This window comes from Planktothrix mougeotii LEGE 06226 (genome assembly GCF_015207485.1).
GTDB lineage: Bacteria > Cyanobacteriota > Cyanobacteriia > Cyanobacteriales > Microcoleaceae > Planktothrix.
The window spans coordinates 57,672-115,342 of record NZ_JADEWU010000005.1; the positions used below are offsets into that span (position 1 = coordinate 57,672).

A 57,671-nucleotide genomic window follows, 5' to 3' on the forward strand; every position below is an offset into this window, starting at 1 on the left:
TTATCAAGGTGCGTGTTAGTCTCTCCTTCTATGAGTGGGAATTATAGCTTACCCTTTATCGCTCAACATTCAGACCGCTTAGGAGGATTTGTCGCTGTTGCTCCCGTGGGTATCCCTCAGATGGTAGAACATTTACCAGGAATTTCACTGCCAACCTTAGCGATTTGGGGAAGTAATGATAGAATTGTTCCATTGGATCACGCAAAGTTACTTCAACAATTCATGCCAAATGTAGAAATTGTGATTTTGGAACAAGCCGGTCATGCTTGTTACATGAAAGCAACTCCTAAGTTTCATGAACATCTCATGGAATTTGTGAACCGTATAAACTCTCATTCATAACATTTTATTTATCGGTTTTTTTAGAGTTTATTATTCTTCTATTTTGTAACCGGATAAAATTATATCCTCAAGGTTAAATTCAACATTTTTTTCTTAATGACTCCTAGGATGATGATTAAAAAATGACTCACAAAACAGAAAAAGCACTTTTTCTTTTAGGCGGACTCAGCGATGATGATCTCAGCTGGATTATCAATAAAGCAAAAATAGAAAAACTGCCCCCCGGCGAACGGTTAATTTATGAAGGACGCCCCATTAATGCCCTTTATTTTGTATTGAGTGGATTGTTAACGGTGGTGATAGGGTCGAAAGAAGATCGAGAATTAGCCCAAATTACGACAGGGGAAGTCGTTGGAGAAGTATCTTTTATCGATAGTCGCCCCCCTTTAGCAACGGTTAAAGCCTTAGAAACCACTCAAGTTTTAGCCATTTCTCGTTTTGATCTCAATAGCAAACTTCACCATGATTCTAAATTTGCTGCCCGATTTTATCATGGTTTATCCCTGTGTTTAGCCAGTCGGATGCGAGGCACAATTCGACGTTTAGGTTATGATGATCTGACAGAATATGAAATAGATGTACTAGAACCTGAAGAATTTAGTGAACAGACCAAAGAATTTTTAGTTTTAGCCCAAGCTAAATTTAATTGGTTAGTTCAAAATCTCCGAGCTAGGGAATAAAACATCAACTATTTTTAGAGTCGCAACTAGGGGTCATCCTGGGTTGAACTAATCCACTTCCAAAAGGGATGAGTTGGCCCCTGTTTCAGAATTTTAAAGACTTGCTGTTCTAAACGGTGTTGATAGGCGGGAGAAACGCCGAATAAAATGTTGCGACTATGCCAGACTAACGTTGCTGTTGTCATACCCATACACAACCCTAACCCCAAGGCAGCAAAACGATTATAAGCTAAACCATAGCGAACCGCCGACCAAGTAAAATGGTTTTGCCAAAGGGCAATTTCTCCGCGCAACGCCCACAGACTTAAAGGCGCTACGGTAATCCACAAAATTCCAATGACTAACCATCGGGTGTAAACCGTAAGTCGATGCAATTTTTGCACTTGAGCATTAAACGTTGAATCATCTGGCGAAGGGTTTAATCCCATTTCGGCCTCCTGCTTTTTAACCCCTATCTGCTGTGGCATGAGGACTGCCCTCATGGGTCAATTTTAGAACAGCTTTCACTTATAGCAGAAGAAATTTTTAACGAACTCATAATTGACCTAACTTTTTTTGAATCCAATCAATTCGAGAATTAAATTCTAGGGTTTCCATGAGCTTGCGGTTCTCATCAGTCATGGTATTTAAGCGTTGATGAATGTCAATTAATATTTGTTCTATTTTTTCAAGGCGCTGCCGTCTTTGTTGAGATTGGCGATAGAAAGGGGAAATTATTGGGCGTTCTTGCAGCATAATTCAAATAATTGACTTAAATTTAAGTTAGCTGAGATCAACAGGTTTGACAACTCAACATGGACAGTTTAAAAGCTGGCTCTTTTGGAAAAAACACAACTTGAAACTTTTTGTTAAAGGTTGACTCCTGAAGCCTAATTGAGAAAACCCTGGTTTCCCTAATAAGATAACAAAGGACAGAAAATTTAACTGTCCTAGGTAGAAAGATTGGAAAGGATATCACTAGATTGAAAAATTTTGAGAAATTTATCCTCTATCTCAAGATAGAATTTTTACTGAAGACAGATAAAAATAGGGGATTAGGGGTTAACAAGAGGTTGAAAACTTATTTTAATCTCAAGGATTGCCGTTTAAAGGTTTAGTTTATGACTCAAATTGTTGAGCATAAAATAAAGCATAACGTTCGCCTTTTTCTAATAGCTCTTGATGGGTTCCTGATTCCACAATTTGACCTTGTTCTAAGACTAAAATTCGAGTTGCACGTCTAACCGTTGCTAAACGATGAGCAATAATAAAAACAGTTCGGTCTTGCATTAATCGTTCTAAAGCTTCTTGAACTAACCCTTCTGATTCCGAATCTAAAGCTGATGTAGCTTCATCTAAAATTAAGATTCTGGGGTTTAATAAAACAGCCCTAGCAATGGCAATTCGTTGTCGTTGTCCCCCAGATAAATTCACCCCCCGTTCTCCAACCAGGGTTTGATAGCCATTCGGAAACTGCATAATAAACGAATCCGCATTGGCAATTTTTGCGGCTTCTTCGATATCTTTTAAGTCATAATAAGCTTGACCAAAGGCAATATTTTGAGCAATGGTTCCTGAAAATAAGGTAATATCTTGGGGAACAATCCCAATTTGTCGGCGCAGACTTTTTAAGGTGACATCTTGAATATCAATATCATCAATTTTAATGGTTCCTGACTGGCGATCATAAAATCGGGGTAATAAACTCACTAAGGTTGTTTTTCCGGCTCCCGACGGCCCCACTAATGCCACCATTTCCCCCGGTTTAACACATAAATTGAGATTCTGTAAAACGGGTTTATTGTGATCTTGACTTTGAGAAAAATCCGTTTTAGGATAAGTAAAATTAACGTTATAATATTCGACTTTTCCAGTTACATGAGGTAAAATAAAAGCATCGGGTTTTTCAAGAACCGTTGGCTGCACGGCTAACAGTTCAAAAATGCGATCGCAAGAAGCTTGACCTTGCTTAAAATCACTATAATTACTCGTAGTTAAAGAGATGGGATCAATTAATAACGCCACCGCCGCAATATAACTAATAAACCCACTTCCCGTTAAATTCCCTTGGGAGATTTGCCATCCTCCTAAAAAGAATAATAAAATGACACTCATAGCTTCTAAAAAGCCAACCACTACAAATTGTAAGGCTTTGACTTGTTCGGCTAAATATTTGGCTTTGCGATTTTGTTCGGCTTCTAAACTAAAGCGATTAATTTCATAGTCTTCCGCCGCAAAGGCTTGGACTAAGCGAATTCCTCCGAACACTTCTGTTAATAAGGCTGCTAAATTAGAAACTCGGTTTTGGCTATGGCGAGTAAAGGTTAATAATTTTTCCCCAAACCAACCAATTAACACCGCCATAAAGGGGGCAATAATTAACGTCGCCAGGGTTAATTGCCAATTGAGATAAATCATATATCCCAAAACTACAATTAACTGTAAAATACAAGGAATAAATTGGTGAAAAAACTTATTAATGACTTCGCCAATGCGGTCAATATCTTCCGTGAGGCGATAGGCGAGATCTCCGGTTTTTGCCGTTTCAAAATAGCCAATATTCAGCCGTTGTAAATGACGATAAACTTGTTTTCTTAATTCCAGAGAAATTGTTAAGGCAGCTTTTGCCATCAAGGTATCCTGACCATATTGTACCGTTCCCCGCACCAGGAAAACCACCGCCGCCACTCCCGCTAATTGAGCAATGGCGGAGATATTTCCTGCTCCAATATAACCTGCCATTTGCCCCGCTAACCACGCTAATAACGGCCAAAACACAGTAAAAGCAAGGGTACAAACTAATGCTTTAGCAATGGTTTGCCATTGGGTGCGAATATAAGGAATTAATTCCCGGTAGCTAGAAGGTTGTTTTTGTTTCAAGTTATTAGCATCAAAACGTCTTTTATAACCTACCATATTTTTACACAAAAACCGTAGGGTGCGTAAGTGAAACGCACGCACCATCAAAATTTTGAGCAGAGAAAATGGTGCGTGATTTGATATGAAATCTTTAAATGTTTGCTACACATCTCCCCCCTTTTTTAGGGAGGTTTGGGAGATATTTTTAAAACGGGGCTGGAATTAATTGTAATGGCCCTAAACCCAACTCTTGAGAAGGAATTGAACGAACTTCTAACAATGCCATCATATCCTTAAATTGAGGTTGACCCCGTGAAGCCCCGGTTAATCCCATGGCAATAATTAAACCACACCAACCTTTGGTTTTTTTACACCGTTGTTCCCATTTTTTGCGCGCTTCTTGATGAACGGGATCATCTTCGATAAACTCTCCAAATAAATGTAAATCTCCATCTTCCGTTTTCAAAATTCCTAAATCATAATTGCGTCCCGCCATGGGGTCTTCACCGGGATTAAAACAAATGCCTTCGAGCCCTCCCGCTTCTTGTAAACTGCGAATCAACAGTTCTGCTTTGGGTTTAGAGGTTTGAATAACAACCACTGGTAAACCATCTCCAACTTCAGGAATTTCCCCCTCAGCGGCTTGATGAAATTGGGTATTACTCCGTAAATATTTGGCAGTTTCCCAAGGAACAACACCTAAACTTAAAAACGATTTAGGAGGAACTAAATCATCGCGTAACCGAGGAACTTCGACCTCTAATTCTTCATCTTCTGATTCGTCATCAGAGGTCATTGCAGCTAATTCATCGGCAATATCAGGTAAGGTTTCCACCTTCACCGATACCTGTTTTTTCTCCCCATCGGGTAAATTAATCGGAATCCGATACCGACGGTTAAGACTGGGGAATTGATATCGAACTAATTTTTGAGTATTATCGCGTAAAAATCGATGTAGTGCTTCTAATGCCACTAAAACAACAGCCGCTTCTTCATCATACAAAATTGAACGTAATCCTTCTAAGGGATGGAGATTACCAAAATTGGGTTGAATTTCCGATAAAGGTAAGCTGGCGAGGTTAATAAAATCATCTTCATCTTCGTCTTCATCCAAATCATCTTCTCGATCAAAGGTGACAAATAAACAATCTTGAGTTAAAAAAGCTTCTTCTAAATTATCATAGGATTTATTTTTCACAACTCGCTCTCGAAACCGTTTTAACGAGTCCAAAGAACGATACATTAATACCCCATAATCCATCCCCAGTTTACCCAAGGTAGAGATATATAAGGTATCAATTCCAAAGAGATTCAATTCAATGGAAATAATTTGATGTTCTCCTAAGCGTTCCCAAGGCGCATCTTTCCAAATCTGATAAGCTTTTTCTGTAACAATTTCCGCATATTGCAGAGGGAGTTGAGGGGGGCGACTTTCCGCCACTTCTTGCAACCCCCGAAAAATTTCATCAATTAGAGGTAAATCCGGGACATATTCAATCACTATTTCTAAATCTTGCAGAACACCCCGCAGGAAAAATTGAATTTCGCGATCTTTAACGACTATTTTTTGAGGACGAGCCACAGGTGCGGGACTTTGGGGATGTTCCATTGCTCGTAATAACGTCCGTACAATTGCTTCTGGCCCCATATCCGTTGGAACCATATCCATTGCTCGCACCATCCCCTGAGAACCGTCCACCCAAATAATACATTCGCCCGGTGCTTCGGAGTCTGGATCAATACTGGGATTCGTATCCGTCGCCATGGGACGTCGATCCCCTTCCCACACACTGGGAATTTGGGGTAAATTTTGAAGCCGACGAAGGGTTGAGTGATTGAGACGTGCCATCAAATTAATCTTCTCGTTGGGTAGTTTCACCAGTTATGATGATGCCGCACAACCAATGGCTGAACCTGCCATATTGTAATGCAATGCTTTCTCCATCTTATAAGAAAAATCCCTGAAAACTCCGTCACTTTGGGGTAGGAGAGCCAAAATCTTACCCTCAGCCCTTACCAAGGACTACCAACCATCGTAAACCCAGACCAATAATAAGGATGGGAAAAATCTTGGTTGATGTTAGGTAACTGAAGCGGAGACTTTTCATCCACTTGTAGATAAGATCCTTGTAACGCCTCAAGTTCAATGTTGGCTTGACCTTGAATCATAGAAATTTGCGCCTGTCTTAAAAATTTAGGGTAGATGGTAGAGTTAATATCCCTACCGTCTTATTGTATGGGCGACGGGTTCGGAATCGGAGAGGTTTCCTATTTTTGAAATATTTTGTTGAAGCAATGGGATAATACTATCATTTTTTTGAATAAACTCAATAATGGCATTAACGTTTTTTACAGTAAAGTTGTCTAAAAGCTTATTAATTTTTCTTTTTAATCGGCTATCTAGCAGGGCTTCAGACATATAGAAGATTTTTATAAGTGATATTTACTATAATAACGATTCGAGAATTCAGCACAACTGATGAGGGAAAGTCTACAAACCGATTTATCCCTAATTAGAGATCCATTACCCGGCAACGGTGGTCTGCGATAAAATATTCAGTAATACAGAAACCGGATCAAAACGCCATTATTTTTTGATCAGTTTAAAACATTACAAAAGGAGTCAGGCCAACCCATGACACAAGCGACTCAAACCCCAACGCAAGGGGTTCAGATGACGGAATCAGCGATTAAGCAAGTTCAATTTCTGCGCGAAAAGCAAGGAAAAGATCTTTGTCTGCGCGTGGGAGTCCGCCAAGGCGGTTGTTCTGGAATGTCATATTTAATGGATTTTGCTGACCCTAGCACCATTCGCGAGGATGATGAAGTCTTTGATTATGAAGGGTTTCAGGTGGTTTGCGATCGCAAAAGTTTACTCTACATTTACGGCCTAGTCCTCGATTATACAGATGCTTTGATTGGGGGTGGGTTCCAGTTTACCAATCCTCAAGCGACTCAAACCTGTGGTTGTGGTAAATCCTTTGCGACATAACATTCTTTCAAAATTTTGTAGGGGCGGGGTCTTCCCGCCCATAACGAGTCAGGAATGAACCCGCATTTTTCGGGGTTGGGAGGTGAAGATTGAGAGGTTTGGGAGGAGAGGCGAAGATTGGGTGGGGAGACCCCACCCCTACGAGGGATGAATAATTGTCTCTTCCTGTCTACGCCCCATTCCCTGCTACAATTAAAGATTGGCAATTTGCGATAGGTGATAAATTAGGTAAAAACACCTAAATTTATAACCTATCGCTGTATTTTGAATGTAGAACGACTTATGGCAACTCCTGAAGAATTATTTAAGGACGGTTATGAACGCTATCAAGCGGGTGAAGATCCCGAAACACTAATTCCAGTGTTTAAAGAAATTTGTAATCAGGCTCCTAAAAATAGTAATGCTTGGACCAGTTTAGCGTGGTTATATTTGTTAGCCGATAAACCCAAATTAGCTTATAACGCAGCGAAATCAGCCGTTAAACTCAATCCCCATGATCCTCAAGCCAGAGTGAATTTAGCGACGGCGATGTTGGAGTTAGGGAAACCGGGGGTGCGTTCTCACGTTGAACTCGCCAGTCAACTGGTATTAGTTGATGCAGATTGGCAAAAGGAAATCGCTAAAAATTTTCAAGAGGGATTAACCCGTAAACCCGATTGGAAATCCTTAACAAAAGTTAAGAATTGGTTGTTTGAGGGTTAGGGAATATTTACCTATTTTTGTTGATTAGATAGGATAAAATAGGTAATTGTTCACAGGCACTCAAGAGATATTTGAGTAAGTAGGGTTGCCGGGGATCGACTGAAAATGGCTGTTAATGACTGAAAATCGACGATCTCAGAGGAATTATTGAGAAGGCGTAACAAAAAATTACATAAATTAACAAACAAATCTAAAAAATAATGATAAGATTTGGAAACTTCAGTCATTAACAATCATAATCAACCGTTCACAAAAAACTTAATCATTAAAATCAGGAGATGGGATGACTATGGATAGCCAAGTTTTTGTTAAACCCGAAACCCGCAACCACAAAGGCTTTTTTGTTAAACAAGGAGCCTACAAATTGAAAACCATTGATGAATCGGGCTGGGCTTTGATCTGCGTTGATGATACCGTTTGTTATTATGTTGATCCTGATAACTTAGATACAGAAGTTTCGGAGGAAACGGTAGAATCGTGATTCAAGCCATCTTAAGTGTGCTTAGAATAAAAACCCTATCTAAATTACAGCGTTCTTGACTCCCGTTACATTCACCAAGATTAGCGGGAGATAATTTTTTTAGGGTAAAAAACAGTGTTTTAATCAAAATTTAAAAAGTAGAAATTCTTATATGAAATCCTGAAATCGATGCTACAGATTATTATCCTATAGCGCTACTTGAAGAGGGAACAGGGAACACATAAATGTCAAACACCGTAATGCGTAGTGCTATAAACCTTTGTAGAGACGCGCCATGGCACGTCTCTACAGCGACTAGATGCGTAGCAAACATTTAAGGATTTAATATTAATTTTCAAAGCTGTCCCACTTAATCGAAGACAGCTATTTTTTTAGGGGATGATGAAGAGTGGAAATGTTCTGATTTTGTTAACGTTGATTGCGAAGACGAGGATTAAGAAAATCATTTAATCCTTCTCCTAATAGAGATAAACCAACGACCATAATAGTTAACGCTAAACCCGGAAATAAAGTTGTCCACCAAATCCCTGTAGGTAAGGCTTCTAAGGCGATTCTTAAATCATGACCCCATTCGGGAACTTCATCCGGTAAACCTAACCCTAAAAACCCTAATCCTCCTAACGTTAAAATTGCATCCGCCGCATTCAATGTAAATAATACCGGAACACTTTGAATCACATTTAAAAATAAATAACGAGTTAAAATTGTCCAAGTATTAGCTCCTAATGCTTGGGCGGCTTCAATAAATAATTCCGTCTTAACCGAAGTTGTATGGTTACGAACCACTCGATAATATTGAGGAACATAAGCAACACTTAAAGCGATCGCAGCATTCAAAACCCCTTTGCCCACAACAAATGCTAAAGTAATGGAAAGTAATAATCCAGGTAACGTATAAATCGTATCCATTAAAAATAATAAAACCCGATCTATTTTACCTCCTAAATATCCACTCACCATTCCCAAAGGAACCCCAATTCCCACACTTAAAAGCGTTGCTAATAACACCACTTGCCAAGCTACTTGAGTTCCAAATAACGTCCGAGAAAAGACATCATATCCTAAGCGACTGGTTCCAAACCAATGTTGAGGAGAAGGCGGTTGATGGATAGGATTAGACAGAAATTCTGTAGGACTTTGTATCCATCCCCAAGTTGAAAATAACGGGGATAATACTGCGATTAATAAAAATAAAACGGTCAGGACTAACCCACAAAAGGTCATAGCCGTTGACACAGAAGGAACCTGAAACCCCCTCAAAGGGCGAAAAGATGTAACACTCATTAAATTTTAAGATATTGTATTTGACATTAGATTACCAAAAACAGAGCCAGGGAAGCCCGGTGAGAACAGAACAAGCAGAGGGAGGGGAAAGCATTAACTTCTGACTCCGTACTCTTGCGTCAACCGCTAACCGATAAATAAAGGGTTTGCTGTTTAACCCACTCGGTACTTGACCCACTACGAATGACTAGACTTTCAGCCTTTGAGTCGGTTTGAGTAAGTTGCGTTGAGCGGTACAAATAATGTGATAATGCTTAGTGAGCGAAGATCGGGCTTGCCGTTGTCAAGCGGAGTCAGGAACCTCAGCCTAAAGGCATGAGGCTTGAAAGAGAAATCTGACAAGTCATTCTGACCAGCCTAAGTCTTAACTGACTACGTTTTTTGAGTCACGACACCCAGCGAATGCGTAGCTAGTTCCTGGCTCTGTCATTTGCAGTTAAACAGTTTTAAGGTCACTGAAACAGTGCTGCAAGTCTAAAAAGCTCTTAAAACTTTGGCGTTCGCGTAGCGTGTGCGAAGCACTCAGCTAACATCACCCCGCAAGGGAGGCTCGAAAGAGCAAAATGCTATGCGTACAGGGTTGGAAGATTTGAAACAGTAATTGTCCTGTTGAAAGTGCAATTGCATTGGTACACCGAGTTAACTAGCCCCAAGGCGGTAGTATTCAAAAACAAGATAAAGCCGTTCTCAAAGAACGGGGTTTCAAACCCAAATTTTCGATGACTCAAATTTCAGGAACCTCGGATGCTCCAAGCATGGGGCGTCGTCAATTCATGAACTTACTAACCTTCGGTTCAGTCACAGGCGTTGCTGTCGGTGCACTGTATCCGGTGGTCAAATATTTTCTTCCTCCCGCTAGTGGTGCCGCAGGTGGTGGCGTTACGGCTAAAGATGCTCTGGGTAACGATGTTATCGTCAGTGAATTTTTATCCACCCATAAACCCGGTGATCGCGTTTTAGCCCAAGGCTTGAAAGGCGATCCAACCTACATGGTGGTTGAAAAGGATTCCTCCTTAGCGGACTATGGAATCAATGCGGTTTGTACCCACTTAGGTTGTGTGGTGCCTTGGAACGCCAGCGAAAATAAATTTATGTGTCCCTGTCACGGATCTCAATATAACGACACAGGTAAAGTTGTTCGTGGGCCAGCACCGTTATCCTTAGCATTGGTTCACGCCACCGTTACGGATGACGACAAATTGAACTTTACTCCTTGGACAGAAACCGACTTCCGCACGGGTGAAAATCCCTGGTGGTCTTAATAAATTTTAGGCTTTAGATTTGGGCTTGGGTTTCTAAAATCTGGAATCTAAATCTAAGTATGAAACAGTAGGTTGACTTTGAGAGAGATAGAACAATCTTTTATGCGACAAATTGATCAAGGCCTAACTGTACGCCGTTCTAGGCTGTGGAAGTTAGTGTGGGTTGCTGTTGCTGCCGTCGCTTTCTTCTTTGGGGGTGATTTTGCTCTACCCCAGTCTGCTGCGGCATACCCCTTTTGGGCGCAAGAAACAGCACCCCTCACCCCCCGTGAACCGACGGGACGAATTGTTTGTGCGAACTGTCATTTAGCGGCAAAGCAGACAGAAATTGAAGTCCCCCATTCTGTTTTACCGGATACTGTTTTTAAAGCGGTTGTTAAAGTTCCTTACGATACCAATGTTCAGCAAGTGCTTGGAGATGGTAGTAAAGGGGGTTTAAACGTCGGTGCGGTGTTAATGCTGCCCGAAGGCTTTAAGATTGCTCCAGAAGATCGCATTCCTGAAGAATGGAAAGAGGAAATTGGGGATCTTTATTTCCAACCCTATCGTGAAGATCAAGAAAATGTGGTCATTGTGGGGCCGTTACCTGGGGAAGAACATCAGGAAATTATCTTCCCGGTGTTGTCTCCTGACCCTGCAACGGATAAATCCGTTCACTATGGTAAATTTGCGATTCATGTTGGCGGAAACCGGGGTCGCGGTCAAGTCTATCCGGCTGGAAATTCTAGCAATAATACGCTTTATAAAGCTTCCGTTGCTGGAACCGTTACCCAAGTGACCTCTGAAGAGGGATCGGGTTCTCAAGTTACCATTCAAACGGCGGACGGTCAAACCGTTGTGGATGAAATTCCTCCTGGCCCTTCTGTGATTGTTTCTGAAGGTCAAACTGTCGCCGTTGGTGATGCTTTAACCGATAACCCCAACGTGGGTGGCTTTGGTCAGCATGATACGGAAATCGTTCTGCAAAGTTCCACTCGTGTTACTGGGTTAATTGCTTTTATCGCCTTGGTGATGTTAGCTCAAGTAATGCTGGTGATGAAGAAGAAACAGATTGAGAAAGTTCAAGCGGCTGAAATGAACTTCTAAATTTTGATTCATTTTCATGATTTCAACCTGTGTAGAGACGCTGGATTCAACGTCTCTACAACTGTTTTTAAGTGGGTAATTACGAATTACGAATTACGAATTACGAATTACGAATTACGAATTACGAATTACGAATTACGAATTACGAATTACGAATTACGAATTACGAATTACGAATTACGAATTACGAATTACGAATGGGTAATATTCCCTGTTCCCTGTTCCCTGTTCCCTGTTCCCTGCTATATTATGTCAATTACTAAAAACGAAATTAAAGTTGGATCTTTAGAGTGGTTTTATCGGGAAAATAACCCAGAAACAACTGATAAAATTCCTGTGGTGTTTTTGCATGGATTAGTTTCTCAGAGTTATAGTTGGTTGGTGATTATGGAGGAATTAGAAAAACAAGGATATAAAGCGATCGCACCGGATTGGATTGGATCGGGATATTCAGGAAAACCGGATAAACGAGATTTTGCTTATACTCCTGATGGGTTTATTCAAGGATTAGAGGAATTTTTTGAACAATTAAAAGTAGAAAAATTTTCTTTAGTTGTGCAAGGATTTTTAGGTTCAATGGGGTTACAATATGCGTTGCGTCATCCTGAACAAATTGAAAAATTAATTATTCTCAATACTCCGGTTTCGACTTCAGCTAAACTTCCCTGGAAATTACAACAAATGGCGTTACCGTTTGTCGGGGATATGATGACTCAAGATCCCTTATTAGTAGATCGTACTTTGGAAGGCGGCAGTAAATATGTAATTGAGGATAAAGTTTTAGAAGTTTATAGGAGTCCCTTTTTAAAAGCGTCTGCTGCGGGGCGATCGCTCTTAGCAACCTTAAAAAATTTGCGTTTAAAAGATGCCCTAACAGAAATTGAATCTGGGTTTAAAAATTGGCATCATCCGACTCAAATTATTTGGGGATTAATCGATCCTTGGTTAGAGTTTAGCGATGTGGAAACCTTTGCAAACGGAATTTCTGGGGCTGAAATTGTGACGTTAGAAAAAGCCGGACATTATCCCCAAGAACATTGGCCTCAAGAAATTAGTGAAGCTTTAATCTTATTTTTGCGGAAAACGGTGATTTAGAACAGGGAATTACGAATTACGAATTACGAATTACGAACAGGGAACAGGGAACAGAAAATAGGGAATAGGGATAGAATATAATTTTTTTCAGAGGAAACCAGCTTGAAATTCCCTGTTCTAGGGCCTTACCTTCAACTCGGAGGTTCATCGTGGGTCGAAACAGAACGGAGGCGGCTTAATCGATTAGTTGCCCATTTAGCCAGTTCTTTAACTTCAGGATCAGGATCATCCATAGCTCGCTGTAAGATTTGATTCATTTGTGTTGCTAAATCATAAATTCGGGTTAAATCTCGAATAGCATTTTTTCTAACTTCAGCATTTTCATCTTGGAGAGACAAACTTAAGGCGCGACTCAGGGGTTTTAACGTGCGAGTTCCAATTTCTGAGAGAGCAGCTAAAACTAAACTACGTTGATTAGAATCCGAATAAATTAATAACTCTAATAACGGTTGAATAGCCCTCGAATCTCCTGCTTGCGCCAGTTCCCAAATTGCATTATTTCTAATATCAGGACTGGTCTGTTTTAAATCATTAATCCATTTGTCCTGGGGATCAAGTTTCAGTCCATAGGACTGTGGATTAAGATTGACCGTATCCGTTACGGGGATATTCACGCCTAGGGGGTTTTCAGAGGTCGTCGGTTTGTCCGATGGCGTATCGGGGGGAGAAACCTGTAATGTCGTGTCTCGATAACCATTTTGTTCTACAGGAGCCGGAGGCTGTGACCGTTGGAGAACCGTGGGAGAAACTTGCATCTGTCCCTGGGTAATGGCTTTAACCTCTACTGATGGCGGGGGGGATTGTATTTTTGGGGGTTCCGGGAGATTTTCTGGAACCGTTTGCGCCTCAATATCCACCACTGTATCTTCATCCTCATTAGGAGGACTCATCAGCCGAATTAAGATTAAAATAGCTCCGAGCGTAATCACGAAAGCTCCTACCCCTAGGATTAATATCTTTGAGGGGAAGCGGAAAGATGATTTTTTGGGTTTCGGCGGTTTTTTAGGCTCTTTGGCTGGCGGTTTTTCAGGGTTATTTTGGGCAATTTGCCGGGATACAGCAGAACGCTCTAAATCAGACCCAGCCGTGAGGGGTCGGGTAAAGAGATGGCGGTTTGTGTCTGTGAGATGTTGGGTTTCGTTCTCAACCTTCGCAACCGCACTTCCACTGAAGCAGAACGTTCCACCGCAGTAGGCAATACAAGCGAATACAAATAAGGTCAGGCGATAAAAAGGAGCCATGAGACTCAATTGAGTTTGTGATCGACGCTTAGTGGATATCAGGTAAAACAAAGTTAACAGAGGTTGAGATAAGTTGACACTCCCAGGGAGGTCAAAACCTAGATCATCAGAATGGTGTCAGAAACAATTTTAGGGTGAATAGTCAAGATGTCCTGTTGTTGCAAGAGTTTTGCTCCTAGTTATTATCTTCCAAAAATCGCTTTTTTACCCAGATTTTAAGGTAGAACTAAGGATGGTTGACTGTTGTTGGTGTGGGCGAGTCGCCAGAAGTGCACCCTACTCCTTGTCTCCTCCTTTCCTCTGTTTCCCCACACCCTAAAAATAATCGGAGAATCTTTGTCCCCAGATCGTAAATTTATTACTACTGAACCCCTGTTTATGGGGGGAGAAAAAGCCGAATCTCAAGTCTGGATGGCGATTTGTCAAAGCTTTGAGCCACGAGATTGTATTGCCTATTGGCGTTATCCGATTTTCTCGAAAAAATTGGGAACCTTTCGGAAAGAACCGGATATTTTAATCGTAGATGCAGAATTGGGATTAATTATTATTGAGGTGAAATCAATAACAATTGAGCAAATTCTAGGAATTACAGGTCATCGTTGGGAACTCCAAGACTTTTATACCACCCAGGCGAACCCCTATCAACAGGCAGAACATCAACTATTTGCCTTACTGGACTATTGCAATTTAGAAGAGATTCTGCATCATCAGGTTCCGGGTCGTGTCCTCGTCGCCTTACCTCGCATTCTTCACTCTCAATGGCAATACCGGGGATTTGATCGGTTGCCGAGTTCTCCTCCTATTGTATTTCAAGAGGATCTAGGGTTTAAGACTGTCGAATCTTTAATTACAGCAAACACACCCTTTTTCTCGGAACCTTCACCTGTCAACGGTCAACATTCTAGTTTAATTGAAAAAATTGAGAATGCACCGTTAGTCACGCGGGGAAGTAAACTTTCTGAGGAACAATGGGCACTGTTAAAGGCGGTTATTAGTGGAACACCGTTATTTCGTCCACCGAGTCGTCGCTTTTTTTTCAGCCAAACGGAGGATTTAGAAACCGCTTTAACGCGCAGTGCAGTGTTAGCTATTGCTAGAAAACGTATTTCTGAACTGGATTTACAACAGGAACAAATTGCCAAAGTAATCCCCCCAGGGCCACAACGAATTCGGGGTATTGCAGGTTCAGGAAAAACGGTGTTACTGTGTCAAAAAGCAGCACAAATGCACCTAAAGCATCCTGAATGGGATATTGCCGTTGTATTTTTTAGTCGCAGTTTATATGATCCAATTTTACAATACATTGATCAAGGGTTAAAGCGGTTTAGTTGTAATCAAATCAGGTATGATCCCCAGAATTCTAAATTAAAAGTTCTTCATGCTTGGGGGGCAAAGGATCAACCTGGTTTTTATCGTACTATTTGTCAAGCTGCGGGAGTTTGGAGCCAAAGTGTTCAACAAACGACTCGTTCAAACGCCAATGAAGCCTTAGCAGAAGCTTGTTATCATTTATTAGCATCGGCAACGATTCCCACTATTTTTGATGCTATTTTAATTGATGAAGGTCAGGATTTTATTGTTGATGAAGATTTAAAATTTGAGGGAAAACAGCCTTTTTATTGGATGGCGTATCAAGCCTTACGTCCTGTTAATCGAGAAGAAGACAATAATTCTGAAATTCCTCAAAAACGATTGATTTGGGCCTATGATGAAGTTCAAAGTTTAGAAAGTTTAAAAGTACCGACGGCGAGTGAATTGTTCGGGGATGAGTGGGGACAATTGGTTACGGGAGAATATGGCAACGGAATTAAAAAAACCGAGATTATGTCTCGATCTTATCGGATTCCAGATCCGATTTTAACGGCCGCTCACGGGATTGGTTTAGGGTTATTGCGTCCGCAAGGATTATTAACCGGAATGAAGTGGGCAGAAGATTGGGAAATGATGGGGTATAAAGTCAAGTTAACGAATTTAAAAAAGCCAGAAAACTCTCCCTATAATTCTCCTTTAAAATCAGGTGAAACGATTACAATTCAGCGTCCTGAAAATCATTCGCCTCATCCGGTGGCGACGTTATGGAAAAAACCTTTAATTGAATTTGAGGCCTATCGTTCTCGTTCAGAAGAATTAACCGCTTTAAGCGATCGCATTCTATACAACTTAAAAATTGATGGGTTACGTCCCAGTCGAGAAATATTAGTCATTGTGTTAGGAATAGGGTGGGAAGCGATACAACTTGAAACCCAGATTGCTAATTGTTTAATGCAGCAAGGAATTGATATTTTCATCCCTGGAACACCAGACTGTAATATTCTCAAACCGACTTCTAATAATACCCATGCCAATCATTTTTGGTGTGAAGGCGGGGTAACGATTTCTCGGATTCATCGAGCCAAAGGACATGAAGCAGATATGGTTTATTTGGTAGGTTTAGATCAAATTGCTAGTGCTGAAAATAACCTTAATTTCCGTAATCAATTATTTGTGGCGATGACTCGTTCACGGGGTTGGTTGAGGTTAAGCGGTTTAGGTTCCTATCCTTTTTATGAAGAATTAGCACGAGTCATTGAAAGCGGGAATACTTTAACCTTTCATTTACGGTTTCCCCCCCAACGAGATATTAGCATTACCAATGGCGGAGAACTGCTGCGAAGATATAAGAATGGCGATCGCAATTTTCAAGGCGCAAATCTATCCGCTCTCGATTTAACGGGAGTTAATTTAAGTCATGCTAATTTAATAGGAGCCAATCTTCAACAAACCAACCTCACCCATGCTAACTTAAATTACGCTAAATTAGTAGTGGCGAATTTAAGCCAAGCTAACATGACAGGGGCTAATCTACAGCGAGTCAAATGTGTTGGGACTAATTTACAACAGACTCGATTGAATTCTTGTGATTTGAGTCGTGCAGATCTCAGTGATGCTGATTTGAGTCAGGCGCAATTGGTTCGCGCTAATCTAAAGGATGCTAATTTGAGTGGGACAAATTTAACACAGGCTGATCTTTCCGATGCTACTCTTCAGGGTGCTGTTGTCAATGAGGCCAACTGCACAGAAGTAATTCTAACAGGGACAATATTACCCGAAGGTTGGATATTTGCAGGGGCTATCGGACGACCCTCACTGAATCAATTATCATTAAAAAAAAGAGTTGAGGATGTTGAGCACTGAGAGTTGACCGTTGTATGTTCTGACCCCGCTACCCCCCACCCGCCACCGCGTACTCAACAAACCGCTTCGTAACTTGCCTTTCTGATGTGAAGGAGTGAGGTGTTAATCACCACACGTCCTATTTTCAGATGACACCCTTTCCCGGTTTCGATAAACAAGAACCCCGCTATGATCACTTTACCTGGCTATCAGATTCTTAACCCGATTTATAATGGTTCGAGAACACTGGTTTATCGTGGGATTCGTTTGTCTGATGGTTACCCGGTTGTGATTAAACTATTACGCAGTGAATATCCAACCGTACCCTCCCTGATTGAATTTAGAAATCAATATCGCATTGCCAAAGCTCTTAATATATCCGGTATTGTTCCGATTCTGGATTTAGAACCCTATTGTAATGGGTTTGCCTTGATTATGGCTGATCAAGGCTATATTTCACTAGCCGATTATTTAGTACAGCGAGAACTAACCTTAAGTGAATTATTAAAAATTGCCATTGAAATTACTCAAATTTTAGAACAATTGTATCAACATCGGGTCATTCATAAAGATGTTAAGCTGCAAAATATTTTAATTCACCCGGAAACTTTGAGGGTTCAACTGATTGATTTTAGTATTTCTATTCAACTCAATCATTCCCATCAAGAAGTTGTTAATTCTCAAGGATTAGAAGGAACTTTAGCTTATATGTCTCCCGAACAAACCGGACGAACCCATTGGGGTATTGATTATCGCACAGATTTGTATTCTTTAGGAGTAACCCTTTATCAATTATTAACTCGAAAACTTCCGTTTCCATCTTCTGATCCCCTAGAGTTAATTCATGCTCATTTAGCCTTACTTCCTCAGCCTTTAAGCAAAATTAAACCAACCTTACCGATAATGCTCAATAATATTATTTTAAAATTGATGGCTAAAAATCCAGAGGAGCGTTATCAAACTCCATTAGGACTGCGCTATGATTTAGAAAATTGTTTAGAACAATGGGAAAAGCTGGGGGATATTCCGACCTTTCCTTTGGCGACGATTGACTTAAATGATCGATTTATTATTCCGAATAAATTTTATGGGCGAGTGCCAGAAATTGAGCGTTTAAATTCGATTTTAAACAAAGCTCAATCGGAAATTATTGTAATTACAGGTCAATCAGGAATAGGCAAGTCTGCCCTCGTTCAAGAATTCTATCAAACCGTGGCATATTGTCGAACAGGAGTTTTGCCTGTAACTCCTTGTGTCACCTTAGAGAGTTATTTTATCACCGGAAAATTTGATCAATTTAAAACGAATACGCCTTTCTGGGGATGGGTACAAGGGATTAAACAATTAATTCAACAAGTGTTAACTGAACCTTTGGAACAGGTAGAAGCTTGGAAAAAGAAACTTTTAAATGGACTCGGAGATCAAGCCCCGGTTTTAATGGCTGTTATTCCTGAACTGAAAGTTTTATTAAATCAACAGTCTTCCCTGACTGAATTGGAGGTCAAAATTGACCTGAATCAGTTTAATCGCTTAATTCAAAAGCTAATTCAAACTTTTGCCCAACCTCATCATCCCTTAGTCATTTTTTTAGATGATTTACAATGGGCTGATGTTGAATCCTTACGATTAATTCAGGTTTTGATGAGTCCTGAACAAAATATTTATTCTACACCTCCCACCTTAGTGTTAATTTTAGCGTATCGGGATGACGAGATCGGGGAAACCCATCCTTTAATTAAAATCTTAGAAACCTTAGAAAATTCAGGAATTCCCTTACATCGAATTCCTTTAAATGCTTTAGAAGATTCTGCCATTAATCAACTGATAGCAGAAACATTAGTTTGTTCCTTAGACCGGGCTAAACCTTTGGCAGAATTAGTCAGTCAAAAAACACAAGGAAATCCTTTTTTTGTTCGTCAATTTCTCCAATCCTTATACACAGAAGAACTAATTTGGTTTAATCCGCCTCAATCTTCGTTGAAAAATCGAAATTTATTCGGAGGTTGGCAATGTAATTTAACTCAAATTAAAACCCGTTCTATTAACTCTAATATTTTAGATTTAATTCTTCATCAATTACAACAATTACCGCCAGATACCCAAGAAATTTTAAAAATTGCGGCTTGTTTAGGAAATCAATTTAATGCAGTAGATTTAGCCACCTCAACTCAAAAAACTTATTTAGAAACATTAAAAGCTTTAGAAATTGCTTTACAGGCTCAATTTATTGTTATTGCTAGAGATATTTATCCCTTTTATTCCTTAGAAACCGAAGTATCTTCCCCTTCACACTTTGATCCGAATGAAACCTTACCGTTGTTACAACCCGGTATTGATAAATACCAATTTATTCATGACCGGGTTCAACAAGCTGCTTATCTTTTAATTCCAACTCATCAACGACAAGCGACCCATTTGAAAATCGGAAATTCCCTTTTAAATCAAATTAAAAAACAATATTTTAATCAATCCATTAAGATGATTTTAAATATCATTTCAACCGAAGTTTTATTAAATATTATTAATCAACTTAATTTAGGAGTCGGCTTAATTCAGGATCAAAAAGAACGAGATCAATTAGCCTTATTTAATTTAATAGCCGGACGAAAAGCGAAAATTGCCACCGCCTATCCGACAGCCATTGGACATTTAGCGATTGGTCTGGGGTTATTGGCAAGTGAAAGTTGGGAACGAGACTATCAATTAACCTTAGAATTATACACAGAAGCAGCAGAAATTGCTTATCTTAGTCAAGATTGGGAAAATTTACAGAAGTGGGGAAATATTGTTTTAGAAAATGCTAAAATATTAGGACATAAAGTAAGAATTTATGAGTTAATGATTCAAGCTTATAGAAACCAAAATCAAGATCAAAATGCGGTCAATCTTGCATTAGCTGTTTGTCAACAATTAGGGGTTACCTGGGGTGATAATTTTAGTCAAGAAAGTTGGCAAAAATTTAAGCATAATTTTATGACTGATTTAGGGGGAAGAACACCCTTAGCGTTATTAGATTTACCCGAATTATCCGATACTAATTTAGTAAATTTATTTACAATTTTAACCTCTGCTTTTCCTTCCGCTTATCGGGTAATTCCCGAACAATTCCCATTTTGGGTTTTAAAACTCATTCATTTATCCTATCAACAAGGAAATACAACGTTATCAAGTTTTGTCTATGCTGTCTTTGGATTTATTCTTTGTACCCAAGGGGAAATTGAGTTCGGGAATCAAATGGGAGAATTAGCTTTAGAATTATCGCAAAAACAAGCAAATTCCGCATTCATTATCAAAATTAAACAACTGGTTTATCGGTTTATTAAACCTTGGAAAACTTCCTTAAAGCAGGTTTTATCTCCCCTCAAAACTTGCTATTTACAAGCTCAAGAAGCTGGGAAAATTGATGAAGCTTATTGTCTCGCTCAAGCTTATCTTGAAATCGCTTATTTCACAGGAAAGGATGTCTCTGAATTGGAGCTTGAATTGAGTCAGTGTTTAAATCAATTACAAAATTTTAAATGTCCGTCAGAACTATTAATTTTTACCACCTATCATCAAAGCTTGCAAATTTTAAATGGAAAATTAGAGGGAGACACCTCATTAAATTTTACAGGTTATGCTGAAAATGGCACAATAGGAACGACTGAAATTGGATATTCGACCCAGGAAATTTCTTTTGAACTTAGTTTAAATTTCATGGTTCTGAATTATAGATTAGATAAATTACAACAGGCGAAGGAATGGTCTCAGCAAGCTGAATACTATTTAAACCAAGACACCTATTTTGTTTTACAACCGTTTTTTTATTGTTATCAATCTTTAATTGATTTAGCAATCTACCCGGAGTTATCGCCGGAAGACCAAGTTAAAATTTTAGAAAAAGTAACTCAAAACCAAGAAAAATTAAAAGCTTTTTCTCAGGGGACTCCGATGAACTTTTCCCATCTATTTTATTTGGTGGAGGCAGAATTTAACCACATTCAAGGAGATTATATTAAAGCCATTGAAGCCTATGAACAAGCGATTACTTTAGCTAAAACCTATCAATTTATTCAAGAAGAAGCGTTAGCAGAGGAATTAGCGGCTAAATTTTATTTAGATTGGGGGAAAGAAAAAATAGCCCGGGTTTATTTAATTGATGCCTATTATAGTTATGCTCATTGGGGTGCTTTGGCAAAAGTCAAAGATTTAGAATCTCGTTATCCTCAACTTTTACATTCTATTTTATCACAACTTGTTATTCCTACAACAGGAACAACAATCAGTAATAATGCTACAGAAACTATTATTTCTAGTAGTCATGGAGGTTCGGCTGCTCTCGATTTAGCAACGGTGACAAAAGCTTCTCAAGCTTTATCTCAAGAAATCGATTTAGAACAACTTTTGAAACGATTAATTCAAGTGGTAATTGAAAACGCAGGAGCCGAAAAATGTTGTATTCTTTTATCTAAATCAGGAAAATTAGCGATAGAAGCAATAGCCAGTTTAAACCCGATGAACGGAGGGTCTATTGAGATTGAATCCTTATTAAAATCCGTTTCTGTAGAACAAAGTAATGCCTTACCTTTGTTAATTTTAAATACCGTGATTCAAACCCAAGAGTTTATGATTTTAGCAGATGCTCGTCAAGAATCTCGGTATCGTAATGATCCTTATTTAATAGAACATCAATCTAAATCAATCCTCATGACTCCCATTCAAAATCGAGGAAAATTGATTGGAATTCTATACCTTGAAAATAACTTAGCAACCGCAGTGTTTACTCCAGAACGATTAGAAGTCCTCAAAATTCTGTTTTCTCAAGCCGCGATTTCCATTGATAATGCGAAACTTTATTCTCAAGTTCGTAATAATGAACAACAGATGACGCAATTCTTAGAAGGAATTCCGGTTGGCGTTGCTGTTTTAGACCCTACGGGTAAACCCTATTTTACCAATCAAAAAGCTCAACAATTGCTCAAAACTAAAGTCACTCCTGGATTATTTTGTGAAGCTTTATCTAATATTTATCAAGCTTATCTCAATTGGTGTCAACAGCATCAATTTGATCAATTAACACCTTATTGTGATTTATATAATCCTACACCCGATACCACGTTTATTTTAGAAGTGAATCAAGGAGAACAAACGATATTGCTTGAAAATTGGGTAACACCGACTTATGATGAAGAGGGGGATTTAATGTATGCGATTCTGGCGTTTCAAGATATCACAAAACGTCAGCAAACAGAACTGGCTTTAAGACAAGCCGAAGAAAAATATCGCAGTATATTTGAAAATGCCAGTGAAGGCTTATTTCAAACCACCAGGGCGGGGCATTATATCAGTGCAAATCCTGCCTTAGCGAAGATTTTAGGTTATGATTCTCCTTGGGATTTAATGTCAACGGTTATGAATGTTGAAGAACAAATTTATGTAGATTCTCAACGCCGATTAGATTTTATACAATTAATTGATCAACAAGGGGAAGTTTCAGGATTTGAATTTAAAGCCTACCGCAAAGATGGTAGCATTATTTGGATTTCAGAAAATGCACGGGCTGTCTTTAATGATCAGAATGAATTACTGTATTATGAAGGGTTTGTCGTTGATATTACAGAACGAAAAACTGCCGAAGAAGAACGCTTACAATTTATGGCAAAACTTTCAGAATTGAATCTTCATTTAGATGAAGCGTTAGATTCGGAATTTGAACTAACGGATGCGGCGGCGCGATTTGTTCCCCATGAATTTCTATCTTTTTTAGGTTATGAAAGTATTGTAGAAGTTCAGTTAGGGGCGGCAGTTCAAAAGGAAATGTCGATTTTATTTGCTGATATTCGGGACTTTACCAGCCTTTCTGAAGGGATGACTCCTGAAGATAATTTTAAATTTATTAATGCGTTTTTAAGTCGCATGGAACCTGCCATCGTCGAAAATTATGGTTTTATTGATAAATATATTGGGGATGAAATTATGGCATTATTTGGCGGGTCTGCTGATGATGCAGTTCGGGCTGGGATTTCAATGATTAGCCGACTGAATGAGTATAATGAAACCCGACAACGCCCCGAACGTCCCCCGATTAAAATTGGAATTGGTATTAATACCGGAGGATTAATGTTAGGAATTGTGGGGGGTAAAAATCGACTGGATAGTACAGTGATTAGTGATTCTGTTAATGTGGCTTCTCGCATTGAGAATTTAACAAAAAATTATGGGGTGTCTTTATTAATTACCCATCCTACTTTTATGGCTTTAGGAAATGCCAACGAGTATGCAATTCGGATTATTGATCGAGTCAAAGTCAAAGGAAAATCTGATGCGGTAACGGTATATGAAGTATTTGATTCAGATTTGCCGGAAATAAAAGCCGGAAAACTTCGGACAAAAACCACCTTTGAATATGGATTAATGCAATATTATTTAGAATGTTACTCCGAGGCTGCTAGATTATTCCAAGAATGTCTACATTATCTTCCGATGGATAAAGTGGCTCAAATTTATTTAGAACGCTGTTTATCTAAAATGTCCTAAGTCTTTGATATGATTTGAACAATCCTTTGTGTTTTGAACCATTACCCAGTATGAGCGATTTGTATATTTCAGCGACGGAATACCACCACAAAATTGAAACCTTAGCGGTAAAAATTTATCAGTCTCAATGGCAATTTAATCAAATTGTCTGTTTAGCGAGGGGAGGGTTACGAGTCGGGGATATTCTGTCTCGGATTTTTGAACAACCGATGGCGATTTTAGCAACATCATCCTATCATGGGCCAGGGGGAAAAGTTCGAGGCGCGATCAAAATTGCTGAACACTTAACCATGACGACGGACACCTTGGGAAGTCACGTTTTATTAGTGGATGATTTAGTGGATTCTGGGATTAGTTTACAAGAATCTATCCGTTGGTTGCAATCTCGTTATCCTCAAATCCAAGAGATGAAAACGGCGGTTCTCTGGTATAAAAGTTGTTCAGTAATGGCTCCCGATTATTTTGTCGATTATCTAGCGGATAACCCTTGGATTCATCAACCCTTTGAATGTTATGAAAACCTGAATTTAGCCGAGTTGGAACAACAGGGTTAAACAAGATGACTAATCACTTTTTCTCACCCCCTGTTCCCTACTCCCAGTAAATCGCTGTTCCCTATTCCTCTCGATAGATTGCAAAATCTTAATTTTATCGATGTAAAATATTTGATTTTCTTAACATCTGAGGAACACACAATTTTAAAATCCTGTGTTATCTTAAAAAATGTAAACACTGAACGCATTAAACCGTTTAGGGAGCCAAGGAGGTGATGCCCATGATTGAAAGTAGTAAACCCATGGGTCACCGGATTGGAAAATGCCGACTGTGCGCCGGGGCTGTCATCTAGTGCAAAGTTTGTGTTCATTTAGGACACTCGCTGACCTAGATAACCGGACTCATACTAAATGATCTTCCGGCAGTCAGGTTCTAATCCAGGAGACCCGCTAGACCGCTCTTACCCTATTGTGAAAGCAACTGCTAACACAAACTCTGGGTGAGAGCGGATAGTTATTTTAATCCTACATTTATTATCATTTTAAAGTAGCCCATGGTAGGACGACTCAGTAATAGCCAAATTCAACAGCTTTCCCAGCAAGTTCCAGATTGGACAGTAGAAGGAGACTATTTAAAATTAATCAAACGATTTAAAAATTTTATTGAAGCGATTGAATTTGTCAACAAGTTAGTCGAACCTTCAGAAGTTGCTGGACATCACCCCGATTTAGAGATTTCTTATAATAAAGTCACCATTAGTCTAACAACTCATGACGCTGGGGGGTTAACCGAGAAAGATTTTGCTTTAGCTCAACAAATTTCAGCACTGGGTTAATCATAACATCAGTGCTGATTTTTTTTCTGAATAACTTTAGGATAGAGTAACTAAATTTCACCGTATTAATAGTTCGAGGGAAGTGGAGTGAAAGTGTCGAATGAAAATAATTTTTGAGAAACCCGAATTGTTCCATAACTTCGATGAGCAAGCCGAACTCATTGAGAAACTGCTTGATATTGGTACGGCTCTATCTGGAACTCAAGAGTTAAGTACCCTGCTGAATTTAATATTAACAAAAAGTCGGGAAATTACTTGGAGTGATGCGGGGAGTGTCTATCTGATTGATCACAGTGATAACAACCCCAAATTGCTGTTTAAAGTGGCACAAAATGCGTCTTTACCGAATTTATCCTTTAAAGAATTTGCCATTCCATTAACTCCTCGAAGTTTAGCTGGATATGTGGCGTTAAAATCCGTTTCATTAAATATTCCCGATGCCTATAATTTACCAGAACATGAACCCTATCAACTGGATCGTAGTTTTGATGAAAATATTAGTTATCGGACTCGTTCGGTATTAGTGGTTCCGATGCAAAATCGCAAAGGAGAAGTGATTGGGGTTCTACAACTCATTAACCGCAAAATCAACCCGGATGTGGCAATTACGGCTGAAAATGCAGTAGAAATGACCCAACCTTATTCGATTTGGGAAGAGCGAATTTTGCGATCGCTCGCCTCCCAAGCGGCTATTTCCATTGAACGAAATCATTTACAAGAAAGTATTGAACATCTGTTTGAGGGGTTTGTTCGCACGTCTGTACAAGTTATTGAAGCCCGTGATCCTTGTACCTATGGTCATTCAGAACGAGTAGCAGAATTAGCAGTTCGTTTAAGTCAAGAAGTGAATACCGTTCATTCGGGTTCCTTAGCTCCTTTTTGTTTTAGTGAACGTCAACTTCAAGAACTTCGGTATGCTGCATTATTACATGATTTTGGGAAAGTGGGTGTTCCTGAAGCAATTTTAACCAAACCGAAAAAACTTTATTCGCTGCAATTAGAGATTATCCGTCATCGATTTGCCTTAGCACAACGCACCTTAGAATTAGAATGTACCCAAACTAAATACGAACATTTGTTGCAGCATTCCGCCCAGAAATTATCACCAGAAACGGAATGTCAATTTTGTAAATCTATCCCAGAATTAGATACAAAATTATCAGAATCAATTGCTAAATTAAGCCAATATTGGGCTGTTTTGTTAGAAGCAAATGAACCCAGAGTTTTAGCAGAAGATCCCTTAAACCATCTGCGGGAACTGGCTCAAATGACCTATCGAGATTTAGATGGACAAATAAAACCTTTATTAACTTCAGAAGAAATTAATCAACTGTTAGTAGAACGAGGCAATTTAACCCCAGAAGAACGAGAAAAGATTGAATCCCATGTTAGTTATACTTATGAATTTTTAAAGCAAATTCCCTGGACAAATGACTTAAAAAATATTCCCACCATTGCTTATCGACATCATGAAAAACTGGATGGAACCGGATATCCTTTGGGATTAAAATTCCCCGAAATTCCCATCCAAGCTCAAATTATTACTATTGCAGATATTTATGATGCCCTAACAGCCGGCGATCGCCCTTATAAAAGCGGATTACCTACTGTAACAGCTTTAAAAATCTTACAACAAGAAGCCGCCAACAATAAAATTAATGCTGATTGTTTAGAACTTTTTAAACAACGAAAAGTCTATGAAGTCTTAGGACATACAATTGATGTCGTCATGGAATTAGCTTGATAGCGCAGCCGAATTTGACCATGTTGATCTGCCAAGGGTTGACCGTCTTCATCCCGCAAAACCGGATTAGCAATGATGCAATAATAGCGAGGGGGGACAACGATCATGGACTCTGGACGCAAGGCAAGGCGATCATGATCCCGCAGCGTAATGGTTTGGGGGCCAACTTCCAAGCGAGTCACCCCGGTATTGGTATCGAGAATATGGATGTATTGTTGGGGTTTGGGTCAATGGGTTTGGGAAGAATAGTTGTTTAAAGTGTATGCTTTTTCGGTTTCCAAATAACATTAAACTAATGTGATTTAAGTTTCGTACAAAATATCAGTAGAGGTTTATAATTTTAGTAGAATATATTTATTGACAAAGCTATGGCACAGTGCTTTCCACCCTTAGAAGATATTAATAACTTCCGAGTCCCTCTTACTCCTGGTGAGAGACATCTACTTGACTTTTTGCTCAATAATCTCAATGATAACTATGAAATTTATGTTCAGCCTTTTCTCAATGGCGATCGCCCTGATCTAGTAATTGTCCGACCAGATGCAGGTGTACTCGTGATTGAGGTCAAGGATTGGAAACTCAGCAATTATACAAATCCCAAAGGTGGATCTTTTTCCTGGCTTCTCAAAAAGGACGAGAGCAAAATCCTTTCACCTTTGAAGCAGGTTGAGAGTTACAAAGAAAATCTTTATAAACTCCATATTGATAAACTATTTGAAGCTAAGATTCAAGATTCCAAATTTTTCTCTGTCGTTCAAACTGCTGTTTACTTCGATAATGAGAGTACAAAAAGTGCTGAAAGTTTTTGCTCGAATCCAGGCTATACCCAAATCTTAGGGAATGATGCTCTAAATGCTATTTTTTTTAATAGGGTACTTGGTAAAGCACGACTGAATACCCCGTCCAAACTCTTTAATAAAGATTTATATAAAAGTTTTAAACGATTCCTAAACCCACCTGAACATACACCTGATATTGGTAGAGAAATTCAATACACAAACCGTCAACAAGAGCTAATTCAAAGTTATGCTAATAAGCGTCAGAAAGTCCGTGGTGTAGCTGGTTGTGGCAAGACAAAAGTTCTGGCTGCACGGGCTGTAGCTGCATATAGTCGCACAAAGGAGATTGTGCTGATTCTTACATTCAATATTACACTACGAAATTACATCCATGATCGCGTCAGTGAAGTTCGTGCACCCTTTACCTGGTCAGCTTTTGAGATTACAAACTACCACCAATTTTTCAAAACAAAATCCAATAATTATGGACTTGTATATGAAGATTTGATCATGGCATCTGATCAAGAAAACTTCTTTGAACCTGTTAAGAACCGTATCAATCGTTATCAAACAATTTTAGTAGATGAGGTGCAGGACTACAAACAAGAGTGGCTACGTCTTCTGGTCAACTACTTTCTCGCCGAAGATGGTGAATTTGTGGTTTTCGGTGATGAGAAGCAAAATGTCTATGGTCGCCAGATGGGTGATGACCGATTTCCTATTATTCCAACTGTACCGGGTCGGTGGAATGAATTGAAAGAGTCTTTTCGGATGGAAACAGCGACACTTCGTGTTGCTCAAGCGTTTCAAGACTTCTATTTTAAGGGGTGTTACCAACTTGATAGTGATGTAGAAGTGGTGCAGAATAACCTGTTTGAAACACCTGCAAGTGTTAAATACTATCACAAGCCAGGAATTAGCGATAAAGATATTTTCTGCCTTATACAAAAGGAAATTTTAGACCTTAATATTCATCCAAACGACCTAGTAATCCTTGCTCCAACCCATGAGGCAGTCCGCACTTTAGAGTATCAATTTCGCAAGGAAGCGCACGAATGCACAACTCATGCGGGTGAGACAGAAGAAGAATATAAAAATCTTTTAGCTAAATCTGAACGAAACAATGTTAAAAATCCTGAAAAAGATCCAAGCTTTAAGAGAGGTTTAGAAGAGATTCGGCGAGGGCGTAAGCTTCACTTTTGGCCCAATGCTGGAACTGTCAAGCTTTCAACTATTCACTCATTTAAGGGATGGGAAACACACACTCTGGTATTAATTATCTCCAATACCGATAAGATTAAAGAGGAAGGTTCCCTCAATGAGTTGATTTATACTGCACTTACACGCGCTCGGAAGAATCTTATTGTTATTGATAGCACTAATTTATATCGAGAATTCTTTGGAAGATTTCTTGAGAAAGGCAATCATTAATCAATGCAGTTCTAAGCAATGAATATTCGGATTTTATAAAAGATCTTGTATTGCTTTTGGGTCTACAGAACACGACCATTATCTCTAGGGTACGCCCAAAAGTCAGGAAACAGAATGATCAATAGCGATCGCTTGTTTTTAGATACAACATTTATCCAAGCACTACTCTAGCTCAAACCTAGAAACAAGATGAATTCTAAGTATGATAGAAGAAAGGAGTTAACAAAAACAAAATGAACATTTCCATCATTGATGAAGTTGTGGAACAACTAAAAGTCATGCCAGAGGATTTGCAATGGCAGGTACTCAAATTTGCACGAACATTAGTAAAAAAAGAAGTTCGAGGGACAACCGGACAGCAATTACTCCGTTTTGCTGGCTGCATCTCTTCTGATGACCTCCAATTGATGCGTCAGGCAATTGAGCAAGATTGTGAAAGGGTAGATATCAATGAGTGGTAGATACTTGTTGGATACTAATATTATCATTGCTCTTTTTGCAGAGGTGAGATTAATACTCATTTTGGTTGGTGTTGCAACAGGGTTCATCCCTATCATAGCTAACCTGATTTCTAAGAAGTTGAAAAAATTAATTTATGCCCAAAAACATAGGGGCAACTTTCGTCACCCCTATGGTTAAGCATTGATTATTTCAGGGATGATCAGCCAAATTTCCCAGCCGTTGAAGCCAGTAGAAATGCAGCATAGGTGAGGATATAGCCCACCGTAAAGTGAACTAAACCCGTTAACCATCCTTGAACAATTGACAGCGAAACGGGTTTGTCTTTCCAGATCACGAGGTTCGCCAGAGGGGTGCGTTCATGGGCCCAAACTAACGTTTCAATGAGTTCTTGCCAATAACCTCGCCAAGAGATCAGGAACATAAACCCAGTGGCCCAAACCAAATGTCCGAACAGGAACATCCAGGCCCAAACCGAGAGGTTACTGGTTCCGTAGGGGTTGTAACCATTGATCACCTGGGCTGAATACAGCCAAAGGTAATCCCGTAACCAACCCATAATATAGGTTGAGCTTTCATTAAATTGAGCAACGTTTCCTTGCCAGACCCCTAAATGCTTCCAGTGGAAATAGAATGTTACCCAACCCAGGGTATTCAACATCCAGAAGGTCGCTAGGAAGAAAGATTGCTCCCAAGCTGACGTTTGACAAGTCCCGCCCCGTCCAGGGCCATCACAAGGGAAGGTAAAACCGAAGTCTTTCTTATCAGGCATCAGTTTAGTGCCACGGGCATCTAAAGCACCTTTAACACAGATTAAGGTGGTAGTATGCAAACCGAGAGCGATCGCATGGTGAACTAAGAAGTCCCCAGGGCCAATGGTTAAAAATAGCGAATTCTTACCCGAATTAATCGCTGCTAACCAACCGGGCAACCAAACATTCCCATGATTCGGCCAAGCGGTATGGGCAATACTGTCAGGGTTCGCCAGTAACACATCCATTGCATAAAGGGCTTTACCGTGCGCTGCTTGAATGAACTGAGCAAACACAGGTTCAATCAAAATTTGCTTTTCCGGTGTCCCAAAGGCAACGACGACATCATTGTGAACGTATATACCCAGGGTATGGAATCCCAAAAATAGAGACACCCAACTTAAATGAGAAATAATCGCCTCTTTGTGATTCAAAACCCGATCTAAAACGTTGCCTTTGTTTTGGTCGGGGTCATAGTCCCGTACCCAGAAGATGGCCGCATGGGCAAAGGCTCCGACCATGAGAAACCCAGCAATATATTGATGATGGGTATACAGCGCCGATTGGGTTGTATAATCCCTGGCGATAAACGCATAGGGTGGCATCGAATACATATGCTGCGCCACCAGCGACGTCACCACCCCCAACGCAGCCAGATGAATTCCTAACTGGAAGTGCAGGGAGTTGTTATAGGTATCATACAAACCTTGGTGAGGTAAGTTGAACTGTCCTTCGGTGGGAACCCCAAACAACGGATCTTTCGAGTTCAACATCTCTTTAATACTGTGGCCAATCCCGAAGTTGGTTCGGTACATATGACCTGCAATAATAAAGATAACTGCGATCGCTAAATGGTGATGGGCAATATCCGTCAACCATAACGATTCAGTTTGGGGATGAAACCCGCCCAAAAACGTTAAAATCGCCGTTCCTGCCCCGTCCGATGAGCCAAAAACGTGCCGTGCTGTATCAGGATTTTGGGCATAAACCCCCCAATTTGCCGTAAAGAAGGGTTTGAGTCCGGCTGGATGGGGCAACGTGGTCAAGAAGTTATCCCAACCGACGTGCTGGCCACGGGATTCCGGGATGGCAACGTGAACTAAATGGCCTGTCCAAGCCAAGGAACTCACCCCGAACAAACCCGCTAAGTGATGGTTTAAGCGAGACTCTGCATTCTTAAACCAAGACAAACTCGGACGATATTTGGGTTGAAGGTGTAACCATCCTGCAAACAGAAACAATGCCGCCAACAGCAGGAGGAACACAGCGCCTTGATAGAGATCGGCGTTGGTTCTCATCCCAATGGTATACCACCAATGATAAACGCCCGAATAGGCAATATTAACGGGGTTTATAGCTCCGGCTTGGGAGAAGGCTTCCACCGCCGGTTTGCCAAATTGGGGGTCCCAGATGGCATGGGCAATGGGACGAATGTGCAGGGGATCTCGAATCCACTGTTCAAAATTTCCTTGCCAAGCGACATGGAACAGGTTGCCGGATGTCCATAAAAAGATAATCGCCAAATGACCAAAATGAGAGGCAAAAATCTTTTGATAGAGATTTTCCTCGTTCATGCCATCATGGCTTTCAAAATCATGGGCCGTGGCAATCCCGTACCAAATTCGGCGAGTGGTTGGGTCTTGAGCCAGACCTTGATCAAATTTTGGGAATTTCGCTGCCATGTATTTACTGACTCCATCAGAGCGAATCCAAGTTGCTAAAGATGAGCCAGTGCATCCGGGTTAATATTAAAAAAAAACCCATTCATGAATCAGAGAAAGGGATAGAAAAAAATCAAACCCGACTGCACTAGCAACACCCAACTTTGGAGAAATTGTGTTTCAGCGTTGAAACGAAACGCTACAATTCATCACCAACTTTATCGATAAAGATGGCAATCTCAACCCTCAAAAGAGGACATTTTTTACTTAAAAATCCCATTAAATAATCCAAAAAGGAGTTAAGGGATATTTAGCAATATGAATCCAGAAAATTTCAATTCCCAAGCTTAACTTCATAGAGAAGTAATCAATACTTTACCGATTTCTGATCAATTTATTTTCTAACTTAAGGTAGAGATTTTGTTAATTTCGGTTGTAATCAATGATGAGACTTCTTCAATGGATGAGCTTTATCGCTTAATTTACAAACCGAATTCACAAACAGATCATGCTGAAGTTAGATGAGGGAAAACAGTCATCCCTTCAGAATAGATGAGTATTAGCTTTAGCTTACCTCTTTGTTATTCCTAACTGCCATGTCTCAAATTCTATATTTTTTTAATCTTATTTTACCGATCCTATTGCAGATTGTTTGCTTTAGTGTTGCTTGGTTATTAGTTTTTTCGTTAATCTGGAGTACCTATAGAATGCTGACCCAAGGAATAACCAGGGTTAAAAAATTACATGAAATTCCTTGTTCAACCTGTAAATTTTTTACCGGAAATTATCAATTAAAGTGTACCATTAACCCCAAAATTGCGTTAACAGAACAAGCCATTAACTGTTCAGATTTTTCCGATTATCAAACTTTAACGTCCTACCTGGGTGAACAAGGTAGAAGTTAGCTTCTCAATCTTATTTGAGTTAAACGTTAAAACTGAATCCTAGAACGAATAATAGGCCTAACAGCGTTATACTGAAAATCAGCAAACGTTGATTTGTACGTTGGTTTTGATGCCAAATTTCTTGATAACTGAGTTGATAATCTTGAATCATTAAAAATGCAGGAGGACTGAAAAAGAAAGGCAAAAATCGATTCAGAAGCAGTCTAATTAAAAAGGTGATATCCCATAACTTTCGACGGAACCCATTTTGGTTATATTGCCAAGGAAAAACCGTTTGAGCTAAACGAATTAACGCTTCAATATCTCCAGAACGTCGAGTTTCATATAGCGGTAAAGCCAACAATAAATCATCTTGAGTTTCTTCGAGAATCTGTTGTAAAATATAGACATCTTCTAACGCTGAGTTGACCCCTTGACCAATATCGGGGGGAAAACAATGGACTGCATCTCCTAATAAAAGGATAGCCGAGAAATTTTGATCAGATTTTAATAAAAAGTGTAATCCTGAACAAAATTGAGGAACGGGAAAAACACCACCTTGACTGTTGACAAATCGGGTAATTTCAGACTCAGAAATAATATCACGAATGGATAATTGAGGGAAAGATTGTTCTAAAAAATGATATAATTCTTCATTTGTTTTCAAAGTCCAAATTTTATGATGAGGATAAGTAATAATATTAGCAGTTCGAGGTTCATCGGGATTTTTCATTGGTAATAAACCCAAAGAAATTTTTTTCTGACCTTCTACGGCTTTACCCCGAATTGCATAAGCCATTGTACAGACAGATTGATCATCTAGTTGGTTTGAAAGCGGAAATTGAGGCGGTAAGGTTAACACTTGATAGCGCAGTCCTGAACTAGGCGAGGGGAAATACTGCATTTCAAAGCGATGATTATCAGGTTTTTCCCAGTCGTTTAGGGTTTGACGAACAATAGAATTTAAACCATCACAACCGACTACAAAACCCGGTGTAAAACGCTTTAATTCGCTATTTTTTGATTCAACAATGACCTGCAATTGTTCCTGTTTCTGATTTAATTCAATACATTTCGTTTCAAATAAAACAGTGATTTGCTGTTGCCAATTACGTTCAATTTCTTCATAAAGTAAAGAAACAAAGGTTCTTCGAGGCAACCAATAAGCTGTTTTTCGATTAGGATTAATAAAGGGTAATTTTATCGTTTTTCGCTTTCCATTAAGTTGAATTATAGTTAAGTAAAATTCTTGACTAGAAACACTCATTTCTGCTAGATTTGGGGTTAATTCCAGCCCATCCAATAATTTTTGACCTCGACCATCAATTTGATAGTTAAACGCTTTATCGGGTTCGTAATAGTCAGCCGTTTTTCGTTTTTCTAAAACAGTAATTTCTGTCCAGCCCCGTTTTGCTAACATTAAAGCGATCGCGAGTCCCGATGGGCCGCCTCCAACAATCACAACATTTCGACATCCAGATTTATCAGTTAACATCAGTAGAACTTGAATTCAATTGTTTTTATCGTTGCAGACTCCGAGGATCAAGGGCATCTCTTAACCCATCTCCTAATAAATTAAAAGCTAATACCGTTAAAATAATTAAAATAGCAGGGGGCCAAATTAACCAAGGTTGTAACACTAAAATTGAGGCATTTGTTGCCGAAGATAATAAATTTCCCCAAGAGGGATCGGGTTGTTGAATTCCTAAACCCAAAAAGCTTAAAACTGATTCTGCAATGATGAAACTGGGAATTGATAATGTAGCCGAAATAATGAGATAGGTTGCGGTTTGGGGTAAAATATGACGAGTAATAATATAGAAAGAATTAGCTCCTATCGCCCGTGAAGCTTGGACAAATTGTTGTTCTTTAATCGATAAAACTTGTCCTCGAATTACTCGTGCTAACCCAGCCCAACTAATAAAGGAAATAATCACCACAATCAATAAAAAACGCTGGGTACTGGTTATTTGCGGGGGTAATATACCTACTAATGCGACCAATAAATATAACCCAGGAATTATCATTAATACTTCAACACTTCGCATAATAAAAGTATCTAACCACCCCCCAAAATAACCAGAAATTCCTCCAAAAATCATTCCTAACGGGAACGAAATTAGAATTCCTACTAATCCAATAGTGAGACTAATTCGACCTCCAAAAATAATCCGACTAAATTGATCTCTAGCTTGTTCATCGGTTCCCACTAGGTTAATTTGTCCGGCTCCAATTGTGCCAAATAAATGTCGATTAAACGGGATAATTCCTAATATTTTATAGGGTTCTCCCTGGACAAAAAATCGGACAGGACTCGGCTGACTTTTATCAACATTAAGTTGACGAATTCCCGTTTCAATATCCACCGGGCCTTGAGTTGTGGGGTAAACATGGGGGCCAATCCATTCCCCTTGTTGGTTATACCAATAAATTTGAGTCGGTGGCAATAATGAAGCGTTCAGTTGCGATTCATAAGGACTATAAGGCGCAACAAAATCTGCTGCAATGACGATCACATAAAATAACAATAAAATTCCGGCTCCAAATTGAGCTAAAGGATTAGTTTTAAGTCGTTGCCACCATTTCATAGTTCAGATTTTTCACTCAAAGAATTGTTGAAAAACGTGTAGAGTTGCGTCTCTATTTTTTTAGTTTACACCTTCAAGCGTTCTTGTTCGGCTAGAGATAAAGTTTCCGTTGGCGTTAAGTTAACTTTTGAATCTAAAGGATTATAAAAGAAGGAACCGGTTTGAGGGGGTAAAGTGGGATCAACAACCACTTCAATAATACTTTTAACCACCCCAGCCATCGGAATCGCCAGAATAAATCCTAATAATCCGGCTATTTTTCCTCCTAATAATAAAGCGCTAAAAATAATTACAGGGCTTAATCCGGTTAAATCTCCCATAATTCGAGGGGCAACAATATTATCCTTCACTTGTTGAATTGCAATGGCAACCGCTAACACTTGTAAAGCCAGCCACCAATCAATAAAAGCGACAATAATAGTGACAGTTCCAATCCCTAATGTTGCTCCTACAAATGGAATAATTTCCAATAATCCAATCACAACGGCAAATAACAGGAAATAGGGAACTTTTAACATTAAAAAGGCAACGGTTAAGGTGGTTGCCATAAATATTCCCTGCAAGGTTTGTCCTAAGACAAATTTTTTCAAATTTCGTTCTAGTGAAAAGGTTAAAACCTCTCGAATTTGGGGGGATAAAATAGTGATTAGGAGGTTCCATAACCGTTCCCCATCTAATAACATATAAAAGGCAATGACCAAAATAAAAATTAAGTCAAAAAACCAATTAAAGGTTCCCAGAACTAAGCCTAAACTTCCGGTCAGGATGGGTTCAATGGTTGATTGAATTCGAGACAACAGTTGCTGTTGTAAAATTCCCACATCAAAGGGTAAATTTCGTTCAGCACTCCAAACTTGAAATTCCGCTAACTGTTGCCGTCCTGATTCTATTAATTCGGGTAATCGAGTAATTAATTGTCGTCCTTGATTAAAGACAGGTGGGACAAGAGTTAAGGCAATAATTACAAAGGTTACAATTGCAATTAAATACACTAAAGCGGCGGCAATTCCTCGCGGAATAAAGCGTTCTAATTTTGCTACGGCGTAGTTCAGAAGAAAGGCAATTAATCCAGAGGTCACTAATATACTGATTAATTCGCCAACATAACCTAAAAATTGAAAGCTTAACCAACTCACGACTAAAATCAGTAACCCCGTGAGTAAACGACTTTGTAAAGGCGAAAAAACAGAATTCGTCATGGAACTCATGAAAAATTTAAAATATAAAGTAGTTTACCCTATTTTGGGATAGATGACCTGATGGAACATTAAAATCTTATCCTTCAACGATTAAACAGATTAAACCATAACAACCTCCTTGATGGTTTCCTCATGTTCAACCAGGAAGACATTGGCGTGCAGATTGGCAATAATTTGTTGGCCTTGCTGAGTTAAAGATAAGTACCGTAGACTATCTTTAATATAGGGATAAACTTTATGCCAATAAAATTGAGGGTAATTTCTTCGCAACTCTCCGGGATTATGATAGCCTGCTTTTTGATTAAATCCTGTTTCTTCAAACTCATAAAATAAGGCACTAATTTTTTGAAGATATCGAGGATCACTTAATTGACCAATTAAATCGGCCGCCCGCACTAAACCGGGATAATGGATTGTATCTTGATGATCGGATTTTTGAGGAACTGGAAATCGCGTCAGTTCAATATTAGATTGAATCACATTTGACTGAATTAAAGGATGTCCCCCAAATCGTTCTTTAATAAACAATTTAGCCCGATCAACATGATAAGGCATTAAACTCGCATCTGTACATCCAAAGGGCAAAAGTACCCTGTTTTCATCACATCCTGTGGCATAATATCCCTCTCGATCTTGGCGACAAACCCCTTTAACATAACCAATATCATGACAAACTAGAGAGATCATAAAATGCAGCCAATCTTCGCTAGAAACCCCACCTTCACGGATATGTTTTCCGCGTAAAATTTCCTGACCGACTAATGTAACGATTATGGTATGTTCAACATCATGATAGAGGGCATCGCTATTGGCAATATTTTCTAAAGCCATCCCTCCAGCCCAAGCGACAATATCCCCATAATGGGCATTAAATCTCCCATAGGTATGATGATATCCTGAGCGAAGTTGTTCAACAAAGTTATCAATTAAAAGTTGAGTTGCATTGAAAAACATAGGACATTTCCTGGCACAAATCGAGGTTTTGAGTTACAGAGAAAGCACGGGTCAGCTTTTTCTTCCCTTATTCATTTTTCTAGCATAATTTATCTGAATCTGCAATTTTTATTAAAAATGTCAATTTTGCCTGATCCTTGGTAGAATTTCTCTAATTGTAAATTAAAGTTGATTTTTAATTGAATTGTAAATAAGGGCGTGAAAAAACAACCTATGAATTATCGGAAGGTGCTAACTCAACTTGTTGCTAAATTACTAGATTTTTTAACTAAAATTGCCACAATTTGTCAATCTAATGGGATTATTTTTGCCTTAACAATGGGGATACTGAGTCGCAGTATTATTCTGTTGACTTTCTTCGCAAGTGCTTTATTTTCTCCCGTTTCTTCTGCGTGGGGCTGGGGAGTTTTTTCTGCTTGGGATAGTCCCCTCTATCAAATTATTGCGACTTCGGGATATGAAATCATTAACCAGACAGAACCGGGCGGAAATGTGGCATTTTTTCCCTTATTTCCGTTATTAATTCGAGGATTAATGAATTTAGGCTTACCCTTTGAAGTGGCAGGGGTTTTAATTAATAATTTTGCTTTTTTTGGGGCTTTAATTTTACTGTATCAATGGGTGGAAATCACCAATAATTCTCAAGCTGCCCGTTGGGCAACAGCTATATTAGCTTGGTGTCCATTATCAATTTTTGGCACTGTTATTTATACGGAAGGTTTATTTTTATTCTTGAGTATTGCTGCCTTAAAAGCCTTTGATTTAGAAAAGTATCCTCAAGGGATTTTATGGGGGAGTTTAGCAACGGCAACGCGCATTACTGGAATCGCTTTAATTCCAGCTTTTCTAATTACAGCTTGGCAAAAACGAAAACCTGCGATCGCTTATTTATCGGGTTTATTAAGTGGCTGTGGTTTATTATTTTATAGCCTCTATTGTTGGATAAAATTTAATAATCCCATTGCCTTTATTACCGTTCAACACACCCAATGGCAACGCCAAACCGGATTTGATAGTCAAGGATGGTTGAAAATGGTGATGCAAATTTTAATCGGTTCTCAAAATTGGAAAAAAGGTACAATTGTTGATCCTTGGCATCCACTTTTAGTTATAATTATTGCTATAATCGGTTATTTTATTTGGCGATATCGTGATCAATTAGGGGAGGTAAAATTTGATTATAGTTTCTGTTTATTACTGTTTATTTTATGGTTAATTGCAGGTGATCCCTTACTCAACACAGCGATTATTTTAGGGGGTGGTTATTTACTCTGGTATTTACGTTATGAACTCAGTTTAGTCGCAGTTAATTATGGCTTCTGTGCCTTAGGTTTATTATTAGCATCTGGCGGTACAATTTCCCTCAGTCGTTTAGCTTATGGGATTGTTTCTGTTAGTTTAGCTTTAGGGGTAATGCTATCCCATCATCGTCGTTGGGGTTATGTCACCTTGGGATTTTTTACCCTGTTACTGATTAGTTTTTCAGTTCGCTTTGCTCAACATCTTTGGGTAGCTTAAGGGTTTATGCCATGAAACAATAATGATATAATATCAATTTGAGCAGATTACAATGGAAAAAGATGATCAGCACCCAAAATCAACAAAAAAGTCCATTTCTTGTCCGTTTATTCCTAACGTCTACAGTATTAACTTTAACATCAGCCCTTAATATTATTCCTCCCGTCCTCGCACAACGAGAAATAGATTTTGCGACTCAAGGTTGTCGCGGTGTTCCCCAGGAAGCATATTTTATGACAGAGAATTATCACATTAATATTTGTCAAGGACAATCGGGTTTATTCATGGCGGTCAGTTATCGTAATGGACAACTGTTTGATCGCTTTTCTGTGCAACAACAGCGAGACGGTTATGCGGGAAATTCTCAAAAAGCATCCTATCAAGTGAACTCCAGAAGCTTCACAATTCAACCGAATAATAATCAAAGACCAATTACAGAACGGGTACTCAGAACCCAAGGAAATCAACGACCCCAAGAATCAAAAGTAACTGGAACAATTACTTACCGTCAACGCATTGCATTACCTCCAAATTCAACTGTTGTTGTTACATTACAAGATACAACCAGTCCAAATCGTGCACCTCGAAATATTGCTCAACAAACCATTCCGTTACGGGGTCAACAGGTTCCGGTTCCCTTTTCTTTGATTTATAATCCCGCCCAAATTCAACAGAATGGGATTTATAGAATTCGGGCAGAAATTTATGTTAATGGTCGATTAACTTGGGCAAATATGGGGCAAGATCGGGTAATTACGAGAGGGTATCCTAATAATATTGAAGTGATTGTACAACCGCTTAATTAGATGATTTAGGGTGTTATGACGAAGTATATTCTCCTGAATTTTGATGTAGAAGAATTTGATGCTCCCCTGAAATATGGGGAGAAAATTAAACCTTCTGTCCAGTTTGATATTTCTTTAATGGGATTAAGAAATATCCTATCTTTACTCGAACATTTACACATTAGGGCTACCTTTTTTGTCACGGCTAATTTTGCATTGAATCATCCTGAATTAATAGAAGCGATCGCGAGAACCCATGAAATCGCTTCTCACGGTTTTTATCATTCTAAATTTTCCCCGGAAGATTTGTGGAAATCTAAACAAGTGTTAGAAGAAATTTCGGGACAAACGGTTTCTGGGTTCCGTATGGGAGAACAGCAAATCATTAATGAACAAGCGATTTTAGCATCAGGATATCAATACCATTCTTCCTTCAATTCGAATTATTATCAGGGTAAACGTCGCACAGTTCATTATTGTGATCATTTACTCAATCTTCCCCTCTCTGTAACACCCTTTGTCCCCTTTCCCCTCTTTGGGTTAAGTTTCAAAAACCTTCCCTTTCCGTTAATTCAGTTTGCTTCTAAAATGACTCTTGATAGCGATCGCTATCTTAATCTCAATTTTCATCCTTGGGAATTTACGGATATTTCTAAATTTAAACTTCCGAATTCTATGAAGCGTTTATCAGGAATTCATTTATTAAATCGACTAGAAAAGTATTTAATTTGGTTAAAAAAGCAAGCCGAATTTTCAACAATTTCCGACTGGATGAACAAAATTAAACCCTAATAATATGAATATTTCCTTTAAAATAATTAAAATTCATTCAGTCATAACAGCAATTATTATTAGTAGTTTTATTTTATTTATTTCTAGCAGTTTACGTCATGCTTTATTTCAATCTAATGCTTATGATTTAGGAATTTTTGATAATGGTATTTATTTAATCAGCCAAGGAAAAGAACCCTTTGTATCTTTTCGAGGATTACATATTTTAGGAGATCATGCCGCTTATATTCTGTATATTATTGCCTTATTTTATAAAATTTATCCTGATGTTCATTGGTTATTTGCGATTCAAGCTTTTTCCCTGTCCTTGGGTGCGTTACCGACTTATCAGCTATCGTTACAAGCGGGTTTAAAGGAAACCCAAGCTCAAACCTTAGCTTTTGTGTATTTATTATATCCATTAATTTTTAATGTTAATTTATTTGATTTTCACCCCGAAGTCATCGCTTTACCTGCAATTTTATATGCCGTTTTATTTGCTAGAAGCAATAATATTTTAGGATTTATTTTCACAATTTTTATTATTTTAGGTTGCAAAGAAGTTTTATCTGTATTATTAATCGCAATGGGAATTTGGCTATTAATATTTGAGAAAAAATGGCGTTATGCTATGCTCTCAATAATTTTAGGACTCTTGTGGTTTTTCATCTCTACAGAATTCATTATCCCCCACTTTTCCCAAGCACCCCCCATCGCCGTTGGAGTTTATAGTTTTCTCGGTAATTCTCTCTCTGAAATTACCTTAAATATTCTATTAAAACCGGGATTAGTATTAAGTAAAATTTTAACCTTAGCCAATTTAGAATACTTAATTTTGCTTCTAATTCCCCTAATTTGGGGCTTATGGGGGCGACATTTAACCCCCCTAATTTCTGCCACCCCGATTTTATTTTTAAATCTGTTAGCGGAAAATCCACAAATGAAGAATTTAACGCAACAATATTCCTTAGCGATTTTACCCTTTCTGATGTTAGCAGTTATTGAAAATTTAGCCAACGGTGAAGGATGGTTTAAACATCGAAAATGGATAATTTTATGGTCTTTAATTGCATTTTTTGCTTTAGCAAAATATGGTTATTTTACCTCTAAATATTTAACAACCCTGGATAATTGGCAAGCAACACGGGAAGCCCTCAGCTATATTAAAACTCAGGATAATGTCTTAACAACGGATAAAATCGCCCCCCATCTCACCCATCGTCCTCGCCTAGAGTTAGCCATTGAAGGACGAGAAACACTCGATTTAGAACCCTTTCAATATGTCTTATTAAACCAACGTCACCCCGGATGGCCGAGTTCTCCTGAATTAATCATCGGATTAGTAAAACGTTTACAAAATCATCCTCATTTTCAATTAAAATATTATCGAGATGGTGTTTGGTTGTTTAAACAATCTAATAGGAAATAAATAAAAATTTCTGTAGGGTGATTGGAATTAATTTTTCCTTTAAATTAAACCTTTGGCTACAAATCCCCCCCCTGTAGAGACGTTGCATGCAACGTCTCTACAGGGTTAGGCGGGATCATCTGTAATGGGATTTCATATTAATAGCGACCACAGATGGTGGCTTTCAAAAATTAAAGCCACTGCCCAAATTAAAATACTGATGCCAACAGCAGCAGCAGAAATGTCTTTGATAGCGCGAATTTTCTCATCATACTGTTGTTCCAAAAAATCACATAAACCTTCAATGGCACTATTGAATAATTCAGCGATTAACATTAGCCCCGTCACTAAAAAAATAAATATGAGATCCGGCCATTGGCTAAAAATCACAGCAATCACTAAGACGACGACAGATAAAATGACTTTGTAAGCAACACTAAACTCCGTTGCGATCGCAATCTGAAGACCTGCTAAGATTACTTTGAGCTTGCGAATCGGATGATAACCAGATTTGCGGTATTTGCTTGCCATAAATTTTATCTGTAGCGCCCCTTTAAAGATTTCATCTTCAATTTTCTCAGAATTTTCACAGAAAATGTTATCATTAATCATTAAGGGCGAGTGTTCCCGCCCCTATATTCTCGCTTCTAATTATTTAGATTGAGCTTGGGTTCCTTGTTTTGTTTTAGCAATTTCGCCCTTGAGAATTTCTAACCCTTTAACATATTGAGGATCAGCCGTTGTTCCTACTTTTGTTCGATCTTTTCTTAACTCATCTCGTTGGGCTTCGGTGAGTTCAACTTTAATATCCGGTTGAATGCCTTCATGGTTAATATCTCGACCACTGGGAGTAAAATATTTCGCAATGGTTACGGCTAAACCCGAACCATTTCCCACCCCTCGGACAGATTGAACTAACCCTTTCCCAAAGGTTTTTGTTCCCACTAAAACCGCCCGTTTGTTATCTTGTAATGCACCGGATAAAATTTCACTGGCGCTGGCTGAACCCCCATCTACTAAAACCACTAAAGGTTTATTGGTTAACGCCCGATTATTGGCTTTTTGACGGTCTGTTTCCCCTTGACGATCAACCGTAGAAACAATATCGCCTTGATTTAACCACATTCGAGCAATTTCAATACTAGAATACAGTAATCCCCCCGGATTAGACCGTAAATCAAGGATATAACCTGCCACATTTTGTTTCTCTAAATCATTAATGGCTTCGCGCATTTCTTCAGACGCATTCGCGCTAAAAGTATTTAAGCGAATATAACCAATTTCTCCCGCCGAACTTGTATTTTTAGACGCACGAACCGGATGAATTTCAATGCGATCGCGAGTAATATTAAAATCTAAAGGTTTATCTCCCCGTAATATTTTAATATTAACTTTTGTTCCCACTGGCCCGCGAATTAAACTCACCGCTTCATTAATATCCATTCCCTCGGTGCTGCGACCATCAATTTCACTAATAATATCTTGGGCTTGAACTCCGGCGGTAAATGCTGGAGAACCTTCAATGGGAGAAATCACCACTAATTTTTTCGTTTCTTCATCTTGGGTTAATTGAATCCCGACCCCGGTTAATTCCCCAGACGTATCAATTTGCATATTTTTGAATTCTTCGGGGTTCATGAAGCGCGTGTAGGGGTCATCGAGCTTCTTCAACATTTCCCGAATAGCGGTGTAGGCTTGTTCGTCGCTGGTGTAGTTGCGGTTTAAATATTCAGTGCGAACAGCCGTCCAGTCCACTTGATTAAAGGTTCCATCCACATAACTTTTATGGATCACCTGCCAAACTTCGTCAATCAACTCCTTGGGACTTTCCCGAAAGGATGCTTGACTCGAAAGATGAATTCCCGCCCCTGCAACCGCCACAGCCGTTAACATCACTGCCGTTGCACCAAGAACAAGCCCACTTCTTGAAATAACCATCTGTTTGCTGAACCAGAAAATATAAATTTCAATATCAATACGCCCAATGTAGCACAGGTTTCAGTTGACTGTTGACCTTTATAGCGCGTAGAGCTAGGGAACTGTGAACTGGGAACAGGATTTAGTAGAGACGTGCCATGGCGCGTCTCTACATGAATTAAATTGTCTCTACATGAATTAAATTGTCTCTACATGAATTAAATTGTCTCTACATGAATTAAATTAAGGATCAACCCAACGGCCATCCGCTTTAATTAAGTTAATTAATTCTTCTACCCCTTGAGTTTCAGGGACTTTTTTAATTTCTTCTCGACCGCGATAAAGAGAAATAAAGCCCGGTTGTTTACCAACATAACCATAGTCTGCATCCGCCATTTCTCCGGGGCCATTCACAATACATCCCATCACCGCAATATCTAAACCCGTTAAATGTTTTGTGGCTTCACGGACTTGATGTAAGACTTCTTCTAAGTTAAATAAAGTCCGACCGCAGGACGGACAAGCGACATATTCCACCATCGTTTTCCGCAGTCCTAAAGCTTGCAGAATACTATAACAAACGGGAATTTCTTTTTCAGGCGCTTCGGTTAAAGAAACTCGAATCGTATCCCCAATTCCCCCGGCTAATAACGTACCAATTCCAGCCGTTGATTTAATCCGACCATATTCTCCATCTCCGGCTTCTGTCACCCCTAAATGTAAGGGATAATCCATGCCTAATTCATCCATCCGTTTGACCATTAAACGGTTCGCTGCTACCATCACCGGAACCCGTGATGCTTTGAGGGAAATCACAATATTTTGAAAATCCAAAGATTCACAAATTTTAATAAATTCTAACGCCGATTCTACCATGCCTTCTGGAGTATCGCCATAGGTAAATAACATTCTTTCGGCTAAAGAACCATGATTTACGCCAATTCGCAGGGCTTTTCCTTGATCACGCAAAGAAACCACTAAAGGTTCTAAGGTTTGCCTAATTTTATCGCCAATTTCATCAAATTCAGATTGAGTATATTCGGTGCGATCGCTTTTAGGTTTTTCAAATACATATAACCCTGGATTAATCCGCACTTTATCCACATATTTTGCCACTTCCAGGGCGATTTTCATGCCATTATGATGAACATCCGCCACTAACGGAACAGGTTGATAAGTTTCGGCTAATTTCTGTTTAATTTTACCAACAGCCGTCGCATGACCCACACTGGGAACTGTCACCCGCACAATTTCACACCCGATTTCATGTAAACGACGTACCGCAGCCGTCGCCCCATCAATATCCATCGTATCTTCATTAATCATCGATTGGACAACAACCGGATGACCCCCCCCAATGGTAACAGTTCCCACCTGGACAGGGCGAGTCTTGCGGCGGTGAATCATCGTATCCACCGGAGTTTGATCGGATGTCGGTTGAGTTGGAACAGGTAAAGTTTGCATAGTTAATAATAGATTGATCTCAATCAGCGATCAGAATAGTGTCTCCTATTAACTAATAGATTGCCATAAAAGGGGCATTTATGGAATTCCCATTGCGGATCATCAAGTCGCTTAGGCAGCAAAGGCGGAATTTCTTCTACAATTTAAACTAGGCTTAACTTAATTGATCCTGATTATTACAGAAGGTTTAACAATGTTGTTAGAACTAAAACGGATTACGGTTCCCCCCGGACAAACGGTGTTCTTGAATCATATTACTTGGCAAGAATTTGAAACCATCTTAGAAGAATTAGGCGAACATCGTTCATCCCGAATTGCTTATGCGAATGGAACCTTAGAAATTATGACTCCTTTACCTGAACACGAATCTAGTAAAGAATTAGTGAGTGATTTAATTAAAGCGTTATTAGAAGAACTCGATATCGAATTTTTTCCTTTGGGTTCTACGACTTTCAAAAATCAACTCATGCAGCAAGGAATAGAACCCGATAACTGTTTTTATATTCAACATGAAGCCTTAGTTAGAAATAAAAAACGATTAGATTTAACCGTTGATCCCCCTCCAGATTTAGCCTTAGAAATTGATATTACTTCCCGCACCCATCCTTATATTTATGCTGCGTTAGGGGTTCCTGAACTCTGGCGATTTGAAAACAGGATCTTAAAAATTTATATTTTGCAAAATGGAGACTATCAACAAACTCAATACAGTCCCACCTTCCCAAATTTACCCTTAACGGATATTATTCCTCAATATTTACAACAAATTCAAATATCAGGACGAAACGCTACCCTAAAACAATTTAGAACCTGGATCAAAAGTTTGTAGCGTGCGGCTATTATATTTATTATCACTTTATCCTCCCTATCACTATAAAATGAAACCAGGGATTGCACCAATTCAGAGGGAATCACAAGACCTATGTACATGAATGATTATCTCAAAAACCAACAAAGACACTTTATTCAGCGCCTCAAAACTGGATTAAACAGTTTATACCGTTATGAAAAACTTGGATATGGAGAAATTAAAACCCTTTCGGGTCAGGACTTAAACCCCATTCGTCAACACGCTTGGGATATGGTTAGAAAATATCGGAAAGCTGACCCTCAAGTCGTTTTCAGAAATACTCTGATGGGGAAACTGGGAGAAGAAATCGTTAAAAAATGTTTAGGGGATTCTGTAAGTTATATTAACTATGAAATTATCCCAGACAGTGGGGATGGCCGTGTTGATCTCCGTATTCATACGGATGATTCCATTGGCATTCAAGTGAAAACCCGCTATAGTTTCCCCAGCACTGCCCAATGGTGGATCAGTTGGGAAGAAATGACTCAAAATCAAGCTATTGTTTGTATTTTAATTTATTCCGATTCTCAAAATAGTATTAAATTTGATGAGTTTAAATCCGAATATTCCGCCATTATTGCTGGGTTTCTTCCCGCCCGTTTACTTCAGAAGCGTATTGAACAAAAAGAAATCAGTTTAGAATATTATCAAAATAAAAGTATTGTTAAATTGCAGATTAATGATTTACATTACGGCGAAGGATTGGAGTTTTTTTTAAAAGGCTTAACCAATAATCCTGATTTTTACCTAGAATCTGGGTTAAATTGTGCTGAACAACAGGGAGATTATCAAACCGCCATTAAAAATTATACGAAAGCATTACAACTACAACCTACTTATGCAGATGCTTATCGTTATCGCGGAATAGCTTACTTTAAAATAGGTCAAAAACAGGCAGCTATTGATAATTTATTAGATGCTTCCGATTTATATTCTAAACAAGGGAATATTAATGCAGTTCAAGAAATTAATTTGATGATTCGAGATGTTCAAAAAATTAATGAACCTCTCTCAACCGTCGAAAAATGGAATTGTATCCAAACTCTAAAACTCCATTCCGCTAATATTTTTTGCTGTACTATCAGCACCAACGGTCAAATTTTAGTCACCGGAAGTAAAGATAAAAGTGTTAAAGTTTTAAATCCTCAAACCGGAGAATTGTTACACACCTTTACTGGACATCACGATCATATTTATGCCGTTGCTATTAGTCCCAATTCTTCTATAATAGCCAGTGGGAGTTGTGATAATACTATAAAACTCTGGAATTTAAAAACCGGAGCATTAATCAAAACTATTAAAGTGCATTCTCATTATATTACCAGTTTAAAATTTACGCCCGATGGCGAAAACTTAATTAGTGGCTGTTGGGATTATACCGTGCAGTTATGGAAAGTCGCCACCGGAGAAAACCTCAGAACCCTTTATAAACATTCTGGGGCTGTTGATTGTGTCGATATGACTTCTAATTGGGATTTTATTGTTAGTGGGGGAAGGGATAGAAAAGTGATGATTTGGGACTTGAGAAATATGAAAATTTGCCGAACTTTAGTTCAACGATTTTATATCCGATCTTTAGCCATTAGTCCCGATAATCAATTTATTGTCACGAGTAGCGATGATGGTAAACTGTTTATTTGGAATCTGCAAAAAGGTCAACTGATTCGCACGTTAAATCACCATAAAAATTGCGTTTATACCGTTGCAATTAGTCCTGATGGTAATAGAATAGCCAGTGGTAGCTCTGATCAAACGATTAATATCTGGAATTTACACACTGGAGAATTAATCGAGAGTTTAAACCCTCAAGGTGGCGCGATTTATTCCGTTACTTTTATTACCCCCGATGGTCATACTTTCGCCAGTAGTCATGGAGATGGAAGCATTAAAATTTGGAAACAGAGTTAGAGAATAGCTAGAGATTTCGTTATTATGATTAAAAGACAACCTTAAATCGCAGCACCCACCATTGCAATTTTGCGGTATTCTTCAGCCACATTTTGGCAAGCTTTAGCACAGTTTTGACAGTGAGTGTTATTGTGTTTTTGACATTCTTTAGCGCAAGCTTCACAAATTTCTAAACAAGTCCGACACAGAGGCGCAATAAAGCGGGAACCGCGACTCATAAACCCTGCAATTGCCCAACAGAGTTGAGAACAATCTCGGCATAAACGAGCGCATTCTGGCATATTTCCGATACATTCATCGGCACAGTGTTCACACTCAACTGCACATTGTAGGACAATTTCAAGTCCAGATTTATGATTCTGATGAGCCATTTTTTTATTCTCCCAAAAAATAAGCATTACTAAAACTACTATTATCAAAAACAATATTGTTCTCCTCTTTCTTCAGGAATAGATTATGAAAAATATCTCGATATTTCTCCATCAGGAGGCATAAACTTAATCCGGTTCTCTACCTAAATATAGATTAACAGTTTGCTCCAATTCTATACAATATCCTCAACCCAGACTGAGGATAATTTGAGTGAGTCAGAAACACGATGATTTAGGAGAACAAGCCTTAAGCAAACTAGCAGAAATGACTCTAGCTAGTCAATTAGATGAAGTTGAAGAACTGGATGTCAATGTTAATACTGATCCGATTAAGTTAGTTCAGGGTCAAGTTGACTCCGCCACAATTTCAGGAACAGGAATGGTGATGAAAAGCGACTTGAGAATGGAAAAAATGGAAATGAAAACTTCTGAAATTTCTATTAATCCCCTGAGTGTTGCTTTCGGACAAATTGAACTTAAACATCCGACCCAAGCAACGGCTGAAGTTGTGTTAACAGAAGCCGATATTAATCGGGCTTTTAATTCTGATTATATTCTCAAAAAACTGCAAGGTTTAGAAATTGCAGTTGAGGGAAATCAGAACATTATTGATACTCAAGCGGTTGAATTCAAACTCCCTGGAGAGGGTCGATTTTTTCTCCAAGCTTATCTGATTTCACACCCCAAGGGAGAATCCTCAAAAATTGCATTTACAGCCTTACCGGAGGTCAGTTCAGATCGCAAAACGATTCAACTCAAGGATATTCAATATTCTCAAGGAGGAAATGTTTCTCCTGAATTAACTCAGGCGTTAATTGATGAATCTAGCGAACTCTTAAATTTAGATAATTTTAACTTGAAAGGGGTAAATCTTCGCATTCAACGCTTAAATTTAGAGCCTCAAAAAATCACCTTGTTAGCAGAAGCCGATGTTGAATCTTTTCCATCAGCTAGTTAGTTTTGGTTGAAGTTTATGCTCAACCTCAGACATTTACCTACATTTACCATTGGAGATCAACTTATGACCCGCATTACTCATTTAGAACCTTTAATTGAAGGCAACGAACAGGAATATTATGATAGTGGGATTCCCAGTAGTGTTGCGATTTTAGGACATCCTCTGCATCCTTTAATTGTTACCTTTCCCGTTGCCTTTTTAACAACAGCCTTATTGACAGATATTCTATTTTTATTCACCAATTCCTCATTTTGGGCAACCGCATCATTTTGGTTAATTGTAGGTGGAATTTTAACTGGAATTTTAGCTGGATTAACAGGAATGTTAGATTTCTTTAAAATTCATCGAGTCCGAGAACATAAAGCGGGATGGATTCACATGGTCGGTAATATTACTGCGTTAGTATTATCAGGAATTAGTTTATTTTTACGGTGGGATAATGTTATTGATAGTATTGCTCCTTGGGGAATTATTCTATCTTTAGTTGTGGCTGGACTTTTAGGAATTACAGGATGGTATGGTGGTGAATTAGTCTATCGCCATAAAATTGCTGTTATTGGGGATGGAAATCCTCACCAAGCTTAAATATTTTTTCGGACTAGGGGTGCATTTTTTTAGAGTCTTAATGCCCCCTATCATTCTATCAAAAAACTTCAACACAAAGATATTAATCATGGAAACTTACGACGTTATTATTATTGGAGCAGGTCACAACGGTTTAACCTGTGCGTCTTATCTTTTAAAAGCCGGATACAGTGTTTTATTACTCGAAAAGCGGTCTGTTCCTGGGGGTGCTGCTACTACAGAAGAAGCCCTTCCTCAAGAAGCTCCAGGGTTTAAATTTAATCTGTGTGCCATTGATCATGAATTTATTCATTTAGGGCCAGTAGTAGAGGAATTAGAACTGCATAAATATGGATTAGAATATTTATTTTGTGATCCAGTTGTATTTTGTCCTCATCCTGATGGCAAATACTTTTTAGCCCATAGATCGATTGAAGAAACCTGTGCTGAAATTGGACGATATAATGCCAGAGATGCCGCTAAATATCGAGAGTTTGTCGGATTTTGGCAACGGTTTATTAATGCTGCAATTCCCATTTTTAGCGCTCCCCCTCAATCTGTTATTGATATTGCTGGAAACTACAATATTAGTAAACTGAAAGATTTGTTTTCTGTTCTGGGTTCCCCGGAAAAAGCCCTCGATTTTGCCCGAACTATGTTAAGCAGTGCTGAGGACTTATTAAATGAATGGTTTGATGAGGAATTTCTCAAAGCACCTTTAGCTCGGTTAGCATCAGAATTAGGAACGCCACCGTCACAAAAAAATCTCGCCGTTGGTGCGATGATGATGACCATGCGACATCATCCAGGTATGGCTAGACCGAAAGGAGGAACAGGAGCATTAGTTCAAGCTTTATTAAATTTAATTCAAGCTCATGGCGGTGTAATTTTAACGGATCAACACGTTGAAAAAGTATTAGTTGATGATGGAAAAGCCATTGGAGTTAGGGTTGCCAATGGCAAAGAATATCGAGCCAATAAAGGAGTAATTTCTAATATTGATGCTAAACGCTTGTTTTTGCATTTAATGGATGCTGCGGATGTCGATCATGCAGATTCTGAATTGCGAGAACGGTTAGAACGGCGAATTGTTAATAATAATGAAACGATTCTCAAAATTGATTGTGCATTATCGGAACCTTTGCGGTTTGAACATCATGATCATCGAGATGAATATTTAATAGGTTCTGTATTAATTGCGGACTCGGTTAAACAGGTGGAAATTGCTCACCATGATACTACTTTAGGCAAAATTCCTGATGCTGATCCTTCGATGTATGTTGTGGTTCCAACAATGCTTGATCCAACCATGGCTCCTGACGGAAAACATACCCTTTGGATTGAATTTTTTGCGCCTTATCAAATTGAAGGAGCCGAAGGAACGGGGTTAAAAGGAACAGGTTGGACAGATGAATTAAAGAATAAAGTAGCGGATCGAGTTTTAGATAAATTAGCGGACTATTCTCCGAATTTAAAACAATCGATTATTGCTCGTCGGGTGGAAAGTCCAGCAGAATTAGGAGAAAGATTAGGAGCCTTGAATGGGAATTACTATCACATTGATATGACCTTAGAACAAATGATGTTCTTCCGTCCTTTACCAGAAATTGCTAATTACCATACCCCGATTAAAGGATTATATTTAACCGGAGCAGGAACTCATCCAGGTGGTTCAATTTCTGGCTTACCGGGTCGCAATTGTGCCAGAGTATTTTTACACCATCAACAACCCATTTCTCAAACCTTAACCGAGGCTTATCAGTCTATTAAATCCATTACCAACTCGGTCTTAGGAAGTTAAAGTCTACTGTAGAGACGTGCCATGGCGCGTCTCTCTACAGGGGTTTTAATGGAGCATCTGTATCATCGATTTAAGAATTTGATATTATAAACTATTAGAAATTTTTAGATATTTTATTAATAATTAAAACACAACAAATCAAGCTCAAGTTTATAACGATAATTGTAGAACTTGTATAGGTTATTCCCCGCGAAAGATGAAGGTTAGAGGCAGAAATAATTACAGTATAAATAGTTAAAAAAGCCTTAAAATCAGGAGATTTAAAATGAATCGTGATTCTGAACCTAGAGCGAATTTAAAAGAATTTGAACAACCGATGAGTCCCCAGGAAGTTGATCCTGAACAAAAACGTTGGCAAAAAGAAGAGTTAGAAAAAAATGGCAAAACACTAACTGCTAACCCTGGAGACCGGATTGATAACTCTAAAACCTTAGCAGAAAAAGCTAAACAAGTTGCGGTAGATGCTCCAGATATTACCGGAGATCATATCGTTGTTCCGACTTATTTTATGGTTGAATATCCCGATGGAGAAAGAAAAGCTCTTCATCATGTTAGAGATGCGGAAGAAATTTCTGATGTCATTCGTCAAGCGAGGATGGATGAAAATGGAAATCGAATTTGGTGGTAAATCCTGTTTATTTTAACAATTCATCCCTAATACCAGTTTTGATACCATTGCTGCATTTGGTTAATTTCAGCCGTTTGGCTATCAATAATTGCTTGTGCTAATTCTCGAATCTCTGGGCGATTGCTATGGACTAACACCATTTGTGCCATCCTGACACCCATTTGATGATGAGGAACCATTTCTTCAATAAAGGCGCGATCAAAATCTGAGGCATTTTGCAAGGCTGTGGTATTGCCTAGCATGGTTCTCATACCGCCCATACAACCCATGCTGGCTTGCCACCCAGACGAAACCGTCCCTGGGTTATAGCCTCCCCAGTTTCCGTGCATCCCCATACCCGGTATCCCCTGCGGAACATCAGCGTTATACCATTGCCGATACCAAGTTGCCATCTTCTCGATCTCACGGGTTTGACTGTCTTTGATGGACTGGGCAAGAGTGCGAATTTCGGGATGCTGCGATCGCTGAAGTGCCAGATCTGCCATTGTGATTGCTCCTTGGTGATGGGGAATCATCATCACAATGAAGTGTTGATCCGGTTGTCCCATCATGCCCCCCATCCCAGGAACGGCTTGAGACAATCGAGTTGATGCAGCAGGAATAGGTGAGGCTTGAGAAGCCTGAGCAAACGTTTTAAAAGCTAGGACTAAGGCTAAAGTTGTGACTGTACCACCGGCTAGAAGTCCAATCATCAATGAGGAGAAAATAGACTTACGATTCATAAAGAAAGGATGGGAGTGTGGAAACTCAGCGTCTTTAGACCTGAGAGGAAACACGACTCAGGGGAATTTATTCCCCGTGAATATTGGATTGGGAACCGACAAAAATTGTTGTATTTGCTGATTCCCGGTTTTTTAGGATTTCTCCCACTCTGATTTCTCAGGTAAAGTTAGCTTCGCCAATGTTATCGGTCGGTAACTATCCCAAAAGCACTGTCTTACCCCTCGTAAAACTGTTTAACTTTCGAGTTCCAGAGCAACGGACTAGCTACGCATCCATTGGTGGGTCTTTAACACTTACCGATAACGTAGCCATTAGGCTCAGGCTGGTCAACTAACTAAAGCTAGAGGCTTGAAGCCCCGTCACTTCAGTGCGGGGTGCTGACAATTCCACCTGACAACGTTCTCTTGGGTCGAGCTTTCATGGGCTCAACGTTATTAACTTAGACGTTACTTTAATTATAGCAATCCTAAGTCAGATTCCAAACACTTTGTAGGGGCAAACCCCCCGTGGTTGCCCGTAGATTGGGGTAGTAGATTGTAGGGTAGGCACGGGGGTACAACCCCTACATTGTTTACAAATCCTACAGGTATTGCTATATATAACTATTTTCTATTATATTTAATCCATTGACCTGAGCAGCTTAGAATGGGAATCATTATTTATTACAAAAAAACGGTTCAGATCTTTCAAGAATGTGACTACAATGCTGATCATTAAGATTGATTCAGCAAACGAGCAATGACTCAGACTCCTTCTCTGAAAACTCAACAGATGCAGGTCGGTGGTATGGATTGTGGTAGCTGTGCTGCCAAGATCGAAGCAGGGGTACAGAAAATACCCGGTGTGGCACAAATATCCGTGAGTGTGGCGACGGAACGCTTAAGTGTGACCTATGACCCAAAGCAGGTGAGTGAGCAGGAAATTCGCGATCACATCATCTCTCTAGGCTACACCATCATCATTCCAGAGGCTCACGACCACGACCACAGCCATCGTCACGGTTCAGGGGAGTTTAACCTAAAACAGGAACTGCTTCCAGTGATCGGAGTCATTGTCTTGCTGGTGCTGGGAATAGTCTTTGAACAGCCACTCCACAATACGCCCTACAACATTGGTGAGTATGCCGTGTTCATTCCCGCTTATTTGATCAGTGGCTCAATAGTATTAAAAGCGGCGGGACGGAACATTCTCAGGGGACAGGTGTTTGATGAAAACTTTTTGATGACCATTGCCACAATAGGGGCGATTGCCATTCATCAACTCCCTGAAGCCGTCGCCGTTATGCTGTTTTTCCGCATTGGAGAGTTGTTTCAAGAATACGCGGTGGGTCGCTCTCGTCGCTCTATCAAGTCTGTGCTGGAAGTTCGTCCCGACACTGCCAATCTCAACGTTAATGGAACAATTAAACAAGTCTCCCCAGAAACCGTTAATGTGGGAGACATTATTGTTGTCAAACCTGGAGAAAAGATTCCCTTAGATGGTGAAATTCTCGAAGGTCAATCTCAAATTGATACTTCAGCATTAACCGGAGAATCAGTTCCGCGCACGGTGAAAGTTGGAGAATTGATTCTCGCAGGAATGATTAATCAAACGGGTGTGCTGACTGTGCAAGTTACCAAACCCTTTGGAGAATCTTCAATTGCTAAAATTCTTGATCTCGTCGAGAATGCTACCAGTAAAAAGGCAGAAACCGAGAAATTCATCACCCGATTTGCTCGCTACTACACCCCCGTTGTCGTTGTTCTGTCCCTGGCTGTGGCCCTTCTACCGCCTGTTTTTATTCCCGGTGCAACTCACAGCGAATGGGTTTACCGCGCCTTAATTCTGCTGGTGATTTCCTGTCCCTGCGGACTCGTGATTAGTATTCCCTTGGGTTACTTTGGGGGTATTGGAGGTGCTGCCAAACGAGGCATTCTGGTGAAAGGTTCGACGTTTTTGGATGCCCTGACCGCCGTTAAAACCGTTGTTTTTGATAAAACCGGAACCTTGACTCAAGGGGTGTTTAAAGTTGCCCAGATTGTGACTCAAAATGGTTTTTCCGAAACAGAATTGCTGAAACTGGCTGCCCAAGCTGAATTTCATTCTAGTCACCCCATTGCACAATCCATTCGAGAAGCCTACGGTCAACCGATTGAGCAGGGCCAGATAACAGACTATGAAGAAATTGCGGGTTATGGTATTCGGGCGACGGTGAACAATCAAGTCGTTCTCGCCGGAAATGATCGGCTTTTACATCGAGAAAACATTAACCACAATACCTGCAATGTTGAGGGTACTGTGGTTCATCTGGCTGTTGAGGGACGTTATGCAGGTTACATTTTAATTGGCGATGAAATTAAGGACGATGCCATCAAAGCGATTCAAGATCTCAAAAGCCTGGGCATTGAGCAAATCGTGATGTTGACGGGTGACAACGGCATCGTTGCTAAAAGCATTGCACAGCAGTTGGGTTTAGATTCTTACAAGGCTGAATTGTTACCTGAAGGAAAAGTAGAAGCTATTGAGGCTTTGTTGAGTCGATCTGGAAACAGCAAAGTTGCGTTTGTCGGGGATGGCATCAACGACGCTCCTGTGATTGCTAGAGCGGATATCGGTATGGCGATGGGTGGCTTGGGATCGGATGCAGCGATTGAAACAGCAGATGTGGTGATTATGACCGATGCTCCGTCTAAAGTGGCGGAAGGGATTCAAGTTGCCAAAAAGACTCGCCAGATTGTGGTGCAGAATATTGTACTGGCAATGGGAATTAAAGGCTTGTTTATCGGTTTAGGTGTGATTGGGATAGCAACCTTGTGGGAGGCTGTCTTTGCTGATGTGGGAGTGGCACTCCTGGCAATCTTTAATGCAACTAGAGTCCTCAAGTAGCAAGGGAAGAGGTCATGGGCATTTATTACTTATCCGTTGGTAAATTGAGGAAATATTGACGGATTTTATCTAAAAATCTTAAGTTAGTTATTATTTAAAACAAACTGAACAATCCATTGGTAAAAACTTGAACATTAGATCTGTCTTATGGATGAGGAATTATTGTTTTTTCTATGCAAAATTAGAATCTATGAAAATGAAATTTAGATGTTTGGAGAACACAACATGGTAACGACTTTAACGGATGCAAAACGGGAAGCGATTGGTCAAAAACTGGCTACCATGAAAACTGTCCAAGAATTGTTGATTGAAAATGAACAGATGTTTATGCGGGAGTGTAATATCTCTGAAATTCGTCAACAATTCCAAGAAATGTTAGATGATGATAACAAAAATCTGGGAATCATTGATACGGTGATTACCCAATATGGGATTCAATCTCAACCGAAAGAACAAGCCACAAAAATGATTAATCTCGCTAAAGAGATGATGAATAAATCCGACTTAAGTTTTTATGAAAAAGTGGTTCAACATGAACTGCTGAAGCATGGACAAGTCATGTCGGGTTTATTAGTTCATAAAGCGGCTCAAGTGGTCGGTGCTGATGTGGAAGCTGCTATTACACCTTTGAATACGGTTAACTTTGAAAGTCGCGCTCATCAAGAAAAACTGAAAGGGATTTTAGAATATTTAGGAACCCAAGAATTAACGGGTCAAGCTCCTGATCAAAGTATTTGGGGACGAGTTCAAGATGCGATCGCAGCCTTATCCGGGGTGATGGGAAGTGCTGTTACTCAAAGTTCTGATAAGTCCGATATGAATATTCAAGATGTTGTTCGCATGGATCATCAGAAGGCTAAAACGTTAATTGCTGAAATTGAAAATTGCAATGATCCGCAAAAAATTCAAGAATATTTCGGACAATTATACAAAGATTTAAGTGTCCATTCGGAAGCAGAAGAACAAGTGCTTTATCCTCAAGTTCGTTCTTTCTATGATGATACTCAAAATCTGTATAATGAACAAGCTGAATTGAAAGGGGTTTTAGAAGAACTGAAATCTCTGAGTCCGAGTTCTGCACTGTTCAAAGATAAAATTAAGCAAGTCAAAGATATGGTTAATCACCATACTCGTGAAGAAGAAAATGATGTCTTTGCGGTGATTCGGCGCAATTTCTCAACCAGTGAACAAGAGCAGTTAGCCACTCAGTTCAAAGAAGCTAAAAAACAACTGCAAACTCAAATGGCTTCTCAAAAATAAACGCTTAAAATCCCAAGCTATTCAGCATTTTCATCTCATTTAACTCGCATTTTCACACAATAGATTCCTGTAGAGACGTGCCATGGCGCGTCTCTTTTTGAGTTGGGTTTTGAGAATCTATTAACGAACTCCAAAATCACGAGTTCCAGGATATCCTGAAACCTCTGCTAACTTTTCTAAACTTTGGACTCCTGAATACATCTGATCCTTAACTTCCCAGGTCGGATAACCTTGAATATTTTTGGCTTTACACACATCAGGTTGAGGATCTTTTCCGCCTTCTTCACATTCAATATAAGACAGTTTCTCCACAGCTTGTTTGCCAAATAATTCTTTCTGTTCATGACAGTGAGCACACCAAAAGGCTCCATACATTTTAGCTCCAGATTGAGTTAAATATTGAGCCAGTTCAATATTGGCTGGGTTA

The 57,671-nt window shown here is 39.2% G+C and carries 47 protein-coding genes (2 of these 47 cut by a window edge); 28 read left to right on the forward strand and 19 right to left on the reverse strand.

The features are described 5' to 3' along the window. Both IQ236_RS03790 and IQ236_RS03795 read left to right on the forward strand, forming a co-directional pair. Positions 1-342: the 3' portion of an alpha/beta fold hydrolase gene (locus IQ236_RS03790; protein ID WP_193868031.1), read on the forward strand. 264 nt of this gene lie to the left of the window's left edge; 342 of the gene's 606 nt are visible here — the last part of the coding sequence; its start codon lies off the left edge, out of view; it ends in the stop codon at positions 340-342. Positions 343-464: 122 nt separating this feature from the next. Next, positions 465-1,022, forward strand: a complete 558-nt coding sequence (locus tag IQ236_RS03795) for a cyclic nucleotide-binding domain-containing protein (RefSeq protein ID WP_193868032.1) — start codon at positions 465-467, stop codon at positions 1,020-1,022. Between the two features lie 26 nt (positions 1,023-1,048). Here the strand turns inward: IQ236_RS03795 and IQ236_RS03800 are convergent, their stop codons facing one another. The 5 genes from IQ236_RS03800 to IQ236_RS03820 form a co-directional block, all read right to left on the reverse strand. After that, positions 1,049-1,489 (reverse strand): hypothetical protein, encoded by a 441-nt coding sequence (locus IQ236_RS03800; protein ID WP_407676137.1) that lies wholly within the window; start codon positions 1,487-1,489, stop codon positions 1,049-1,051. Positions 1,490-1,556: 67 nt separating this feature from the next. Beyond that, positions 1,557-1,757 (reverse strand): hypothetical protein, encoded by a 201-nt coding sequence (locus IQ236_RS03805; protein ID WP_193868033.1) that lies wholly within the window; start codon positions 1,755-1,757, stop codon positions 1,557-1,559. 363 nt (positions 1,758-2,120) lie between these two features. Continuing rightward, positions 2,121-3,917, reverse strand: coding sequence for an ABC transporter ATP-binding protein (locus IQ236_RS03810; protein ID WP_193868107.1), 1,797 nt, complete (start codon positions 3,915-3,917; stop codon positions 2,121-2,123). 148 nt (positions 3,918-4,065) lie between these two features. Continuing rightward, positions 4,066-5,709: a DUF6930 domain-containing protein gene (locus tag IQ236_RS03815; RefSeq protein WP_193868034.1), complete on the reverse strand. Its 1,644-nt coding sequence runs from the start codon at positions 5,707-5,709 to the stop codon at positions 4,066-4,068. Between the two features lie 164 nt (positions 5,710-5,873). Then, positions 5,874-6,029, reverse strand: coding sequence for a hypothetical protein (locus IQ236_RS03820; RefSeq protein ID WP_193868035.1), 156 nt, complete (start codon positions 6,027-6,029; stop codon positions 5,874-5,876). 466 nt (positions 6,030-6,495) lie between these two features. Between IQ236_RS03820 and IQ236_RS03825 the strand changes: the two genes are divergently transcribed. The 3 genes from IQ236_RS03825 (at position 6,496) to IQ236_RS03835 (ending at position 8,035) form a co-directional block, all read left to right on the forward strand. After that, positions 6,496-6,852: a HesB/IscA family protein gene (locus tag IQ236_RS03825; RefSeq protein WP_072719424.1), complete on the forward strand. Its 357-nt coding sequence runs from the start codon at positions 6,496-6,498 to the stop codon at positions 6,850-6,852. Positions 6,853-7,134: 282 nt separating this feature from the next. Next, complete coding sequence (locus tag IQ236_RS03830) at positions 7,135-7,554, forward strand: tetratricopeptide repeat protein (RefSeq protein ID WP_193868036.1); 420 nt, start codon at positions 7,135-7,137, stop codon at positions 7,552-7,554. Positions 7,555-7,837: 283 nt separating this feature from the next. Further along, positions 7,838-8,035, forward strand: coding sequence for a hypothetical protein (locus tag IQ236_RS03835; protein WP_072719426.1), 198 nt, complete (start codon positions 7,838-7,840; stop codon positions 8,033-8,035). Between the two features lie 408 nt (positions 8,036-8,443). Here IQ236_RS03835 and IQ236_RS03840 read toward each other — a convergent pair whose 3' ends face one another. Beyond that, positions 8,444-9,259, reverse strand: a complete 816-nt coding sequence (locus tag IQ236_RS03840) for an ABC transporter permease (RefSeq protein WP_407676138.1) — start codon at positions 9,257-9,259, stop codon at positions 8,444-8,446. Between the two features lie 779 nt (positions 9,260-10,038). On the opposite strand from IQ236_RS03840, the gene petC reads away from it, so the two are divergent. From petC to IQ236_RS03855, 3 genes are all read left to right on the forward strand, one after another. Next, positions 10,039-10,581, forward strand: a complete 543-nt coding sequence (gene petC / locus IQ236_RS03845) for a cytochrome b6-f complex iron-sulfur subunit (RefSeq protein WP_072719428.1) — start codon at positions 10,039-10,041, stop codon at positions 10,579-10,581. A 102-nt stretch (positions 10,582-10,683) separates the two neighbouring features. Continuing rightward, positions 10,684-11,667: a cytochrome f gene (gene petA / locus IQ236_RS03850; RefSeq protein WP_193868038.1), complete on the forward strand. Its 984-nt coding sequence runs from the start codon at positions 10,684-10,686 to the stop codon at positions 11,665-11,667. Between the two features lie 249 nt (positions 11,668-11,916). After that, positions 11,917-12,762, forward strand: a complete 846-nt coding sequence (locus IQ236_RS03855) for an alpha/beta fold hydrolase (protein ID WP_193868039.1) — start codon at positions 11,917-11,919, stop codon at positions 12,760-12,762. A gap of 131 nt (positions 12,763-12,893) precedes the next feature. Here IQ236_RS03855 and IQ236_RS03860 read toward each other — a convergent pair whose 3' ends face one another. Further along, complete coding sequence (locus IQ236_RS03860) at positions 12,894-14,003, reverse strand: HEAT repeat domain-containing protein (protein ID WP_193868040.1); 1,110 nt, start codon at positions 14,001-14,003, stop codon at positions 12,894-12,896. 336 nt (positions 14,004-14,339) lie between these two features. Between IQ236_RS03860 and IQ236_RS03865 the strand changes: the two genes are divergently transcribed. The 5 genes from IQ236_RS03865 (at position 14,340) to IQ236_RS03885 (ending at position 26,746) form a co-directional block, all read left to right on the forward strand. Further along, complete coding sequence (locus IQ236_RS03865) at positions 14,340-17,177, forward strand: pentapeptide repeat-containing protein (protein ID WP_322744077.1); 2,838 nt, start codon at positions 14,340-14,342, stop codon at positions 17,175-17,177. 168 nt (positions 17,178-17,345) lie between these two features. After that, the gene (locus IQ236_RS03870) at positions 17,346-23,672 is read left to right on the forward strand and encodes an AAA family ATPase (RefSeq protein WP_193868041.1); all 6,327 of its coding nucleotides are present in this window, start codon (positions 17,346-17,348) and stop codon (positions 23,670-23,672) included. Positions 23,673-23,722: 50 nt separating this feature from the next. After that, positions 23,723-24,226, forward strand: coding sequence for a phosphoribosyltransferase (locus IQ236_RS03875; protein WP_193868042.1), 504 nt, complete (start codon positions 23,723-23,725; stop codon positions 24,224-24,226). 494 nt (positions 24,227-24,720) lie between these two features. Next, positions 24,721-25,002, forward strand: a complete 282-nt coding sequence (locus tag IQ236_RS03880; RefSeq protein ID WP_193868043.1) for a 4a-hydroxytetrahydrobiopterin dehydratase — start codon at positions 24,721-24,723, stop codon at positions 25,000-25,002. 100 nt (positions 25,003-25,102) lie between these two features. Next, positions 25,103-26,746 (forward strand): HD family phosphohydrolase, encoded by a 1,644-nt coding sequence (locus tag IQ236_RS03885; protein ID WP_193868044.1) that lies wholly within the window; start codon positions 25,103-25,105, stop codon positions 26,744-26,746. On the opposite strand, the gene IQ236_RS03890 is transcribed toward IQ236_RS03885, so the two are convergent. Next, positions 26,698-26,928 carry a hypothetical protein gene (locus tag IQ236_RS03890; protein WP_322744078.1) on the reverse strand — a complete coding sequence of 77 codons (231 nt, stop codon included), beginning with the start codon at positions 26,926-26,928 and terminating at the stop codon, positions 26,698-26,700. The two genes, IQ236_RS03885 and IQ236_RS03890, sit on opposite strands and share 49 nt — an antisense overlap. Before the next feature lie 186 nt (positions 26,929-27,114). Here IQ236_RS03890 and IQ236_RS03895 point away from each other — a divergent pair, with 186 nt between their 5' ends. Then, on the forward strand, positions 27,115-28,956 hold the full coding sequence (locus tag IQ236_RS03895) for a nuclease-related domain-containing DEAD/DEAH box helicase (RefSeq protein ID WP_193868045.1): 1,842 nt from the start codon (positions 27,115-27,117) through the stop codon (positions 28,954-28,956). Positions 28,957-29,189: 233 nt separating this feature from the next. Further along, positions 29,190-29,417: a hypothetical protein gene (locus IQ236_RS03900; RefSeq protein WP_193868046.1), complete on the forward strand. Its 228-nt coding sequence runs from the start codon at positions 29,190-29,192 to the stop codon at positions 29,415-29,417. A gap of 200 nt (positions 29,418-29,617) precedes the next feature. Here the strand turns inward: IQ236_RS03900 and psaB are convergent, their stop codons facing one another. Beyond that, entirely contained in the window at positions 29,618-31,849 is a 2,232-nt protein-coding gene (psaB, locus tag IQ236_RS03905) for a photosystem I core protein PsaB (RefSeq protein ID WP_193868047.1), read from the reverse strand. Positions 31,850-32,424: 575 nt separating this feature from the next. Between psaB and IQ236_RS03910 the strand changes: the two genes are divergently transcribed. Further along, positions 32,425-32,733 (forward strand): hypothetical protein, encoded by a 309-nt coding sequence (locus IQ236_RS03910; RefSeq protein ID WP_193868048.1) that lies wholly within the window; start codon positions 32,425-32,427, stop codon positions 32,731-32,733. A gap of 19 nt (positions 32,734-32,752) precedes the next feature. Here IQ236_RS03910 and IQ236_RS03915 read toward each other — a convergent pair whose 3' ends face one another. The 4 genes from IQ236_RS03915 to IQ236_RS03930 form a co-directional block, all read right to left on the reverse strand. After that, complete coding sequence (locus tag IQ236_RS03915; RefSeq protein WP_193868049.1) at positions 32,753-34,207, reverse strand: FAD-dependent oxidoreductase; 1,455 nt, start codon at positions 34,205-34,207, stop codon at positions 32,753-32,755. A 25-nt stretch (positions 34,208-34,232) separates the two neighbouring features. Continuing rightward, the gene (locus IQ236_RS03920; protein ID WP_193868050.1) at positions 34,233-35,300 is read right to left on the reverse strand and encodes an ABC transporter permease; all 1,068 of its coding nucleotides are present in this window, start codon (positions 35,298-35,300) and stop codon (positions 34,233-34,235) included. Positions 35,301-35,365: 65 nt separating this feature from the next. After that, positions 35,366-36,499 (reverse strand): AI-2E family transporter, encoded by a 1,134-nt coding sequence (locus IQ236_RS03925; RefSeq protein WP_193868051.1) that lies wholly within the window; start codon positions 36,497-36,499, stop codon positions 35,366-35,368. A 99-nt stretch (positions 36,500-36,598) separates the two neighbouring features. After that, complete coding sequence (locus tag IQ236_RS03930) at positions 36,599-37,453, reverse strand: Npun_R2479 family HD domain-containing metalloprotein (protein WP_193868052.1); 855 nt, start codon at positions 37,451-37,453, stop codon at positions 36,599-36,601. Between the two features lie 213 nt (positions 37,454-37,666). Here IQ236_RS03930 and IQ236_RS03935 point away from each other — a divergent pair, with 213 nt between their 5' ends. The 4 genes from IQ236_RS03935 (at position 37,667) to IQ236_RS03950 (ending at position 41,956) form a co-directional block, all read left to right on the forward strand. After that, positions 37,667-38,971, forward strand: a complete 1,305-nt coding sequence (locus IQ236_RS03935; protein WP_193868053.1) for a mannosyltransferase family protein — start codon at positions 37,667-37,669, stop codon at positions 38,969-38,971. Between the two features lie 62 nt (positions 38,972-39,033). Continuing rightward, complete coding sequence (locus IQ236_RS03940) at positions 39,034-39,777, forward strand: YbaY family lipoprotein (RefSeq protein ID WP_193868054.1); 744 nt, start codon at positions 39,034-39,036, stop codon at positions 39,775-39,777. A 15-nt stretch (positions 39,778-39,792) separates the two neighbouring features. Further along, the gene (locus IQ236_RS03945; RefSeq protein WP_193868055.1) at positions 39,793-40,548 is read left to right on the forward strand and encodes a polysaccharide deacetylase family protein; all 756 of its coding nucleotides are present in this window, start codon (positions 39,793-39,795) and stop codon (positions 40,546-40,548) included. Positions 40,549-40,552: 4 nt separating this feature from the next. Continuing rightward, on the forward strand, positions 40,553-41,956 hold the full coding sequence (locus tag IQ236_RS03950; protein ID WP_193868056.1) for a DUF2079 domain-containing protein: 1,404 nt from the start codon (positions 40,553-40,555) through the stop codon (positions 41,954-41,956). 132 nt (positions 41,957-42,088) lie between these two features. On the opposite strand, the gene IQ236_RS03955 is transcribed toward IQ236_RS03950, so the two are convergent. From IQ236_RS03955 to ispG, 3 genes are all read right to left on the reverse strand, one after another. Beyond that, complete coding sequence (locus IQ236_RS03955) at positions 42,089-42,466, reverse strand: diacylglycerol kinase (protein WP_193868057.1); 378 nt, start codon at positions 42,464-42,466, stop codon at positions 42,089-42,091. 120 nt (positions 42,467-42,586) lie between these two features. Beyond that, a complete protein-coding gene (gene ctpC, locus IQ236_RS03960) occupies positions 42,587-43,873 on the reverse strand; it encodes a carboxyl-terminal processing protease CtpC (RefSeq protein ID WP_193868058.1) in 1,287 nt (428 codons plus the stop codon). A 222-nt stretch (positions 43,874-44,095) separates the two neighbouring features. Beyond that, the gene (gene ispG, locus IQ236_RS03965) at positions 44,096-45,316 is read right to left on the reverse strand and encodes a (E)-4-hydroxy-3-methylbut-2-enyl-diphosphate synthase (RefSeq protein ID WP_193868059.1); all 1,221 of its coding nucleotides are present in this window, start codon (positions 45,314-45,316) and stop codon (positions 44,096-44,098) included. Between the two features lie 193 nt (positions 45,317-45,509). On the opposite strand from ispG, the gene IQ236_RS03970 reads away from it, so the two are divergent. After that, positions 45,510-46,145, forward strand: coding sequence for a Uma2 family endonuclease (locus IQ236_RS03970; RefSeq protein WP_193868060.1), 636 nt, complete (start codon positions 45,510-45,512; stop codon positions 46,143-46,145). Positions 46,146-46,238: 93 nt separating this feature from the next. Then, positions 46,239-48,074, forward strand: coding sequence for a WD40 domain-containing protein (locus IQ236_RS03975; protein ID WP_193868061.1), 1,836 nt, complete (start codon positions 46,239-46,241; stop codon positions 48,072-48,074). A gap of 41 nt (positions 48,075-48,115) precedes the next feature. On the opposite strand, the gene IQ236_RS03980 is transcribed toward IQ236_RS03975, so the two are convergent. Beyond that, positions 48,116-48,445: a four-helix bundle copper-binding protein gene (locus IQ236_RS03980; RefSeq protein ID WP_193868062.1), complete on the reverse strand. Its 330-nt coding sequence runs from the start codon at positions 48,443-48,445 to the stop codon at positions 48,116-48,118. 211 nt (positions 48,446-48,656) lie between these two features. On the opposite strand from IQ236_RS03980, the gene IQ236_RS03985 reads away from it, so the two are divergent. The 4 genes from IQ236_RS03985 (at position 48,657) to IQ236_RS04000 (ending at position 52,396) form a co-directional block, all read left to right on the forward strand. Beyond that, on the forward strand, positions 48,657-49,403 hold the full coding sequence (locus IQ236_RS03985; RefSeq protein WP_193868063.1) for an LmeA family phospholipid-binding protein: 747 nt from the start codon (positions 48,657-48,659) through the stop codon (positions 49,401-49,403). A 15-nt stretch (positions 49,404-49,418) separates the two neighbouring features. Continuing rightward, positions 49,419-49,988: a DUF2231 domain-containing protein gene (locus tag IQ236_RS03990; RefSeq protein ID WP_322744079.1), complete on the forward strand. Its 570-nt coding sequence runs from the start codon at positions 49,419-49,421 to the stop codon at positions 49,986-49,988. A 40-nt stretch (positions 49,989-50,028) separates the two neighbouring features. Further along, the gene (gene crtO / locus IQ236_RS03995) at positions 50,029-51,768 is read left to right on the forward strand and encodes a beta-carotene ketolase CrtO (RefSeq protein ID WP_193868064.1); all 1,740 of its coding nucleotides are present in this window, start codon (positions 50,029-50,031) and stop codon (positions 51,766-51,768) included. A gap of 265 nt (positions 51,769-52,033) precedes the next feature. Continuing rightward, positions 52,034-52,396, forward strand: a complete 363-nt coding sequence (locus IQ236_RS04000) for a hypothetical protein (protein WP_193868065.1) — start codon at positions 52,034-52,036, stop codon at positions 52,394-52,396. Between the two features lie 26 nt (positions 52,397-52,422). On the opposite strand, the gene IQ236_RS04005 is transcribed toward IQ236_RS04000, so the two are convergent. Then, positions 52,423-53,118 (reverse strand): DUF305 domain-containing protein, encoded by a 696-nt coding sequence (locus IQ236_RS04005; protein ID WP_193868066.1) that lies wholly within the window; start codon positions 53,116-53,118, stop codon positions 52,423-52,425. A 739-nt stretch (positions 53,119-53,857) separates the two neighbouring features. Between IQ236_RS04005 and IQ236_RS04010 the strand changes: the two genes are divergently transcribed. Both IQ236_RS04010 and IQ236_RS04015 read left to right on the forward strand, forming a co-directional pair. Beyond that, positions 53,858-55,984 carry a heavy metal translocating P-type ATPase gene (locus tag IQ236_RS04010; RefSeq protein WP_193868067.1) on the forward strand — a complete coding sequence of 709 codons (2,127 nt, stop codon included), beginning with the start codon at positions 53,858-53,860 and terminating at the stop codon, positions 55,982-55,984. A gap of 225 nt (positions 55,985-56,209) precedes the next feature. After that, the gene (locus tag IQ236_RS04015) at positions 56,210-57,244 is read left to right on the forward strand and encodes a hemerythrin domain-containing protein (protein ID WP_193868068.1); all 1,035 of its coding nucleotides are present in this window, start codon (positions 56,210-56,212) and stop codon (positions 57,242-57,244) included. 120 nt (positions 57,245-57,364) lie between these two features. Here the strand turns inward: IQ236_RS04015 and IQ236_RS04020 are convergent, their stop codons facing one another. Then, positions 57,365-57,671: the final stretch of a vitamin K epoxide reductase family protein gene (locus tag IQ236_RS04020; protein ID WP_193868069.1), read on the reverse strand. The gene runs 596 nt beyond the window's last position; only the last 307 of its 903 coding nucleotides appear in the window; the start codon falls outside the window, past its right edge; its stop codon occupies positions 57,365-57,367.

What these genes read in the sequence shown, in the direction of transcription:
- IQ236_RS03795 (WP_193868032.1), top strand. Translation starts at nt 465, where the DNA reads ATGACTCACAAAACAGAAAAAGCACTTTTTCTTTTAGGCGGACTCAGC.
- IQ236_RS03800 (WP_407676137.1), bottom strand. Translation starts at nt 1,489, where the DNA reads ATGCCACAGCAGATAGGGGTTAAAAAGCAGGAGGCCGAAATGGGATTA.
- IQ236_RS03805 (WP_193868033.1), bottom strand. Translation starts at nt 1,757, where the DNA reads ATGCTGCAAGAACGCCCAATAATTTCCCCTTTCTATCGCCAATCTCAA.
- IQ236_RS03810 (WP_193868107.1), bottom strand. Translation starts at nt 3,917, where the DNA reads ATGGTAGGTTATAAAAGACGTTTTGATGCTAATAACTTGAAACAAAAA.
- IQ236_RS03815 (WP_193868034.1), bottom strand. Translation starts at nt 5,709, where the DNA reads ATGGCACGTCTCAATCACTCAACCCTTCGTCGGCTTCAAAATTTACCC.
- IQ236_RS03820 (WP_193868035.1), bottom strand. Translation starts at nt 6,029, where the DNA reads ATGATTCAAGGTCAAGCCAACATTGAACTTGAGGCGTTACAAGGATCT.
- IQ236_RS03825 (WP_072719424.1), top strand. Translation starts at nt 6,496, where the DNA reads ATGACACAAGCGACTCAAACCCCAACGCAAGGGGTTCAGATGACGGAA.
- IQ236_RS03830 (WP_193868036.1), top strand. Translation starts at nt 7,135, where the DNA reads ATGGCAACTCCTGAAGAATTATTTAAGGACGGTTATGAACGCTATCAA.
- IQ236_RS03835 (WP_072719426.1), top strand. Translation starts at nt 7,838, where the DNA reads ATGACTATGGATAGCCAAGTTTTTGTTAAACCCGAAACCCGCAACCAC.
- IQ236_RS03840 (WP_407676138.1), bottom strand. Translation starts at nt 9,259, where the DNA reads ATGACCTTTTGTGGGTTAGTCCTGACCGTTTTATTTTTATTAATCGCA.
- petC (WP_072719428.1), top strand. Translation starts at nt 10,039, where the DNA reads ATGACTCAAATTTCAGGAACCTCGGATGCTCCAAGCATGGGGCGTCGT.
- petA (WP_193868038.1), top strand. Translation starts at nt 10,684, where the DNA reads ATGCGACAAATTGATCAAGGCCTAACTGTACGCCGTTCTAGGCTGTGG.
- IQ236_RS03855 (WP_193868039.1), top strand. Translation starts at nt 11,917, where the DNA reads ATGTCAATTACTAAAAACGAAATTAAAGTTGGATCTTTAGAGTGGTTT.
- IQ236_RS03860 (WP_193868040.1), bottom strand. Translation starts at nt 14,003, where the DNA reads ATGGCTCCTTTTTATCGCCTGACCTTATTTGTATTCGCTTGTATTGCC.
- IQ236_RS03870 (WP_193868041.1), top strand. Translation starts at nt 17,346, where the DNA reads ATGATCACTTTACCTGGCTATCAGATTCTTAACCCGATTTATAATGGT.
- IQ236_RS03875 (WP_193868042.1), top strand. Translation starts at nt 23,723, where the DNA reads ATGAGCGATTTGTATATTTCAGCGACGGAATACCACCACAAAATTGAA.
- IQ236_RS03880 (WP_193868043.1), top strand. Translation starts at nt 24,721, where the DNA reads ATGGTAGGACGACTCAGTAATAGCCAAATTCAACAGCTTTCCCAGCAA.
- IQ236_RS03885 (WP_193868044.1), top strand. Translation starts at nt 25,103, where the DNA reads ATGAAAATAATTTTTGAGAAACCCGAATTGTTCCATAACTTCGATGAG.
- IQ236_RS03895 (WP_193868045.1), top strand. Translation starts at nt 27,115, where the DNA reads ATGGCACAGTGCTTTCCACCCTTAGAAGATATTAATAACTTCCGAGTC.
- IQ236_RS03900 (WP_193868046.1), top strand. Translation starts at nt 29,190, where the DNA reads ATGAACATTTCCATCATTGATGAAGTTGTGGAACAACTAAAAGTCATG.
- psaB (WP_193868047.1), bottom strand. Translation starts at nt 31,849, where the DNA reads ATGGCAGCGAAATTCCCAAAATTTGATCAAGGTCTGGCTCAAGACCCA.
- IQ236_RS03910 (WP_193868048.1), top strand. Translation starts at nt 32,425, where the DNA reads ATGTCTCAAATTCTATATTTTTTTAATCTTATTTTACCGATCCTATTG.
- IQ236_RS03915 (WP_193868049.1), bottom strand. Translation starts at nt 34,207, where the DNA reads ATGTTAACTGATAAATCTGGATGTCGAAATGTTGTGATTGTTGGAGGC.
- IQ236_RS03920 (WP_193868050.1), bottom strand. Translation starts at nt 35,300, where the DNA reads ATGAAATGGTGGCAACGACTTAAAACTAATCCTTTAGCTCAATTTGGA.
- IQ236_RS03925 (WP_193868051.1), bottom strand. Translation starts at nt 36,499, where the DNA reads ATGACGAATTCTGTTTTTTCGCCTTTACAAAGTCGTTTACTCACGGGG.
- IQ236_RS03930 (WP_193868052.1), bottom strand. Translation starts at nt 37,453, where the DNA reads ATGTTTTTCAATGCAACTCAACTTTTAATTGATAACTTTGTTGAACAA.
- IQ236_RS03935 (WP_193868053.1), top strand. Translation starts at nt 37,667, where the DNA reads ATGAATTATCGGAAGGTGCTAACTCAACTTGTTGCTAAATTACTAGAT.
- IQ236_RS03940 (WP_193868054.1), top strand. Translation starts at nt 39,034, where the DNA reads ATGATCAGCACCCAAAATCAACAAAAAAGTCCATTTCTTGTCCGTTTA.
- IQ236_RS03945 (WP_193868055.1), top strand. Translation starts at nt 39,793, where the DNA reads ATGACGAAGTATATTCTCCTGAATTTTGATGTAGAAGAATTTGATGCT.
- IQ236_RS03950 (WP_193868056.1), top strand. Translation starts at nt 40,553, where the DNA reads ATGAATATTTCCTTTAAAATAATTAAAATTCATTCAGTCATAACAGCA.
- IQ236_RS03955 (WP_193868057.1), bottom strand. Translation starts at nt 42,466, where the DNA reads ATGGCAAGCAAATACCGCAAATCTGGTTATCATCCGATTCGCAAGCTC.
- ctpC (WP_193868058.1), bottom strand. Translation starts at nt 43,873, where the DNA reads ATGGTTATTTCAAGAAGTGGGCTTGTTCTTGGTGCAACGGCAGTGATG.
- ispG (WP_193868059.1), bottom strand. Translation starts at nt 45,316, where the DNA reads ATGCAAACTTTACCTGTTCCAACTCAACCGACATCCGATCAAACTCCG.
- IQ236_RS03970 (WP_193868060.1), top strand. Translation starts at nt 45,510, where the DNA reads ATGTTGTTAGAACTAAAACGGATTACGGTTCCCCCCGGACAAACGGTG.
- IQ236_RS03975 (WP_193868061.1), top strand. Translation starts at nt 46,239, where the DNA reads ATGTACATGAATGATTATCTCAAAAACCAACAAAGACACTTTATTCAG.
- IQ236_RS03980 (WP_193868062.1), bottom strand. Translation starts at nt 48,445, where the DNA reads ATGGCTCATCAGAATCATAAATCTGGACTTGAAATTGTCCTACAATGT.
- IQ236_RS03990 (WP_322744079.1), top strand. Translation starts at nt 49,419, where the DNA reads ATGCTCAACCTCAGACATTTACCTACATTTACCATTGGAGATCAACTT.
- crtO (WP_193868064.1), top strand. Translation starts at nt 50,029, where the DNA reads ATGCCCCCTATCATTCTATCAAAAAACTTCAACACAAAGATATTAATC.
- IQ236_RS04000 (WP_193868065.1), top strand. Translation starts at nt 52,034, where the DNA reads ATGAATCGTGATTCTGAACCTAGAGCGAATTTAAAAGAATTTGAACAA.
- IQ236_RS04005 (WP_193868066.1), bottom strand. Translation starts at nt 53,118, where the DNA reads ATGAATCGTAAGTCTATTTTCTCCTCATTGATGATTGGACTTCTAGCC.
- IQ236_RS04010 (WP_193868067.1), top strand. Translation starts at nt 53,858, where the DNA reads ATGACTCAGACTCCTTCTCTGAAAACTCAACAGATGCAGGTCGGTGGT.
- IQ236_RS04015 (WP_193868068.1), top strand. Translation starts at nt 56,210, where the DNA reads ATGGTAACGACTTTAACGGATGCAAAACGGGAAGCGATTGGTCAAAAA.